Source organism: Arthrobacter sp. MYb227 (assembly GCF_002975435.1).
GTDB lineage: Bacteria > Actinomycetota > Actinomycetes > Actinomycetales > Micrococcaceae > Paeniglutamicibacter.
This window is the reverse complement of the sequence record NZ_PCPT01000002.1, coordinates 57,672-114,714: the sequence shown is the minus strand read 5'-3', so window position 1 is coordinate 114,714 and position 57,043 is coordinate 57,672. Positions and strand designations below refer to the sequence as shown.

52 protein-coding genes (2 of these 52 only partly in view) are annotated in these 57,043 nt (G+C 59.0%); 24 read left to right on the top strand and 28 right to left on the bottom strand.

Annotation, left to right across the window (positions count from 1 at the left end; all coding sequences use genetic code 11):
- The 4 genes from CQ018_RS04550 to CQ018_RS04535 form a co-directional block, all read right to left on the bottom strand.
- On the bottom strand, positions 1 to 289 hold the 5' end (the start) of the coding sequence (locus CQ018_RS04550; protein WP_105548813.1) for a pentapeptide repeat-containing protein. Its footprint begins 368 nt before the window's first position; 289 of the gene's 657 nt are visible here — the first part of the coding sequence; its start codon is at positions 287 to 289; its stop codon lies beyond the left edge, outside the window.
- Between the two features lie 152 nt (positions 290 to 441).
- Positions 442 to 2,619 (bottom strand): acyltransferase family protein, encoded by a 2,178-nt coding sequence (locus CQ018_RS04545; RefSeq protein WP_181149731.1) that lies wholly within the window; start codon positions 2,617 to 2,619, stop codon positions 442 to 444.
- 308 nt (positions 2,620 to 2,927) lie between these two features.
- Positions 2,928 to 4,991 (bottom strand): ABC transporter ATP-binding protein, encoded by a 2,064-nt coding sequence (locus tag CQ018_RS04540; protein WP_105548811.1) that lies wholly within the window; start codon positions 4,989 to 4,991, stop codon positions 2,928 to 2,930.
- A complete protein-coding gene (locus CQ018_RS04535) occupies positions 4,992 to 6,725 on the bottom strand; it encodes an ABC transporter ATP-binding protein (RefSeq protein ID WP_105548810.1) in 1,734 nt (577 codons plus the stop codon). It abuts the gene before it with no gap.
- 290 nt (positions 6,726 to 7,015) lie between these two features.
- Between CQ018_RS04535 and bcp the strand changes: the two genes are divergently transcribed.
- The gene (gene bcp / locus CQ018_RS04530) at positions 7,016 to 7,492 is read left to right on the top strand and encodes a thioredoxin-dependent thiol peroxidase (RefSeq protein WP_105548809.1); all 477 of its coding nucleotides are present in this window, start codon (positions 7,016 to 7,018) and stop codon (positions 7,490 to 7,492) included.
- Between the two features lie 52 nt (positions 7,493 to 7,544).
- On the opposite strand, the gene CQ018_RS04525 is transcribed toward bcp, so the two are convergent.
- Positions 7,545 to 8,150, bottom strand: coding sequence for a hypothetical protein (locus CQ018_RS04525; protein WP_105548808.1), 606 nt, complete (start codon positions 8,148 to 8,150; stop codon positions 7,545 to 7,547).
- Between the two features lie 233 nt (positions 8,151 to 8,383).
- Between CQ018_RS04525 and CQ018_RS04520 the strand changes: the two genes are divergently transcribed.
- The gene (locus CQ018_RS04520) at positions 8,384 to 9,718 is read left to right on the top strand and encodes a hypothetical protein (RefSeq protein ID WP_146111816.1); all 1,335 of its coding nucleotides are present in this window, start codon (positions 8,384 to 8,386) and stop codon (positions 9,716 to 9,718) included.
- 113 nt (positions 9,719 to 9,831) lie between these two features.
- Here CQ018_RS04520 and allB read toward each other — a convergent pair whose 3' ends face one another.
- The 5 genes from allB to CQ018_RS04495 all read right to left on the bottom strand — a co-directional run bounded on the left by allB (position 9,832) and on the right by CQ018_RS04495 (position 16,175).
- Positions 9,832 to 11,241 (bottom strand): allantoinase AllB, encoded by a 1,410-nt coding sequence (gene allB, locus CQ018_RS04515; RefSeq protein ID WP_105548806.1) that lies wholly within the window; start codon positions 11,239 to 11,241, stop codon positions 9,832 to 9,834.
- Positions 11,242 to 11,296: 55 nt separating this feature from the next.
- Positions 11,297 to 12,484 (bottom strand): glycerate kinase, encoded by a 1,188-nt coding sequence (locus CQ018_RS04510; protein WP_105548805.1) that lies wholly within the window; start codon positions 12,482 to 12,484, stop codon positions 11,297 to 11,299.
- Between the two features lie 13 nt (positions 12,485 to 12,497).
- Positions 12,498 to 14,303 (bottom strand): glyoxylate carboligase, encoded by a 1,806-nt coding sequence (gcl, locus tag CQ018_RS04505; RefSeq protein ID WP_105548804.1) that lies wholly within the window; start codon positions 14,301 to 14,303, stop codon positions 12,498 to 12,500.
- 122 nt (positions 14,304 to 14,425) lie between these two features.
- Complete coding sequence (locus CQ018_RS04500; protein WP_105548803.1) at positions 14,426 to 15,337, bottom strand: 2-hydroxy-3-oxopropionate reductase; 912 nt, start codon at positions 15,335 to 15,337, stop codon at positions 14,426 to 14,428.
- A gap of 46 nt (positions 15,338 to 15,383) precedes the next feature.
- Positions 15,384 to 16,175, bottom strand: a complete 792-nt coding sequence (locus CQ018_RS04495) for a hydroxypyruvate isomerase family protein (RefSeq protein ID WP_105548802.1) — start codon at positions 16,173 to 16,175, stop codon at positions 15,384 to 15,386.
- 281 nt (positions 16,176 to 16,456) lie between these two features.
- Between CQ018_RS04495 and CQ018_RS04490 the strand changes: the two genes are divergently transcribed.
- A complete protein-coding gene (locus CQ018_RS04490) occupies positions 16,457 to 17,995 on the top strand; it encodes an NCS1 family nucleobase:cation symporter-1 (RefSeq protein WP_105548801.1) in 1,539 nt (512 codons plus the stop codon).
- 79 nt (positions 17,996 to 18,074) lie between these two features.
- Positions 18,075 to 18,821 carry an aspartate/glutamate racemase family protein gene (locus CQ018_RS04485; protein ID WP_105548800.1) on the top strand — a complete coding sequence of 249 codons (747 nt, stop codon included), beginning with the start codon at positions 18,075 to 18,077 and terminating at the stop codon, positions 18,819 to 18,821.
- 43 nt (positions 18,822 to 18,864) lie between these two features.
- Here CQ018_RS04485 and CQ018_RS04480 read toward each other — a convergent pair whose 3' ends face one another.
- Together CQ018_RS04480 and CQ018_RS04475 are read right to left on the bottom strand one after the other, a co-directional pair.
- Positions 18,865 to 19,914 carry an FUSC family protein gene (locus tag CQ018_RS04480; protein ID WP_105548799.1) on the bottom strand — a complete coding sequence of 350 codons (1,050 nt, stop codon included), beginning with the start codon at positions 19,912 to 19,914 and terminating at the stop codon, positions 18,865 to 18,867.
- Positions 19,915 to 20,095: 181 nt separating this feature from the next.
- Complete coding sequence (locus tag CQ018_RS04475) at positions 20,096 to 20,998, bottom strand: LysR family transcriptional regulator (RefSeq protein WP_105548798.1); 903 nt, start codon at positions 20,996 to 20,998, stop codon at positions 20,096 to 20,098.
- A gap of 343 nt (positions 20,999 to 21,341) precedes the next feature.
- Here CQ018_RS04475 and CQ018_RS04470 point away from each other — a divergent pair, with 343 nt between their 5' ends.
- Positions 21,342 to 21,755 carry a hypothetical protein gene (locus tag CQ018_RS04470; RefSeq protein ID WP_105548797.1) on the top strand — a complete coding sequence of 138 codons (414 nt, stop codon included), beginning with the start codon at positions 21,342 to 21,344 and terminating at the stop codon, positions 21,753 to 21,755.
- Between the two features lie 235 nt (positions 21,756 to 21,990).
- Positions 21,991 to 22,491 carry an FBP domain-containing protein gene (locus CQ018_RS04465; protein ID WP_105548796.1) on the top strand — a complete coding sequence of 167 codons (501 nt, stop codon included), beginning with the start codon at positions 21,991 to 21,993 and terminating at the stop codon, positions 22,489 to 22,491.
- 28 nt (positions 22,492 to 22,519) lie between these two features.
- Here the strand turns inward: CQ018_RS04465 and CQ018_RS04460 are convergent, their stop codons facing one another.
- Both CQ018_RS04460 and CQ018_RS04455 read right to left on the bottom strand, forming a co-directional pair.
- Positions 22,520 to 23,212, bottom strand: coding sequence for a GNAT family N-acetyltransferase (locus CQ018_RS04460; RefSeq protein ID WP_105548795.1), 693 nt, complete (start codon positions 23,210 to 23,212; stop codon positions 22,520 to 22,522).
- A 364-nt stretch (positions 23,213 to 23,576) separates the two neighbouring features.
- Positions 23,577 to 24,290: an IclR family transcriptional regulator gene (locus CQ018_RS04455; protein WP_258142402.1), complete on the bottom strand. Its 714-nt coding sequence runs from the start codon at positions 24,288 to 24,290 to the stop codon at positions 23,577 to 23,579.
- A 334-nt stretch (positions 24,291 to 24,624) separates the two neighbouring features.
- Here CQ018_RS04455 and CQ018_RS04450 point away from each other — a divergent pair, with 334 nt between their 5' ends.
- Genes CQ018_RS04450 through CQ018_RS04435 form a run of 4 tightly spaced genes read left to right on the top strand, consistent with a single transcriptional unit; the run spans position 24,625 to position 28,667 of the window.
- Positions 24,625 to 25,440, top strand: a complete 816-nt coding sequence (locus CQ018_RS04450) for a fumarylacetoacetate hydrolase family protein (protein WP_105548793.1) — start codon at positions 24,625 to 24,627, stop codon at positions 25,438 to 25,440.
- Positions 25,440 to 26,420, top strand: coding sequence for an acetaldehyde dehydrogenase (acetylating) (locus CQ018_RS04445; RefSeq protein WP_105548792.1), 981 nt, complete (start codon positions 25,440 to 25,442; stop codon positions 26,418 to 26,420). Before CQ018_RS04450 ends, CQ018_RS04445 begins: the two co-directional genes overlap by 1 nt.
- Positions 26,417 to 27,424, top strand: coding sequence for a 4-hydroxy-2-oxovalerate aldolase (gene dmpG, locus CQ018_RS04440; RefSeq protein ID WP_105548791.1), 1,008 nt, complete (start codon positions 26,417 to 26,419; stop codon positions 27,422 to 27,424). Before CQ018_RS04445 ends, dmpG begins: the two co-directional genes overlap by 4 nt.
- Before the next feature lie 49 nt (positions 27,425 to 27,473).
- Positions 27,474 to 28,667: a flavin reductase gene (locus CQ018_RS04435; RefSeq protein ID WP_105548790.1), complete on the top strand. Its 1,194-nt coding sequence runs from the start codon at positions 27,474 to 27,476 to the stop codon at positions 28,665 to 28,667.
- An 11-nt stretch (positions 28,668 to 28,678) separates the two neighbouring features.
- On the opposite strand, the gene CQ018_RS04430 is transcribed toward CQ018_RS04435, so the two are convergent.
- The 6 genes from CQ018_RS04430 to CQ018_RS04405 form a co-directional block, all read right to left on the bottom strand.
- Complete coding sequence (locus CQ018_RS04430; RefSeq protein WP_105548789.1) at positions 28,679 to 29,992, bottom strand: TetR/AcrR family transcriptional regulator; 1,314 nt, start codon at positions 29,990 to 29,992, stop codon at positions 28,679 to 28,681.
- 240 nt (positions 29,993 to 30,232) lie between these two features.
- The gene (locus CQ018_RS20420) at positions 30,233 to 31,597 is read right to left on the bottom strand and encodes a cytochrome b/b6 domain-containing protein (RefSeq protein WP_258142401.1); all 1,365 of its coding nucleotides are present in this window, start codon (positions 31,595 to 31,597) and stop codon (positions 30,233 to 30,235) included.
- 5 nt (positions 31,598 to 31,602) lie between these two features.
- On the bottom strand, positions 31,603 to 32,589 hold the full coding sequence (locus CQ018_RS04420) for an electron transfer flavoprotein subunit alpha/FixB family protein (protein WP_105548788.1): 987 nt from the start codon (positions 32,587 to 32,589) through the stop codon (positions 31,603 to 31,605).
- A complete protein-coding gene (locus tag CQ018_RS04415) occupies positions 32,586 to 33,377 on the bottom strand; it encodes an electron transfer flavoprotein subunit beta/FixA family protein (RefSeq protein WP_105548787.1) in 792 nt (263 codons plus the stop codon). The genes CQ018_RS04420 and CQ018_RS04415 overlap by 4 nt, the downstream gene beginning before the upstream one ends.
- A gap of 69 nt (positions 33,378 to 33,446) precedes the next feature.
- On the bottom strand, positions 33,447 to 34,262 hold the full coding sequence (locus CQ018_RS04410) for a MaoC/PaaZ C-terminal domain-containing protein (RefSeq protein ID WP_105548786.1): 816 nt from the start codon (positions 34,260 to 34,262) through the stop codon (positions 33,447 to 33,449).
- Positions 34,259 to 35,188, bottom strand: a complete 930-nt coding sequence (locus tag CQ018_RS04405) for an SDR family oxidoreductase (RefSeq protein WP_105548785.1) — start codon at positions 35,186 to 35,188, stop codon at positions 34,259 to 34,261. The genes CQ018_RS04410 and CQ018_RS04405 overlap by 4 nt, the downstream gene beginning before the upstream one ends.
- Before the next feature lie 104 nt (positions 35,189 to 35,292).
- Here CQ018_RS04405 and CQ018_RS04400 point away from each other — a divergent pair, with 104 nt between their 5' ends.
- The 5 genes from CQ018_RS04400 (at position 35,293) to CQ018_RS04380 (ending at position 39,838) form a co-directional block, all read left to right on the top strand.
- Complete coding sequence (locus CQ018_RS04400; RefSeq protein ID WP_105548784.1) at positions 35,293 to 36,039, top strand: enoyl-CoA hydratase family protein; 747 nt, start codon at positions 35,293 to 35,295, stop codon at positions 36,037 to 36,039.
- 11 nt (positions 36,040 to 36,050) lie between these two features.
- A complete protein-coding gene (locus CQ018_RS04395; RefSeq protein ID WP_105548783.1) occupies positions 36,051 to 36,893 on the top strand; it encodes a CoA transferase subunit A in 843 nt (280 codons plus the stop codon).
- Positions 36,890 to 37,657 carry a CoA-transferase subunit beta gene (locus tag CQ018_RS04390; RefSeq protein ID WP_105548782.1) on the top strand — a complete coding sequence of 256 codons (768 nt, stop codon included), beginning with the start codon at positions 36,890 to 36,892 and terminating at the stop codon, positions 37,655 to 37,657. The genes CQ018_RS04395 and CQ018_RS04390 overlap by 4 nt, the downstream gene beginning before the upstream one ends.
- Positions 37,654 to 38,745 (top strand): nitronate monooxygenase family protein, encoded by a 1,092-nt coding sequence (locus tag CQ018_RS04385; protein ID WP_105548781.1) that lies wholly within the window; start codon positions 37,654 to 37,656, stop codon positions 38,743 to 38,745. The genes CQ018_RS04390 and CQ018_RS04385 overlap by 4 nt, the downstream gene beginning before the upstream one ends.
- 241 nt (positions 38,746 to 38,986) lie before the next feature.
- Positions 38,987 to 39,838, top strand: coding sequence for a DUF4062 domain-containing protein (locus tag CQ018_RS04380; protein ID WP_105548780.1), 852 nt, complete (start codon positions 38,987 to 38,989; stop codon positions 39,836 to 39,838).
- A gap of 216 nt (positions 39,839 to 40,054) precedes the next feature.
- Here the strand turns inward: CQ018_RS04380 and CQ018_RS04375 are convergent, their stop codons facing one another.
- Genes CQ018_RS04375 through CQ018_RS04365 form a run of 3 tightly spaced genes read right to left on the bottom strand, consistent with a single transcriptional unit; the run spans position 40,055 to position 43,189 of the window.
- Entirely contained in the window at positions 40,055 to 41,206 is a 1,152-nt protein-coding gene (locus CQ018_RS04375; protein WP_105548779.1) for an acetyl-CoA C-acetyltransferase, read from the bottom strand.
- A 13-nt stretch (positions 41,207 to 41,219) separates the two neighbouring features.
- The gene (locus CQ018_RS04370) at positions 41,220 to 42,023 is read right to left on the bottom strand and encodes an SDR family oxidoreductase (protein WP_105548778.1); all 804 of its coding nucleotides are present in this window, start codon (positions 42,021 to 42,023) and stop codon (positions 41,220 to 41,222) included.
- Positions 42,020 to 43,189: an acyl-CoA dehydrogenase family protein gene (locus tag CQ018_RS04365; protein WP_105548777.1), complete on the bottom strand. Its 1,170-nt coding sequence runs from the start codon at positions 43,187 to 43,189 to the stop codon at positions 42,020 to 42,022. The genes CQ018_RS04370 and CQ018_RS04365 overlap by 4 nt, the downstream gene beginning before the upstream one ends.
- 137 nt (positions 43,190 to 43,326) lie before the next feature.
- Here CQ018_RS04365 and CQ018_RS04360 point away from each other — a divergent pair, with 137 nt between their 5' ends.
- From CQ018_RS04360 to CQ018_RS04345, 4 genes are read left to right on the top strand one after another with little or no spacing between them, the layout of a single operon-like run.
- Positions 43,327 to 44,184: an enoyl-CoA hydratase gene (locus CQ018_RS04360; protein WP_105548776.1), complete on the top strand. Its 858-nt coding sequence runs from the start codon at positions 43,327 to 43,329 to the stop codon at positions 44,182 to 44,184.
- Positions 44,181 to 45,374: an acyl-CoA dehydrogenase family protein gene (locus CQ018_RS04355; RefSeq protein ID WP_219843993.1), complete on the top strand. Its 1,194-nt coding sequence runs from the start codon at positions 44,181 to 44,183 to the stop codon at positions 45,372 to 45,374. Before CQ018_RS04360 ends, CQ018_RS04355 begins: the two co-directional genes overlap by 4 nt.
- Positions 45,371 to 46,357: an acyl-CoA dehydrogenase family protein gene (locus tag CQ018_RS04350; protein ID WP_105548775.1), complete on the top strand. Its 987-nt coding sequence runs from the start codon at positions 45,371 to 45,373 to the stop codon at positions 46,355 to 46,357. Before CQ018_RS04355 ends, CQ018_RS04350 begins: the two co-directional genes overlap by 4 nt.
- A gap of 7 nt (positions 46,358 to 46,364) precedes the next feature.
- On the top strand, positions 46,365 to 47,477 hold the full coding sequence (locus CQ018_RS04345) for an acyl-CoA dehydrogenase family protein (protein WP_105548774.1): 1,113 nt from the start codon (positions 46,365 to 46,367) through the stop codon (positions 47,475 to 47,477).
- A gap of 65 nt (positions 47,478 to 47,542) precedes the next feature.
- Here CQ018_RS04345 and CQ018_RS04340 read toward each other — a convergent pair whose 3' ends face one another.
- The gene (locus CQ018_RS04340; protein ID WP_105548773.1) at positions 47,543 to 48,286 is read right to left on the bottom strand and encodes an SDR family NAD(P)-dependent oxidoreductase; all 744 of its coding nucleotides are present in this window, start codon (positions 48,284 to 48,286) and stop codon (positions 47,543 to 47,545) included.
- A 221-nt stretch (positions 48,287 to 48,507) separates the two neighbouring features.
- Here CQ018_RS04340 and CQ018_RS04335 point away from each other — a divergent pair, with 221 nt between their 5' ends.
- On the top strand, positions 48,508 to 49,380 hold the full coding sequence (locus CQ018_RS04335; RefSeq protein ID WP_105548772.1) for a CoA transferase subunit A: 873 nt from the start codon (positions 48,508 to 48,510) through the stop codon (positions 49,378 to 49,380).
- A complete protein-coding gene (locus CQ018_RS04330; protein ID WP_105548771.1) occupies positions 49,373 to 50,140 on the top strand; it encodes a CoA-transferase subunit beta in 768 nt (255 codons plus the stop codon). Before CQ018_RS04335 ends, CQ018_RS04330 begins: the two co-directional genes overlap by 8 nt.
- Positions 50,141 to 50,340: 200 nt before the next feature.
- Here the strand turns inward: CQ018_RS04330 and CQ018_RS04325 are convergent, their stop codons facing one another.
- On the bottom strand, positions 50,341 to 51,561 hold the full coding sequence (locus CQ018_RS04325) for an acetyl-CoA C-acetyltransferase (protein ID WP_105548770.1): 1,221 nt from the start codon (positions 51,559 to 51,561) through the stop codon (positions 50,341 to 50,343).
- Entirely contained in the window at positions 51,561 to 52,376 is an 816-nt protein-coding gene (locus CQ018_RS04320) for an SDR family oxidoreductase (protein WP_105548769.1), read from the bottom strand. The genes CQ018_RS04325 and CQ018_RS04320 overlap by 1 nt, the downstream gene beginning before the upstream one ends.
- Before the next feature lie 454 nt (positions 52,377 to 52,830).
- Between CQ018_RS04320 and CQ018_RS04315 the strand changes: the two genes are divergently transcribed.
- The 3 genes from CQ018_RS04315 to CQ018_RS04305 all read left to right on the top strand — a co-directional run bounded on the left by CQ018_RS04315 (position 52,831) and on the right by CQ018_RS04305 (position 56,061).
- Complete coding sequence (locus tag CQ018_RS04315) at positions 52,831 to 53,268, top strand: thioesterase family protein (protein ID WP_105548768.1); 438 nt, start codon at positions 52,831 to 52,833, stop codon at positions 53,266 to 53,268.
- Positions 53,269 to 53,342: 74 nt separating this feature from the next.
- Positions 53,343 to 54,770 carry an MFS transporter gene (locus CQ018_RS04310; RefSeq protein WP_105548767.1) on the top strand — a complete coding sequence of 476 codons (1,428 nt, stop codon included), beginning with the start codon at positions 53,343 to 53,345 and terminating at the stop codon, positions 54,768 to 54,770.
- A 76-nt stretch (positions 54,771 to 54,846) separates the two neighbouring features.
- A complete protein-coding gene (locus tag CQ018_RS04305) occupies positions 54,847 to 56,061 on the top strand; it encodes an NADH:flavin oxidoreductase/NADH oxidase (protein ID WP_105548766.1) in 1,215 nt (404 codons plus the stop codon).
- Positions 56,062 to 56,187: 126 nt separating this feature from the next.
- Here the strand turns inward: CQ018_RS04305 and CQ018_RS04300 are convergent, their stop codons facing one another.
- On the bottom strand, positions 56,188 to 56,634 hold the full coding sequence (locus CQ018_RS04300) for a nuclear transport factor 2 family protein (RefSeq protein ID WP_181149728.1): 447 nt from the start codon (positions 56,632 to 56,634) through the stop codon (positions 56,188 to 56,190).
- A protein-coding gene (locus tag CQ018_RS04295; RefSeq protein WP_105548764.1) for a hypothetical protein crosses the window boundary here: on the bottom strand, positions 56,631 to 57,043 show its 3' portion. The gene runs 358 nt beyond the window's last position; 413 of the gene's 771 nt are visible here — the last part of the coding sequence; its start codon lies beyond the right edge, outside the window — the gene reads right to left on this strand; its stop codon occupies positions 56,631 to 56,633. The genes CQ018_RS04300 and CQ018_RS04295 overlap by 4 nt, the downstream gene beginning before the upstream one ends.

The window sequence follows — 57,043 nt, the reverse complement described above, 5'->3', positions numbered from 1 at the left end:
CAGTATTCCACCAGCCGGAGTCCGGGGCCTCAAGCACCGGGGCGTTGACCTCCTCGATGCGGCAATCCCCAAAGGTCACCCGCGACATGGCGGCCCCCTGCAGGGCCACGGAGCGGAAGATGCATTCGGTGAAGACCGCGTCTTCGAGATCTACCCCGTCGGCATCGTCGGCCTCAAAGAGCAGCCCCTCCGCCCGGCCGTCCACTTCCAGCCCGGTCAGGTCCCCGGATCCAACGGTGGTTGGTTCTTTGAAGGCGGGCAGACGCGGGGCTTTTACTGGTGCAGACATGGGCAATAGCTTATGTTGCAATCGTGGCGGGGGCCCGCTTGTGCCGGAGTTGGGATTATCACCCGACGTTGGCTTGACGAAGCTGATACGCCGTGGGCATACCTTCCGGCAGGTGGCGAGGGTGCCCTCCGCGCTGGCTTCAGCCGAGGTGGCTAGTTGGGAGCCGCAAATACCGGGTTTTGGGCCAGTTGCCGTCCCAGTTCCGGGGCCAGTGAACGCGCAAAGTCATGGGAGAGATGGGATTGATCGTAGTAGGTGATCAGCGAGCCGATGACCGCGTAACAGGTGTTTTCATCGCAGATTGAATCGGTGAGATTTGGTTGCACGATGCCTGCCGGTGCCGTGTCACTTTTCAGCGCCTTGCCCAGGTTTTGTGGCACATCGAGGCCCTGCTTCCGACTCACCGCACAGGCCAGCGGGTCCTCGGGGCTTGTGGCAACGCAGGTGGGGACGTTCTTATTGCCCAGCCGCGGGACCTCACGGATCACTGCAACGGCCTTTCCCGCGTCACTCCACGATTGCCATAGCGCGGTGAAGCCCTCGGTGGCCGGGTTCTTGAACTCGTAGCCCGGCGAGGATACCCAGCTGCGCTTATTGCCTTGGGCCGCGACGATAATGGCATCGAGATCCGTATCCGCGGCGAGGGCCGGACCCAGCGCGCGCATTGACTCGGTGCACAGCCGGTATGCGGTTCCGCTGAGCGCCTCGGCCCCCTTGAGTGCCGCAACCGATGGCGAACAGCCCGAACGAATATGGGTGACTAGTTCCCAGCCGCGTTCCCTGGCCAGGATTTCTAGTGCCGGTAACCACGCGGAAGCATGCGAATCTCCGACCAATGCCACACGCATTGTGGGGTTCTGCGTGGTCCCCAGCGTGCAACTGACATCGCCCACCTGCAAGGTGTCCGCCTCACAGCCCGGGAACAGTGGTGCGCGGACCTCCTGGGAAACCATGACAGCCGAGGGGTAGGGAGCAAAATTTGAGGCAACCGGTTGGCAGTTTTCCGGATGAATCAGGGATCCGGACCCATAGCAGGGGTCCTGCGCCGACATCCGCGGTAAGTTGCTGCTGTGCGCCGCAGCTGCGCTGCCCGCGACGGTAACCCCGGTGATGAGCAGCATCCCGGCAAGCGCAAAAATCATCGAGTTGCGCACCGGTTTCAGGAATTTGCCGAAGCGGAACGGGTTTTCGATAAGTTTGTAGGACAGCCAGGCTAGGACCAAGGTCAGGATCAGCATCCCGAGTTCCTGGTACCACTTGGGTTCGGTGCGGAGCACAAAGGGGGCAACGATGATCAGCGGCCAATGCCACAGGTAGGCGCCGTAGCTAATATCGCCGATGACGCGTGCGGGACGGATGGAGAGCCAGTGCGCGTGCGATAACCAGGGTCTGTTGTGTGGGCCGGCGGCGGCAAGCACCGCTACGGTGCCGAGCACCGGGACCAGTGCCATGGTGCCGGGAAATCGTGTCTCCGTGGGGATCAGCATGGCTCCGGCGAGCAGCGTGAGAAGGCCGGCCCACCCCAGCAGGGCTCCGGGGATCCCACGCACCGCGCCACGTCGGGCGAGCAGGGCAACGATGCCACCGGCGGCAAATTCCCAGCCGCGGGCGGCTGTATTGAAGTAGGCTCCGGGTGGGTTGACCGCGGTGAGCCATAACCCGTAAGCGAAGGAAAGTACCGCCACCGAGACGATTGCGGCAAAGAAGACCCGGCTGCCGGCGGTCACGGTGCTTGCACCGTGTTTCCCGCCCACCCGGGCGCTCACCCAGAGCACCAAGGCGGCAAGTAGCGGCCAGAAAATGTAGAACTGTTCCTCAACCGAGAGCGACCAAAAATGCTGCACGGCTGTTGCCATTTGCCCTGCCGCGGCGTAGTCGGTGGCATCAAGCACCAAGGCCCAGTTCTCAACATAGAGCCCCGCAGCGGCAATATGTTTGAACATGGTGCCGTGTTCGGTGGCCGGGATGAATAGGTAGACAAGGCCGGCGGTGGCCAGCAGCACGGTGAAGGCAAGGGGCAGTAGTCGGCGGATGCGGCGGGCCCAAAAGCTTGCGAGGGCGATGGTTCCCGTGGCACGCATTTCGCGGAAGAGGTGCGCGGTGATGAGGTACCCGGATATCACGAAGAACATGTCAACGCCGATGAACCCGCCGGGCAGTGCCCCGGGTCGCAGGTGGTGGATGATGACCATCAACACCGCGATGGCGCGCAACCCCTGGATATCGGAACGGAATCCCATTGACGATGCGTGGGTGTTTGCTTCAGGCCGGGCAAAGCGTGGGAATGAATGCGGGGTTTGCTTGTCGGCGGTGCTGGTTCGGGCTGTCACTTGCGAAATCTTATCGCATGGGGGAAATCGCGGCATTCACCCGAATCAGTGCCAGCACTCGGGAGATTTTTCTTTGCTGGTGGTCGGGTTGGGAATTATGCTCCTGCAGAGGCTTGGGGGTGCGGAGTTCAAAAAAATTGCGGTGACGCGACCCACCTGGATTTGGGGCTGTGCTCCTCTTTCCCCGGAGGTGGCCCCACCGGCGGTTAAAACGGCTAAAGGGGGGCCGCATCGACGAAGATGCTTCTGATCGATGCGACCTCCCTTGGGGTGGTGCCTAGTTGAGCTACCGCGCCTGCGTGTGGTGTTTAGCCGGTGACCTCGTTGGCGGTTTCACCGGGTACCGGAACTCCAACCACCGGAGCGCCACCGGTAGGAGGTTCAGCATCGACGTCCTCGGCGGGGCCGGCGAACTGCGACTTGTAGAGCCGGTAGTAGGCGCCACGCTCGGCAAGCAGTACCTGGTGGTTGCCCTGTTCCACGATCTTGCCCTCTTCCATGACCAGGATGGTGTCGGCATCACGGATTGTAGAAAGTCGGTGCGCAATCACGAAGCTGGTGCGATCGCTACGCAGCGCGGCCATGGCATGCTGTACCAAAAGCTCGGTGCGCGTATCAACGGAGCTGGTTGCCTCATCGAGAATCAGCAGCGATGGATTTGCCACAAAGGCCCGCGCGATGGTGATCAACTGCTTCTCACCGGCGGAAACGTTGGTGCCTTCTTCGTCGATAACCGTCTCATAGCCATCGGGTAGCGCACGCACAAAGCGATCGACGAACGTTGCCTTGGCGGCAGCGTAGACTTCCTCGTCGGTGGCGTCCAGGCGGCCGTAACGGATGTTCTCCATGATTGACCCACCAAAGAGCCAGGCGTCCTGGAGCACCATGCCGACCTTGGAACGCAGATCCGCGCGGCTGATCGCGGTGACATCGACCCCGTCAAGGGTGATGGATCCGGAATTCAGCTCGTAGAAGCGCATCACCAGGTTCACCAGCGTGGTCTTGCCCGCGCCGGTGGGTCCGACGATGGCCACGGTGTGCCCGGGATGTGCCTCGAAGGACAAATCCGTGATCAACGGCTTATCTTCCGAGTAGGAGAAGGTGACGTTGTTGAATTCGACGTGACCATCGGTGCGCGCCGGCAGTGTGTCGGTGACATGATCCGGTTCCTGCTCCTGGGCATCGAGCAGCTCAAAGGTGCGTTCCGCGGAGGCCACACCCGACTGGAGCATATTGGCCATGCCGGCCATCTGCCCCAGCGGCTGGGTGAATTCGCGACTGTACTGGATAAATGCCGTGGCATCGCCCAGGGACATCTGTCCGGAGGCAACGCGCAGCCCACCGACCACGGCGATTCCGACGTAGGCGAGGTAGGAAACGAAGTTCATGACCGGGAAGATCATTCCTGAGACGAACTGGGCACCGAAAGATGCCTTGTAGAGTTCCTCGTTCTTCTCATGGAAACGATCGAGCATGTCCTGCTCGCGGCCGAAGACCTTCATCAGGTCATGTCCGGAGAAGGATTCCTCGATCTGCCCATTCAGCGCACCGGTATTCTTCCACTGGGCTGTAAAGAGGCCCTGCGCGCGGGAACCGATCACGCCGGCAGCAACTGCGGACAGTGGCAACGCGATCAGGGCGATCAGCGCCATCTGCCAGGAGACGATGAACATCATGATCACGATGCCAACGACGGTCAGCAGGGATTGGACCAGCTGGGAGACCGCCTGCTGCAAGGCGTTTTGGATGTTATCCACATCGTTTGTCACCCGGGAGAGCAAGTCTCCGCGCTGGCGGGTATCGAAGTAGTTCAGCGGCAGCTTGTTGAGTTTGGTTTCAACATCCTTGCGCAGCTTGTAGACGACCTTCATGACCAGGCGGTTGAGCAACCAGCCCTGCGCCCACATGAACAGCGAGGAGACGAAGTACATCGCCAAGACAATGAGGATGTAGCGACTGAGCAGGGGGAAGTCGATGCCGGTGCCGGGCACCAGATTCATCTTGGACATCATATCGGCGAGGTTGCCCTGCCCCGCCTGACGCAGGCCTTCGATGGCCTGATCCACCGGGACATTTGCGGGCATCTGCTTGCTGAAGGCACCGGCAAAGATGACATCCATGGCCTTGCCCAGAATCTTGGGGGCGATGACCGCAAGTACTACGCCGGCGGCAACCAGCAGCAGCACCAGTGACATGCCGAGTTTTTCCGGGGCCAGCAGGCCAACCAGGCGTTTGGCGGAGGGCCAGAAGTGCTTGGCCTTGCGTACCGGCATGGCATCGCCGAACGCGTCGGAGGCACCGGCAGTATCAAATTCGTCGAATTCCTCGACGGCAACCTGATCGGCAGGGGTTTCTTGAGTTCGCTTTGCCATTTAGGCCACCTCCTCCACTGCTAGCTGCGATGTGACGATTTCTTGGTAGGTTTCCGAGGACTCGAGTAGCTCCTCGTGAGTTCCGCGAGCCACGATTTCGCCGTGGTCCAGTACCAGGATCTGGTCCGCACCGGTAATGGTGGAGACCCGTTGGGCGACGATGATCACCGCGGCGTCCCTGGTGGGTTCCTCAAGCGCGGCGCGTAGCCGGGCATCGGTTGCCACATCGAGCGCGGAGAATGAGTCATCGAAGAGGTAGATCTCCGGACGTGCCGCCAGTGCGCGGGCAATGCATAGGCGTTGGCGTTGCCCACCGGAAACGTTGGTTCCGCCCTGGGAGATCTTGCCATCCAGTCCGTCTTCGCGGGCCGTGACAAATTCGTGTGCCTGGGCAACATCAAGGGCTGCCCACAAGTCATCTTCGGTAGCGTTTTCCGCACCAAAGCGCAGGTTGCTGGCGATGGTTCCGGAGAAGAGGTAGGGGCGTTGCGGGACAGTTGCCACGGCGCCGGAGAGCTGTTTGCGGGTCAGGTCGGTGACGGGGATGCCGCCAACGAGCACTTCACCGGCACCGGCATCGTAAAGTCGCGGAATCAGATTCAGCAGGGTGGACTTGCCCGAACCCGTGGAACCAATGATTGCCGTGGTTTCTCCGCGGCGGGCAATGAATGAAACATCGTTGAGCACCGGGGCCTCGGCACCGGGGTAGCCGAAGGTGACGTTGCGGAATTCGACGGTGCCCGGGTTATCCATCTGGGCCACGTGTTCGGTTTGATCGCGCAACGATGGCTCAAGGGTGGTGACCTCGTTAATACGCTCGGCGCAGACCATGGCCCGTGGGATCATCATGGCCATGAAGGTTCCCATCATGACGGCCATGAGGATTTGGAGCAGGTATTGCAAGAATGCGGTAAGTGCACCGATTTCCATTCCATTGTTTTCCACGCGGTGGCCACCGAACCAGAGCACAGCGGCGGTGGCGATGTGCAGGATCATGCCGATCAGCGGGAACATCAAGACGAACAGGTTGCCAACGCGCACTCCCACGCGGGTGAGTTTGGCGTTTGCGTCCTCGAAGCGTTCGGCCTCATGTGGTTCGCGTACGAAGGCGCGCACCACGCGGATGCCGGTGATCTGCTCGCGCAAAACCCCGTTGATTCCGTCAATGCGATCCTGCATCTGGCGGAAGAGCGGCATCAGGAAGAAGACCAGCACGCCGACCACCGCGATCAGCAGTGGGACCGAGACCCAGACCAGCCAGGACAGGCCCACATCTTCGCGTAGCGCCATGATGATGCCGCCGATGCACATGATGGGCGCCGAGACCATGAAGTTCAGGCCCATGAGCACCAGCATTTGGACCTGCTGGACGTCGTTGGTGCCGCGGGTAATCAGCGTTGCGGCACCGAATTTGTTGACATCTTGGGCGGAGAAGCCGGTGACGGAATCGAAGACCGCGTGGCGTAGGTCGCGGCCGATGGCCATGGCGGTTTTGGCGCCGAAGTAGACGGCGGCGATGGCCGTAAATACCTGGACGAAGGCGACGGCGAGCATGACGCCGCCGGTGCGCCAGATGAAATCGGTATCGCCCTTGACCACACCGGTATCGATGATCTCGGCGTTGAGGCTGGGCAGGTACAGGGTTGCCATGGTGGTTGCCAGCTGGAAGAACAGCACCGCAACGACCCACCATTTGTATGGCTTTGCGTGTCTAAGTATGAGCTTTAAGAGCATCTAAGAAAGTCCTCAGGTGTTGGCCTCACAAATTCCGGTGTTTCCGGGTTTTGAGGTGTGGCTCGCCGATGGTTTTCGGCCGAAGCATTGGACACTCTACACGCGTTTGGCGACACTTTGATCCCCCTGGAGAGGGATTTTTGGGGTACTTTTTGACACTCGTTGACCGGTTTATGGCGTAGGGGCTGGGTTTAGCCGCAATTGCTGATTTTTACCCCCCTATTGCAGCGGAGAAAATCCGGTTAGAGTGGAATTGAAATATCACGATACGAAAATGGTAGGTGTTTTTTATGTCTGAACTTTCCACCCAGCTGATCCCCGGGCAGCGCGCACCGCAGTTCTCTCTCACCGATGCGAGCGGCTCCGCGGTTTCCCTGTCCGATTACGCGGGGAAGAATGTTGTTGTGTACTTCTATCCCAAGGCGGCAACCCCCGGGTGCACCACCGAGGCCTGCGACTTCCGTGACAACCTCAACTCGTTGCGTTCCGCCGGGTACGAGGTCATTGGCATCTCCCCCGATCAGGGCGAGGCACTGGCATCGTTTAGCAATGCCGAATCCTTGAACTTCCCGTTGCTCTCCGACCCAGACTTTGTGGTTGCCACGGCGTACGGATCCTTTGGTGAAAAGGAATTTGGCGGCAAGAAGTTCTCCGGCACGCTACGCAGCACTGTCGTTGTTGACACGCAAGGCAATGTTGCGCTGACCGAGTACAACGTTGATGCCTCGGGGCACGTTGCGCGTCTGCGTGATGCCTTGGGCGTCTAAGACTTGAGCATCACGCCGCTGTAATACCGGCACATTTTCGGCCCGAATTGCTTTAGAGCGGTTCGGGCTGATGTGTGCCGCGCACCGGAGCAATAAGCTGCGGGGTCCGATCCAAGCGCAGACTCGGGGCAAGCTGGGCCAAGATTCTGCATTCGTCAGCGGTCCAGGTTTCCACGGCACGGATGCTGCCATCGGCCAGGGTGACCCAGAGTTGCTCGCGATGCCGTTCATCGTTTCCCTCATCCCAGGTCACGTACCTGAGCTGGGAGCTGGCGAAGGGCACCGTGAACACTTGACCTTCGGTGCGTTCAAAAACAACACCGGCATCGTACACATGAGTGAGCAACATGCCACGAACCCCCGCGCGGTAGCGGTGCACCAGTTCCCGACCAAAGACCATAATGAGCCCCAGCCCGATCAGGCTCATGACAAGGACGGCAACCCAGAGCTCGGGCGCCTGCGGATGCCAACGGGTCAGGAAGAGCACGCTTGCGCCAAGCACGATAAACCCGACGATCACCCCGCTCACGGAGTTGGTCAACGAGTTTTTATCCTCCTGCTTGTTTAAACGCAGCGTGCTGCGCCAATTTCCTAGCGAGGCGGCACTGGCTTGTTCTGCGGCTCGAGTGGTGAAATTCCAGCCCTGCAGAGTGCTCATGACGCATCAGTCCCGCGCGGTGTACTGGAGGTGTGGATGAACGTTGCCGAGGTCAGAAGCTTGCCCATGATGCGAGAGTAGCAGAGCAAACTCGAAATGTATCCGGGTATTCGTGCCCAGTTTTTACCGGCTTCACAAGGTGACTTGTGGGGCTCGGAGGTGTGTCTTATGGGGGACCCTAACGCACGGTGCGAAAGACTTTGGGAAAGCACAGGCCGCAGAAGGAGTCTTCCATGAGCAGGGCGATGTTGGCGCGACGCGTGATCACGCTAGGTGTTGCGGCATTGGTCTTGAGCGGGTGTACCTCGCTGACCGACCCCGACGGGCAACAGGTCCTTTCCTCCCCCACGACCAACAATGCTGGAGCACCGGGCTTCACCGATCCATCGCTCTTACGGGTGCCGGGATTGAGCTGGGCAAGCGGCGAAGGATTACCCGAATACCAGATCCACCGAGTGACACTCGATCAGGCGCGTGAGGCGGTTCGGGATCGCGACTACACGGAAGTTTCAACCACCGAGAAGCTTGTCACGACCGGCACCTTGTTGATCCCCTTTGGGCTTGATGAGACCGGGACCTTAGCGGGCTTCACGGGGCAACAGTCCGATCATCCGATCGATGCGGTGCTGTTTTCCGGGGCTACCGGCGTGGGACGTTACACGGATGGAAAATTGGCTCGGTTTACGGAGCACGGCAAAAACTTCCTTCCACCCGAAACGGCCATCGGCCTAGGCTCGGTGGGCCCGGAGGGCACCGTGTGGAGCGAACCCGACGAGGACTGGCAGAGCGGTAGGTGGCGGATCCTTTGGGTGCCTCATGGCCAAAGCGAGGTTCGAGTGCTTGCCTCCTCCGCCGATGTTCAGGATCCCACCCAGCAGCCACCGACCTATTACGGAGCCTCAACTCCGGTCTTCTCCAATGGCCGAGTTTTCTGGCATGCCTCGTTCCACGCCGAGGATTCGGCGCTCATCGTGCCCAAACTCTTATCCGTGGCATTCGATGAGCCGGGCCATGTGCGCATTGAGGATGCCGAAGGTTTTGACCCGGTACCCGTTGGCTCCGAAATTCTCTACGTGGGGACCCAACGGCCGGCACCGGGTAGTGAGCCGGCCGCACTGGGAGCCCCGGTGCCCGCACAAATTGCTGTGCTCGATGCCAGTGGGACAGCGAGAAGTTTGGTCGAGCTTTCCCCCGAGGCACCCCCGGCGAACCAGATCATGAACTTAGGCGCCCAGCAGGGGATCGTGAGCTTCACCTATCTGGGTGACTTTTATATAGCGAATACGCTCACCGGGAAGGTCATCGCGCTACCCATGCCATCGGGCACCGGCGTGGCAAATGTTGTGCATTGTGATCAACGCGTGAGTTTCCGCTTCTCCGATGGTGGCCACGCGGCGGCATCTGCACGCTATGTCTACGACGTTGCCAGCGAATCCTTGCTGGTGGTGCAGGATCCGAACTTTACCGGCGGCGCGCAATGCGCCGGAGATCTGATCTCCTGGAGCGTTGCCAAACAACTCGATGGACACTCCAGGCAGTGGGATGTCATGACTCGTTGGAAACGCTGAGTTAAACAAAAACCCGGGGCACCGCCCTCATGATTACTGTTTATGAGAGGTTGGGGCGGTGGCCCGGGAAGTTTTTGCCCCGGTGGCCACAGTGGGCCTCGGGGGGGTGTCGCTTAGGCGTCGGTCTGGACGTCTCCGCGACGGATCAGCTGGCCCTTGGGGGTCTTGAAATCGACCTCGGTGCCGCGCACGAAGGTGCGGTGTACCTTACCGGCAAGTGCCTTGCCCTGGTACGGGGAGATCGGGTTCTTGTGGTGCAGCTTGTGCACATCGACCACGAAGCTTTCACCGGGTGCGAAGAACGCGAAGTCGGCATCGTTACCCAGGGCAATTGCACCCTTGTGACGCACTCCGGCGATCTGCGCCGGGCGCGTCGACATCCAGGAAAGTACCTGCTCAAGTTTGATGCCGCGGCGCTGCGCCTCGGTCCACACCAGTGAAAGACCCAGCTGCAGCGAGGCAACCCCGCCCCAGGCCACACCGAAGTCGCCGTTTTCGACGTCCTTCAAATCAATGGTGGACGGTGAGTGATCCGAGACGATGGCGTCGATAATTCCATCCTGCAGACCCTGCCAAAGCAGTTCACGGTTTGAGGCCTCACGGATGGGCGGGCAGCACTTGAAGGCCGTGGCACCGTTGGGGATTTCCTCGGCCAACAAGGTCAGGTAGTGCGGGCAGGTTTCAACGGTCAGCTTGACCCCATCGCGCTTTGCCGACTTGATCATGGGCAGCGCGTCGGAGGAGGAAAGGTGCAAGATATGGGCGCGTGCGCCGGTCCAGCGGGCACGCTCGATGACCTCGGCGACGGCAACGTTTTCGGCACCGCGCGGACGCGAGGCCAGGAAACGATCGTAGTGATCACCCTCGGCATTTGGTGCACGATCAATGGCGCGGGAATCCTCGGCGTGGACCAGCATGAGCGAATCGAACGAGGCGATCTCCCCCATGTCCTCTTCCATCTCATCTGGCTCGAGGTACGGGAATTCTTCGACACCTGAGTGCAGCAAGAAGCACTTGAAGCCAAAGACGCCGGCATCATGCAGCTTGCGCAGCTCCGGCTTGTTGCCCGGGATCGCGCCGCCCCAGAAGCCCACATCGACATAGGCCTTGCGGCGGGCGGCGTCCTGTTTCAGGGCCAGCGCCTCAAGGTTTACCGTCGGCGGGATGGAGTTCAGCGGCATATCAACGATGGTGGTGACGCCACCGGCTGCCGCTGCCTTGGTTGCCGATTCGAAGCCTTCCCATTCGGTGCGGCCCGGCTCATTGACGTGTACGTGGGTGTCCACCAGGCCCGGAATGAGCACCTGATCCTCGGCAACCTCGATGACCTGCGCGCCCGAAAGGTTATTCCCCAGCGGCTCAATGGCCACGATCTTGCCATCGCGCACGCCGACCTCGCGTGGCACGATGCCCGCATTGGTGAGGATCTGTGCGCCACGAATGACCAGATCGTAGTGGGCACCAGTGGCCTGTGCGGATGCTGCATCCGGCGTCGTTGCCGCGTCGAGCTCGGTGTTGCTCATGGTGGTTTATTCCTTACGTTGTAAAAATATTGAGGCGTCTAAAGATTGAAGCTTTTTAGCCGGCGCTAGTGACCGCGCTGAATGAGGCATTGGTAAGAATTGCCGGTGCAAGTAATTCTGCTGCGTCGGTAATCAAGGCCGCAGCGTTAGCCATCGAACGATTCAGATCGGGCTCGAGTTCCTGGAGCGCTACCACTTTGGAAAAGCCCGCTGCGCTAAGCTCCTGGGCGCCCAGCAACGTACGACCGCAAATGGCATAGACCGGAACTCCGTGGGTTGCGGCAAGCTCGGCAACACCAATGGGGGTCTTACCCTCCAGGGACTGCCTATCCAGGCTGCCCTCCCCGGTGATCACGGCATCGGCGCCTTCAAGGGCTGCCGCGAGTCCGGTCAGTTCTAAAACCACCTCGATGCCGCGTTGGCGGGTGGCACCGAGCACCGCGAGGGCAGCGAAACCAACCCCACCGGCGGCGCCAGCACCCGAGGCACGTGCGTGTGCGGCAACGGCAATAGCGCCATCGACCTCGCTTAATGCGTTGCCCATGCACTGGCCAAGCACGTGAGCAAAGTTGGCAAGTGCCGCATCGAGGTGCTCAACGTCGACGGCGCTCGCACCCTTTTGTGGGCCAAAGACCGCAGCGGCACCGTTGGAACCGGTCAGTGGGTTATCCACGTCGGCGGCGAGGATCACCTTGATATGACCAAGGCGTGAATCAAGCCCGTTCAAATCCACACGTGCCAAGGTACTCAGGGCCCCGCCGCCACGTGGAAGTTCGTTGCCTTGGGCGTCAAGGAGTTTAACGCCCAGGGCCTGGAGCATGCCGGCGCCACCATCGGTGCAGGCACTGCCACCAACGCCAAGGATGATTTCCTTGGCGTTGGCATCAAGTGCCGCAACGATCAGTTCGCCGGTTCCATAACTTGTAGCCCCGCGCGCATCCTTGATGCCGCCCGGGAGCAGATCAAGGCCCGAGGCGGTGGCAAGTTCAACCACCGCAATCTCACCGCGCAGCCCAATGGAGCCACGAACCGGTTCCCCGGTGGGGCCGGCGACCGTCAGTTCGCGGGCGCTGAATCCGGCATCCAGCGCCGCGGCGAGGGTTCCTTCCCCGCCGTCGGCCACCGGAACCACACGCGTTCTGAGGTTGGGGATCTGCCGACCCAGACCTTCCCGTACGGCGTCGGCTACCTGGGCACCGGTCAGGGAGCCCTTGAACTTATCGGAGGCGATAACTACAAGCATGGTGTGGTTCTTTCTAGGCGGAGGCGCCTACCGGTTGCCCGGTAGCCTGATCCAGGGGTACCAGGGCGCTCGGGGCGTCTTCGGCGGCCTGGGCCAGGTCCTCAAATTCGTTGACTGCATCAAGCTCGGCACCCATAGCGATGTTCGTCACACGTTCAAGGATAACCTCAACAACCACGGGCACCTGATGTTCGGCTGCCAGGCGCGTGGCCTCGGCGAAGCCCTCGGCCAGCTTGGATGGATCCTCGACGCGTACCGCCTTACAGCCCAGCCCCTCGGCGACCTTGACGTGATCAACGCCGTAGCCGTTAGTTTCCGGGGAGTTGATGTTATCGAAGCCCAGCGAGACGTGGTAATCCATCTCGAAGGGGCGCTGCGACTGGCGGATCAGGCCCAGGTAGGAGTTGTTCACTACCACGTGGATGTAGGGCAGCTTGAACTGCGCGCCGACTGCCAATTCTTCGATCATGAACTGGAAGTCGTAGTCACCGGAAAGGGCAACAACCGTTGAATTTGGCTTGGCACGCACGACGCCCAGGGCGGCCGGACCGGTCCAGCCCAGCGGGCCGGCCTGACCGGCATTGATCCACTGGCGTGGGCCGTAGACGTGCAGCATCTGCGCGCCGGCAATCTGGGACAGGCCAATGGTGGAGACGTAGGTTGTATCGCGGCCGAAGGCCTCGTTCATTTCCTGGTAGACGCGCTGCGGCTTGATCGGGATGTTATCGAAGTTGGTCTTGCGGTGCAGCGTCGACTTGCGCGCGGTGCACTCATCGGCCCAGGCGCTGTAATCCGGCAGAGTGCCGGCGGCCTTGCGTTCCTTGGCGATGGTCAGCAACATTTCAAGTGCTGCACCGGCATCGGAAATAATGCCCAGATCCGGGGTGAAGACCCGGCCAATCTGGGTGGCTTCGATGTCGATGTGCACGAACGTACGGCCCTTGCGGTAGGTCTCCAGGCCGCCGGTGTGGCGGTTGGCCCAGCGGTTGCCCAGGCCCAGCACAAAGTCGGAGGCCAGGAACGAGACGTTGCCGTAGCGGGTGTGCGTCTGGATGCCGACCATGCCCGACTGCAGGGCATGATCATCCGGAATTGAACCCCAGCCCATCAGGGTTGGGGAGACCGGGATGTTCAGCAGCTCGGCCAGCTCGACGAGCTGGCCCGACGCGTTGGCGTTGATGACACCGCCACCGGCGATGATGATCGGGTTCTTGGAGGCCACGAGCAGGTCCAAGACCTTGTCGATCTGGCCGCGGGTTGCCGCCGGCTTATCCGGGGTCAGTGGTTCGTAGGCGTCGATGTCGAATTCGATTTCCGCCAGCTGCACGTTGATCGGTAGATCCAGCAGGACCGGGCCGGGGCGTGCCGAGCGCATGATCTGGAAGGCCTTGGCGAAGTAACCGGGGACCAACCCGGGTTCCAAGATGGTGGCCGCGAACTTGGTGACCGGCTTGGCAATGGACTCGATGTCCACCGCCTGGAAGTCTTCCTTGTGTAGCTTGTCCGTCGGCGCCTGGCCGGTGATGCAGAGCATCGGGATGGAATCGGCGATCGCCGCATACAGGCCGGTGATCATGTCGGTGCCGGCCGGACCGGAGGTGCCCAGGCACAGTCCGATCTTGCCGGTGGCACGTGAGTAGCCATCGGCCATGTGGCTGGCGCCCTCGACGTGGCGGGCGAGGGTGTGGCGGATGCCGCCATGGGCTCGCATGGCGGAGTACAGCGGGTTGATGGCCGCGCCGGGCAGGCCGAAGGCCTCGGTGGCGCCTTCCTTTTCCAGGATCAGGGCGATTGCGTCTACAGCGCGCATCTTGGTCATGGTGTGGGTCCTTTTGCGTGGTACCGACCGGGCCGCAGTGCGCATCGATGCCGCGCTGGCCGGTCGGGAAAATGGGGTGGGGGGTAGTGCCAACGGCTTAGATGCGTTGGCCGGTGGGCCGGTTAGGAGGCCGAGAGGGCAGGCACGTCGGCGGAACCGGAGAGGCGTTGTACGCCGCGGAAGAGTCCCGAGTGATCTAGCGAGCCGTCGCCGCTGGCCACGGTTGAGGCCACCAGCTGGGCGACGAGTGCGCCGAGCGGGAGGACGACGCCGGCCTCGCGGGCCGCTGAGGTGACGATGCCCATGTCCTTGTGGTGCAGGGCGAGGCGGAAGCCGGGCTCGAAATTGCGGTCCAGGATCTTCTGGCCCTTCTGGTCCAGCACCTTGGAGCCGGCCAGTCCGCCGCCAAGGACCTTCAGGGCCGCGTCGGTGTCCACGCCGTAGGCCTCGAGGAAGAGCACTGCCTCGGAGAGCGCCTGGATGTTTGCCGCGACGATCAGCTGGTTGGCTGCCTTGACGGTCTGGCCGGAGCCGGCCGGGCCGACCAAGACGATGGTCTTGCCCATGGCTTCGAGGACCGGTAGCGCCTCGGTGAAATCTGCTTCTTCGCCACCGACCATGATGGAGAGCACCGCGCCAATGGCCCCTGCCTCGCCGCCGGAGACCGGGGCATCGAGCGGGCGGATGCCGGCGGCGCGTGCCTCGGTGGCTAGTGCGGTGGTGACATCCGGGCGGATCGAGGAGTTATCGATCCAGAGTGCGCCTGCCTTGGCGTTGGCGAAGACACCTTCTGGGCCGGTGACTACGCCCTCGACATCTGCCGAATCCGGGACCATGGTGATAATAACGTCGGCGCCGGCGACGGCCTGAGCAACGCTCGTAGCCCCCGTGCCGCCGGCGGCGACGAGCTCTGCTACCTTGTGTGGGCTGCGGTTGTACCCGGTGACGTTGAAACCGGCCTTGGTGAGGTTGATGGCCATGGGTAGGCCCATGATGCCAAGTCCGATGAAGGCTACATTTTTGGTGTTAGACATGAGTGACTCCTGAAAAATTTTATGGTGTGACGGTGCCGTGAAGGTTTTAAGCCGGCTGGCGGATGAGCCAGGAGAAGGCGGTTTCGCGATCCTGCTTGTATTCAAGGGCGATGCCGCCGTTGTAGCCCAGGGCACGTGAGCGGGCGATCCATTCACCCAGGGGCAGTTCACCGGTTCCCGGTGCACCGCGGCCAGGTGCGTCGGCAATTTGGATGTGGCCGAAGTCTTGGGCGTGTGCTTCGATGACAGCCGCTACGTCTTCGCCATTGACTGACATATGGAAGAAATCGGCGAGCAATGCGATGTTGTCTGCCCCAGCTGCCTTGACCTTATTAACCACTGCAAGTGCGTCGGTGGAGGTCTTTAGTGGGTAGGCGGGGGTGCCGGAGACCGGTTCGATCAGCACGGTGCCGCCGAGCGGTGCCACGCCTGTTGTTGCTGCGAGCAGGTTTTTGAGGGCCAGCTCGTCCTGTTCCGCAGCGGTGAATTCTTCTTGGCGGTTTCCGTAGAGGGCGTTGAAGGCCTTGCATCCGGTAGCTTCGCCGATTGCCGCAACAACTGCGATGTTGTCTTTGAACTCGGAGCAGCGGCCCTTCCATGAGACAAGTCCACGGTCGCCCGCTGGCATATCGCCGGCGAAGAAGTTTAGTCCGGCAAGTTGAACGCCCGCGTTGGTAATTGAGGAGACAAAGGCATCGACCTCGGAGTCGGCGGGAACCGCTGTGGCAAATGGCCACCAGAATTCAACACTGTCAAAACCTGCAGCCTTGGCGGCCTCGGCGCGCTCTAGCAGGGGAAGCTCGGTCAGCAGGATTGAGCAGTTAACTGTGTAAGACATCTTCGACTCCTTCACGTGGGGTTCAACTTCCATATCGCGGAATATGATTATTGCTTTATGAAAACTGTAGCGAGTGGCGTTCATCACTGTCAAGGGGGTGGCCCCGTAGCACAAAGCTAGTGGGCTCGCGGCTTTCGCGTGACGTTACGCGAAGATTTCCACAAATAGCCTAGTCGGCATTCCACTAGGTGAAAATGTTTTTCTTTTGAGTGGAAACGTGTCATTATTTTCCCAAGCAGCTGTAACCCCCATCACACCGCTCGGCCGAAAGGCGCAATCCAATGACTATTCCAGATGTGAGTAAACATCGCGCTGAGAATTCAGCCTTCAAGGGCCTGGTTTCCAGTACCGACTCCTCGGCAGAGCTGAACCCGCACGAACTCAGCGCCACGCTCTACAACAACGATTTGGCCCCCACCACTAAGAAGGGCCGCACCTGGTCCAGCTACAGTATCTTCACGCTGTGGGCCAATGACGTGCACTCGCTGGGTAACTACGCGTTCGCCATTGGGCTTTTCGCCCTAGGTCTGGGTGGCTGGCAAATTCTGTTGGCCCTTGCCTTTGGTGCGGTACTACTCTTTGGCCTGCTGAACTTCTCCGGTTTCATGGGTGAGAAGACAGGTGTCCCCTTCCCCGTCATGAGCCGCATCGCCTTCGGCATCCGCGGTGCACAGATCCCGGCCCTGCTCCGTGGCGCAGTCGCCATCGCCTGGTTTGGCATTCAGACCTACCTGGCATCCGTGGTCTTGGTAGTCATGGTCTTGGCCTTGGCGCCGGGTGCCGCAGCAATCAACAACAACCACTTCTTGGGCCTTTCAACACTCGGCTGGATTTGCTTCGTCTCCCTGTGGGCCGTCCAGCTGGTCATCGTCAGCTACGGCATGGAAATGATCCGTAAATACGAGGCCTTTGCCGGCCCGGTCATCCTGATCACCATGGGTGCCCTTGCCGTATGGATGTTCATTGAAGCGGGCGGCTCGATCGCTTGGTCAACCGGCGAAACCAAGACCGGCATTGATATGTGGGTAGGTATTCTGGGCGGCGGCGCACTGTGGGTTTCTATTTACGGAACCTTCGTACTGAACTTCTGCGACTTCACCCGCAGCGCGGTCTCCAAGAAGGCAATCGTGCGTGGCAACTTCTTCGGCATCCCACTGAACATGCTGCTCTTCGGCGTCATCGTTGTGGTCCTCACCGGTGCCCAGTTCAAAATTGATGGCACCATCATCACCAGCCCCTCCGACGTGGTTGAGGCAATCCCCAACACGCTATTGCTGATCCTCGCTTCGCTGGCCTTGTTGATCCTCACCATTGCGGTGAACCTGATGGCCAACTTTGTGGCACCGATTTACGCGCTGACAAACCTGTTCCCGAAGCACCTAAACTTCCGTCGCGCGGGCTTGATCTCCGGGTTCATCGGCCTGGTCATCCTGCCCTGGAACCTTTACAACTCCCCCACGGTGATCACCTACTTCCTGGGCGGTTTGGGTGCACTGCTTGGCCCGCTGTTCGGCATCATCATGGCCGACTACTGGATCCTGCGCCGCGCCAAGGTCAATGTCCCGGACTTGTACCGGGTCAGCCCGAAGGGCACCTACTACTTCACCCGTGGGGTGAACATGCGCGCCGTCATCGCCCTTGCAGCTTCCTCAATCGCGGCACTGATCCTAGCCTTCAACCCGGCATTGCACGCGGTCTCCGCGTTCGCCTGGTTCATTGGTTCGGGTCTAGGCGCCATCATCTATCTGGCCATTGCCAAGCGCGGCGAGGTCCACGAGGATGTCTGCGGCGAAGAAATCGCCGTAACCCCAACCCACTAGCCGATCGGTCGGTGTTTGCCCACGGGTACCACCGAGAGAATATCGCGCTACCGAATCCACATGAAGGAGTTTGCGCACCATGCGAATTCTGGTCCTGAACGTCAATACAACAGCCTCGATGACCCGCTCGATCGGTGATTCCGCTCGCTCGGCGGCCTCCCCGGGCACCGAAATTATCGAACTCACCCCGAACTTCGGCGCAGATTCCTGCGAAGGCAACTTTGAAAGCTACCTTGCTGCAATTGCTGTGATGGACAAGGTGGTGAACTACACCGAGCCATTCGACGCGGTGATCCAGGCCGGCTACGGCGAGCACGGACGCGAAGGCTTACAGGAACTTCTTGATGTTCCGGTGGTGGATATTACCGAGGCCGCCGCATCCACCGCGCAGTTCTTGGGCCACAAGTATTCGGTGGTCACCACGCTTGATCGCACGGTTCCGTTGATTGAGGACCGGCTCAAGCTTGCCGGGCTTACCGATCGCTGTGCCTCGGTGCGTGCCAGCGGGCTGAGCGTGCTGGAACTTGAATCCGATCCCGAGCGTGCGGTTGCGGCAATCGTTGATCAGTCACGCCAGGCCGTGGAGAACGATAAGGCCGAGGTCATCGTGCTGGGTTGTGGTGGGATGGCTGAACTTGAGGCCAAGGTTGCCCAGGCTACCGGTGTGCCGATCGTCGATGGGGTACGAGCGGCAGTGACCATTGCCGAGTCCTTGGTACGTCTTGGCCTGAGCACCTCTAAGGTCCGCACCTACGCGACACCGCGTCCCAAGGTAGTGACCGGATGGCCAATTACCAGGGCAAATATTGAGGTAAACATCGGTTAGTTCAGTAAAACGATGAGTGGGATTCAGCAGGTCGGCCGTGGCGCTAAGCTACGGCCGGCCTTTGCTGTGTCGACCGTTTTGGCAGGCGTGGCTCTCGGACACTCACGGCAACCACCATGCCGATGATGGCCCCGATGATTGTCTCAACGGTCCGATCAATCATCATGGAACCCGGGTCACTGGGTGCTGCCAAATACGTCATGATCAGGATCAACGGAGTGAAAAACACCATGGCCAAGGCGTAATGCCGAGTCATGAAAAGTTCGGTCGGGAATTGCAGAAGAACCACGGTAAGGCTCAACACCCAGGCCACCGGATCCGGTAACAAAATCAATGCAGTTAGCCCAACCCCCACGGTGGTTCCCACCATGCGGTGGACTCCGCGATGCAGTCTGGCTCCGAGAGTTTCGGCGGCTAACGGCACCGCGGCCGCGGCCATGGCCCAATAGGGATGTCCTATGCCCAGCAGATAGGCCAGTGAACCGGCAACACCCACGGCCAGCGTGTAGCGCAGCGCGTGCGTAAGCATCGCCGGAGCGGTAAATGGGGAACGAGTGCGGCTGGCTCCGCGCTTCCAGCCGCGGGCATCAACCCAGCCGCTAAAGCCAACCAACATAGCTATCAATGCCGAGCCCGCACAGATCAAGGCGGCAACCCACCAATGAACCTGCAGCGGAACAGACGCGCAGGCACCGAGGGCAAAGATACAGAAGAAAGAACCCGCAGGTTTGAGCCCAAACCTATCGGCAAAGAGCGATCCGGATCCCGCCACGATTGCTTCCACCAGAATTAACGTCCAGATAGGTACCTGTAATGCGGAAAGTACGATGCCTATGCTGGCGCCACCTACCAAGAGAACAGCAGCCTGGGACTGGTGAATGATGCGTAACTGGTGTGGTTCTTGGCGGCCATACATTCCAACGAACGCACCAAACACCGCGTAAACGATGAGCTCATGCCGGGACAGTGCCATGAGCAGAAGCACGGGAAGCGCGACACTCACTCCCACACGAAGTGCCGCACGGTGGTCCCCCGCGGCTGGACCCAGCACCCAGAATCTCCGAAACCCCGCGACGACCGAGGCCCAACGCATTTGATTTCTGACCCTTGGCGCAGGGTGTGTGGAATGGTTCATGGAGGTCTTTCTGGCGATGAGGCTCCGTGCTCGACGGAACACTTCCCAAACCACTTTCCGGCAAATATGCGATAACCGTCAAAGAGGTACGACCGATGGTGCAAGAGGTTTTGCTTATTGCTGTGAGCTGCACTGAAATTTACAAGGCATATTCAAGGTGTCTCAGGTCGGTAGTTGCAGCTACCTCAGCCATTGCACGTACCAATACGGAAGCGGGTTGCGCGGATAAAGTCACGAGGCCCACGGGAAGTGCACGTTGCGGCTCGGAGAGGGGAACTGCCCGCAAACCTTGAGGAACACCAAAAACATGTAGCCACGCTGTTGGCAAGATCGTTGCCCAGAATCCCGTCTTCACATGCGCAAAAAGCGACGCAACAGAATCCGTTTCCAACCGCGGTTCGGGCCGCACGCCCGCTTCGGCAAATACCGCATCAATGCGTTGCCGGCCTTGCAGATGCGGAGCCAACAAACACAACGGCAGTGAAGCGGCCTGGGTCCAAGACACCGTCATACCTACCGGCTGGTCATCACCAACCAGCAAGACATGGCGTTCGAGATACAGCGGGGTCACGCTAAAGCGATCGGGTAGGGGATCTTGAATGTAGGCAATCCCAGCATCAATCTCATAGGTTGCCAGCCGGGCCAGCACCTCGTCGTTATTCATATCGGAAACAACTTGAACGCGGGCCTGTGGGTGTTCACGGCAGAAGGTCGCATTGAGCAGCGAAACTGCAATCGAGGCCGTGGGAATGGAACCAATACGTAGCTGGCCGCTCACTCCTGCTCGCATTGCGGCTAACTCGTCATGCATTGCATCACGATCCGCCAAGATACGCCGAGCCCACATCGCGACCTCTAGCCCCTCGGGGGTTAGTCCCTCAAACTTATTCCCGCGCCGGATCAGCGGTACGTTGAGTTCCTTTTCCAGCTTCCGGATACCTTCGGACAGCGCGGGTTGAGAGACCCCACAAGATTGCGCGGCACGCAGGAAGTGTTCCTCACGGGCTACCGCCAATAGGTACTCGAGTTGTCGCATTAACATATGACCGGTCTACCGCATCAACGCAAGAGTTGCCATTTGGTTAACCCTGCGTTCACCGAATTGATGGTCTGGTGGCACTTTGAATGAACGCGCCGGAGTATTCTTCCCGCTTGGTAAATATGCTTGTGCCTCAACACCTTCACCAGCTGGCACCTCGTTCTAGCCAACACCTAAGACCATAGAGCGTTTTCCCTAGTCCCAGAGATGGATCACTCGAATACTTTGATGACCCAACGTCTAGTACAAAAGTGCCGATTTTTGCCATTGCGCGGGTTTCACATCATCCCGCCAGGCTGACGCTGTTAGCGTCATGTGTAAATCATCAACGAACTATGGGGACATCATGAAGAAAACACTTGGCATCACCGGAATCCTCTTGCTGGCCGCGGGTGTACTCACCGGTTGCGCTTCGGCAAATGTAGATGCAGTACCTCCGGTAGAACCCGAAAAACACGACCAGCCTGTCACCAAAGATTGCGTCGCAGGATTTGAGGGCCTCTGGAATTCCACTCCGGTAGACGGCAATACTCATGGCTTGCCACAACAAACCGTCACGGTTCTCACCGACTCGGGCAAAATCATCGAAGCACACGACCGCAAGCTAGACAAAGCAGGAAAGCCCGAAGACCTCGGCATCACCTACACGGTGAAACAAGACAAATCATGGCCCAAAAAATCGGTGCTCGTCATCGATACATCCAATGACAAAATCCTTGAAACCTTCCCGGTACCCACGGATATGCCGATCTGCGAGTAGTGCAACGCAGGCGTATACTTTTTTCATGTTCTGCATGACTCATTCCTCATTGCCTATCTGGCGTTCGGAGGTAGCCGGCATCATTTTTGCTGGTTCTAGATAGTTCTGTTGTTTTTGGTTTCGACCGAGTGCTTCAACCGCACCGTCGTGCTTAATGCACGCTCATTCCACCGAATTCTTGTCTTGCCGCTGCTTGCTCAAACGCGGCAAGCTCCACCACAGGACTACTTATTTCATGCTGCAACTTTCCGAAAAACAAATCCGCGCCTCATTCATCAACGCTTCTTTGCGTGAACGCAAGGCACTCACCCTTCCCGAAAATTTTGCCGAACTGAGCTGGGAACGCAGAGATTTTCTGGGCTGGCGAGACCCCAAATTGCCGCTTGTTGGCTATGTCGTGGCAACGCTGGATGAACAGCCAGAGCAGCCCATCGGCATTATGTTCCGAAAATCCGAGGGCAAGATCCGTAGCCGTGCCCAGTGTTCCTGGTGCGAGGACGTGGATCTTCCCAATGACGTGGTCTTCTTCAACGCGAAGGCAGGCGGTCAGGCCGGGCGCGATGGTGACACTATCGGCATGCTCGTTTGTGCAAATTTTGAGTGCTCAACCAATGTTCGCGCGATGAAATCCTTGCCCTATCTTGGCTTTGACAGAGAAGCCGAGGTAGCTCGCCGCATCACCGTATTGCAAGACCATGTACGCAACTTTGTCATACGAGTTCGTGATGGCGAATAGCCGTTTCTGATTGGTTGCTTTCCTTCGTTTAGCCGAGGGAAACCAACCAATCGAGCACTTTAGCAGAAGGCCTGCGGTCCGCCAAAATGATCCTGTTGGCTTGGACTCCATCGAGAACCTTGCAAGTAGCTTCCGCGGGTTCCCCCTCCCACATGACGCGGAGCCCTGCCTTCTGAGCGACCGCCACCGAAGCAGGATTAGTCGACAGAACGCGCGCAATCACAGGAGCTTCCGGCCGTACCGTTTGGGCGCAGCGAATTGCATAAATAGATAGCTCGGTCGCCAGTCCATAACCCCAGCAATCTGGATGCAGTCGGTACCCAAGATTCCAGAATGCGCCATGCTTACCCGCGGGAAAAAGATTAACCCCGCCACTGCCCACCATCATTCCGGGTTCCAGTCCGGGAATTATTTCGGGTTCAAGCCCAGGAAGCGCCATGTCGTGGCGTAGTCGAACTATCCAAGAACCCAATCCATGTTCACTCCAGCTTCGATCAACCATGCTCAGCATCTCTTCGGTGAGCCGGCGATCTACGATCCGCGCCCTGGGAAGATGCGTCCAGGTGCGCGGATCGCTGTCGATCGCAAAAACTGCATCAAGATCCACGGGCTCAAGGGCATCGAGCTGAAGCCGTGGGGTTAGTTCGCTGGCGAATCGCATATTTTCAAAATACCCTGCCGCGTCAACCACTCCCCCATACAACGCACCGCTCCGGCCCATCACCGTAGATCAAGAATTCGCGGCACCACGTTGCAGGCTCCGGTACCGCAACTGTTCCGGCTCGGCCGAAGACGCTAGGGACTGTTGCCCCCCTGCCGTAACCAACGTGGCCTGATACAGTTTCGGCCGCGGAAGCTCCGAAGTTCCCTTTGCATATGACGGACCAGCCCCAGGCGATCACATCATCAAAGCATCGTGCAGAGCGCGCGAGCCAGCCGGGGTGCAGCCCATTGCTATCTCGGGCAAGAATTTTAGCTACTCGTCACCCAGTTCTACCCGACAGCGCTGCTACCTAGTTCCATTCTCTGCCGGCGGTTTCCCAGAAAATACTTTCCCCACAAGCGAGAAGATGAAACGCGACTTTCTAGTAGGCGTGAACTAACAGCGCTTCGGACACCTGCCGAGCAGCATCAAGAACCAACGGAGCCATCCGTTCAAGCGGATCTTGCGCCTTGCCAACCAGCGAGATACTGGCCAAAGGCCCTTGTCGTCCACGGATGGAAGCAGCCACACAAGCAACGCCATCGAAGCTCTCACCCGATTCGTAGGCTAGACCACCACGACGCCGAATACGATTCAGTTCGGCGTAGAGCATCGGCGGGTCCTTGATGGTATTTCGGGTAGTTTGCGGCAGCCCGTCCTTGTACAGCTCATCCAAATCTTCGGGGTCCATCCAGGCAAGCATTGACTTTCCGAGCGCTGTTCCGTGTGCAGCATTAATACCACCGACACGCGATGGAACCGCAACAGCCGAACGTCCACCAAGCTTATCCAAGTAGTGAATATTCGATCCGTCGAGAACCGCCAAATGCACCACCATTCCCGTACGCATTTGCAGATCATGAAGCAACGGTGCAGCTTCGGCGCGGATTCGGCCATTGACCGAGTCATGGCTACGATATTTCATCGTTCGCCACCCCATTCCATATCCCTCTGGCGTATGTTCTACCCAGCCAAATTGGACAAGCTGATCAAGAATACGGTGCGTCGTGGAACGCGGAAGCTTCGTCCTCTCGGTTATTTCATCGAGCAAGAGTTTTGCGTTGAAAGGCTCAAAGGCCTCCATGATCAACGTCATCCGAGCCGCCATCGAAGGCGGTTGGCTTTTTACCGCCGCGGGAGAGCAGTCGGTGGGGGCGCAGGCAGCAACACTCATCAAGAACCTCCGAGAAGAAGAATAATCACCCTCCATCTGTGGAGAAGCGAAACATACATTGACCAAAACCCTCGTGGAATCGCCAAGAAACCGCGTGCAGTGTGATGCGCAGCACTCGAAGGTGATGTTCACTGTACACCTCACTACAGAGTCAAGGCTAGTGCCTTGCCTCACATTTCATCCCGCTCTCCGGGATCTTCCTCTCGAGGCATTCTCGCGTCACGACATACTGGGGATTCACCCCCAGGGAGGACGGATGACAACATTCACCGAAACAGCAAGCGCCAACATGGCGGGTCTTGCTCATGTGGCCAAGCGACTACGCGATGCCGAAGATAACCACTTGGCTATCAAACCAATCCGCGACGAACTAACCCTCGGCGGTATCGATGCCGCGTACTCCGTTCAACAACTCAACGAAGATTATTGGGTGTCGCAGGGACGACGGGTGGTAGGCCGCAAGATCGGGCTCACCTCTCAGGCCGTACAAGCCCAAATGGGCGTCAACCAGCCCGACTTCGGTGTCTTGTTTGCTGACATGTGCCTAGCCGACGGTGAGAGCATCGGCGTCGGGGAAGTCCTGCAACCACGCGTGGAAGCCGAAGTGGCCTTGGTTCTCAAGCATGACTTGCCGAATCCTGACACCACCATGAATGAGCTCATGGCTGCCATCGATCATCTGCTCCCCTCCATTGAAGTTGTCGGGTCACGAATCAAAAACTGGGATATTTCCATCCTTGACACCATCGCCGACAACGCCTCCTGCGGACGTATTGTCACCGGCACAGTTCCGGTCCTGCCTTCAGCTCTGGATCTTGGTGCGGCCGGAATGGTCATGGAAGTCAACGGAAAAGTGGCTTCCGTCGGTTCCGGAGCCGCATGTCTTGGACACCCCTATCGCGCTGCGCTCTGGCTTGTACGACGCATGGCAGGGCTGGGCAGGCCCCTTCGCGGCGGGGAAATATTAATGACCGGAGCGTTGGGCCCCATGGTCAATTTTCCCCCGGGCGCAAACGCACTTGTAACTATTCAGGGCCTTGGCCAGGTCCGCATCACGCATGAGGAGAAGTAATGGAAGAACAAACACGCTGGCCCGTGGCCATTATCGGCTCGGGTAACATCGGCACCGACCTAATGATTAAGGTCATTCGTGGGTCCACTCGTCTGGAGATGGGCGCCATGGTTGGCATCGATCCCGAGTCCGATGGGCTGCGACGCGCTGCTTCTTTTGGTGTTCCGACCACCGCTGAAGGCATCGAAGGGCTACTGAAACTACCGAACTTCAAAGATATCAAGGTGGTTTTTGACGCAACGAGCGCCTCGGCCCACCGGGCAAACTGGGAACTACTCAAGGACACCGGTGTTCGGGTTCTGGATTTGACCCCCGCGGCCATCGGTCTCTCCTGCATCCCCGTGGTCAATATGGAAGACCACCTAGAAGAAACCAACTTGAACATGGTCACGTGTGGAGGCCAGGCCACAGTTCCCATGGTGGCAGCCATCTCCGCGGTAGCCCCGGTACGTTACGCCGAGATCGTTTCCTCGGTGTCCGCACGTTCGGCCGGTCCTGGCACCCGGGCCAACATCGATGAATTTACCGAAACCACTTCCGAGGCATTGGTTCAGGTTGGTGGGGCCGCAGAAGGCAAGGCCATCATGATCTTGAACCCTGCTGAGCCTCCCATGTTGATGCGTAATACCGTGTATGCCTTGGTTGAAGGCGAGCAGGACCATTCGGCGCTGGAAGCATCCATTGGAAAAATGGTTTCCAAGGTGCAGGAATATGTTCCGGGTTACCAGCTTAAGCAGGCGGTTCAGTTTGAAACATTCGGCGCGGAAAACCCGCTCTATCTGCCGGGGTCAGGTGAATTCCGCGGAACCCGCATCACCGTCATGTTGGAGGTCACCGGTGCGGCACACTACCTGCCGGCCTACGCGGGCAACCTAGATATTATGACTTCCGCCGCCATGGCTGTGGCCGAACGATGGGCCGCACACGACGGACTCAAGAACCCGAAGACCGAAGCTACTTTGCAGGAGGTAGGAGCATGAGCAAGCTCTACATTTCCGATGTCACCCTGCGTGATGGCATGCACGCCATCCGCCACCAATACACGGTAGACCAGGCCGTTGCCATTGCCACGGCACTGGATCAGGCAGGAGTTTCTTCCATCGAGGTGGCCCACGGCGACGGCATCAACGGGTCTTCCTGTGTCTACGGCTTTGGCGCCCACACCGATTTGGAATGGATCTCCGCGGTAGCCGGGGTCGTCAAAAACGCAAAGGTTGCAACTCTCGCACTGCCGGGCATCGCCACGATTAGCCATCTCAAGGACGCCCACAGTGCTGGCGCCTCGGTGGTCCGCATCGCCACTCATTGCACCGAAGCAGACGTTTCGGCCCAGCACATTGCCGCGGCCCGCGATCTAGGCATGGACACAGTTGGGTTCCTCATGATGTCCCATATGAGCCAGCCAGCAGACCTCGCGCAGCAGGCAAAACTCATGGAAAGTTACGGAGCTACCTGCGTTTATGTTGTTGATTCAGGCGGTGCACTGACCCCACGCGGAGTTGCCGAACGCATCGACGCCTTCCGCAGCGTGCTGAATCCGGAAACCGAGATTGGCATTCATGCCCATGAGAATCTCTCGCTAAGCATCGCAAACTCACTCACCGCAGTTGAACACGGCGCCAACCGCGTCGATGCCTCGCTGGCCGGCATGGGTGCCGGTGCCGGTAATGCGCCGCTTGAGGCGTTCATTGCGGCGGCCGACAAATACGATTTTGAGCACGGCTGTTCATTGCCGATCCTGATGGATGCGGCAGACGATCTGGTCCGTCCGCTGCAGGACCGACCGGTTCGCGTTGACCGTGAAACCCTCTCGCTTGGCTACGCAGGAGTCTACTCAAGCTTCCTCCGTCACGCGGAAACCGCCAGCCAGCGCTACGGAATCCCCACCACAGAAATCTTGATGGAACTTGGAAACCGCCGGATGGTCGGCGGTCAGGAAGACATGATCGTGGATGTAGCACTAGATCTGCTGGACCAGAAGTAACCTTCCGTTCTACCCGGCATGCCGGCACTACCGTCTGAAAGGAAAGACAATGAACGCAGTCAGTTTGGGGGCCACCCGCCCAACAGTTGAGGATCCGATGGCTTTCCGCAATGTTTTAGGACATTTCCCCACCGGAATTGTTCTTATTACTGGTATTGCCGATGATGGTGAACCCGTTGGCATGATCGTGGGGTCTTTCACCTCGGTCTCACTTGATCCACCCTTGGTGGGCTTCTTGCCAACGGTAAGTTCCTATACGTTCAAACGGTTGCGCACCGCAAAGTCCTTCTGCGTCAATGTACTGGCCGGAGACCAAGAAGATATTTGTCGCCGTTTCGCCGGTCGCACCGAGAATAAATTTGACGCGGTAGATTGGACGCCTTCACCCTCCGGAGCCCCGGTACTCGAGGGTGTTGTAGCCTTCATCGACTGCACCTTCGAATCGATCGCGGACGCCGGAGACCACCACATTGTCGTTGGCGCGGTACAAGAGCTCCAGGTTTGCCGCCCCGTGGCACCACTACTGTTCTTCCAGGGCGGTTATGGTCAGTTTGCACCGATGTCATTGCATGCCCCCTTTGAAACGGACCTTATTGCCGGGGTGCGACTAGCGGAGCAGGGTCGGGCCGAAATGGACTGGCTTGCTGCTTCCTTGGGTGCCGAGTGCACGGCAATGGCGGTGGTCAATGACCAAATGGCGGTCATGGTGGCGGGGACCGGTTCCTCGTGGGATGCCGAAGCTCGACTCGGAGAACGCATTCCGTTGATGCCTCCCATGGGCGAATTGTGCCTAGCGTGGGAGGACGAGGACGCGATTCAGCGCTGGCTAGATCGGGCGCTGCCCAGCGATGACTGTTCCCCACATGAATACCGCGAACGCTTGCGGGCTGTCCGCAACCGGGGTTGGTCGGTGACCATGAAGGGAGATTACCGGGACGAAGAGGTATTTGCCGCCCTGCGTGAATATTCTTCGGGCCGTTACACCCCGGCTCAAGAACGCCATATTCGGGAGATTATTTCCCGTACTTCTAGCAGTTACGCTCCAATTACGCTGCTGGATGGGGAACGGTACGAGGTTGACTCGCTGCTGGCTCCGGTATGGGATTCAGCAGGTAAAGTGCGCCTGGTGTTGCGCATTACCCATTTGCCAAGCTCGGTCACCGCACAACAGATCACCGCTTGGGCTGACCAATTGATGCTGACGGCTACCGCCATGAGCATCGCCCCGACAGCTCGCGGCTAGTGACTTAGGATTTATTGGTGTGCAAGGTCCAGGACGGTGCTGCCGTCCTGGACCTTGCACGCTACTCGGTACAACGCGGTGCTGATCAAGTCCGCAAGCATTGCCGGGTCCCACACTCGATCCTCAACTTGCTTGTTCAGTAGGCTGCTTTCCAATAACCTGAAGAAGCACTCTGTAAAGTACCTAGCTAAATCCGAGCGCATGTGTTCCTCCGATATCGGTGAAAACATCTCTCGGAACCACAGGACCGTTACTTCAAAGGCATCTTGCATCACAAGTTCTAGTTCTTGGCGGCCGGCATAGACATGATCCGAACGTTGCAACAAGAGCAGAAGCCCCAGTGCCAAGACGCCGCCTCCGGGACTTCCGTCCAGGGCCGCAAGAATATAGTTGCGGTTAAGCACAGACCAATCGCCGTCGGCCGGACGAAGATGAGAGAGCTTCCGAGTCGAGGCCCATCCTTGGCATGCCTCCTCGATAACCGTAGCGATCAGCTCGTCTTTGTCTTTGAAGAACCAATACAAGGAGCTTGCCGGCAACCCGGCTTTTTCGCAGACCCTAGCAATCGTGACACCGTCATAGCCAAGCTCCATGATGACATCTTTGGTCGCCCGCACAAATATTTCCCGGCTTCCGTCCGGGGTGGCAACATGTGTCTGTTCTTGAGCCATGGGGAGCGCGTCAAGTGGTCGCTCGGCTGCAGTTTCGACTATACAAATGGCGATCTCATCAAGGCACGCAGCAATCAGCTTGTTCAGAGGTTTGGCTTCTAAGCGCCTCAACTCATAGAGGTTAAGTACTTCGCACTCCCTGATCCCCACGGTGAGCTGGCCCAATAAGTCCGATGCAAGATCCTTTTGTTCCATCTCGGCGGGCAGGGTTCGTTCCCACCACTGTGCCAACCATTCGACGCTTTCACGTCGAATTTGCAAGAATCGGTCCCGTGCGAGGATTGGTTCCTGGGGACGAGAAACAGCAAGCTGCAATCCCACACGCCAATATTCCATGCTCACACCTGCCGAAGGTGAACGAATCAGCTCCGCATACAAGTCGTCTCGGCGCATCTGGCTCGGAGGCGTATCAAGCCAGTTCGGCAATCGTGAGGCCTGCGTCCGGTAGGCATGTTCCAAGGCCGCGGCGATCAAGCTTTCCTTGTTGGCAAAGTGCCAATAGATGGAACTAGCAGACACCCCAGTGGCCCTGCGCACCATGGCTAAGGTCGTACCGGCATAGCCGTGGCTAATCACCAGCCGCATAGTTTCTTCTAGGATTCGAACCCGAGTTTCTTCACCTTGCAGATTCTTGCGGTCGGTTTTGCGTTGCAATTTTGATCACCCGTATCTTTCCGGCCGGACACCGGCTCCCTCCCCAGCCTAAACCCTTACCCAGCAAGCTTTCGTCACGAGGCATGATCTAGGGATCAATCCTGTGGGGCTCTGCGGCGCATGCTTCAGTTCGAGAAAGGTACGGTAATACTTGGCGCTGCGCAAACGCCGAAGTCCGCGGAATCCCATGATTTTCCAGGAGATTTCGCGGACTTCGGTGTCGAGTTCTCTACTTACTTTCTAGCGGCTCACCTTGCCAAAAAGCGAAGCGATGGGTGCAAGGATCAAGGGTCGAGCAGCAAACCAGCCACCCACAATGACTAGCAGCGAGATAAAGAAAATCCAGAATCCGTACCAGTTAACCGCATCCTGACCGCCATACATGTGGTTCAAGTTGCGCAGCGCCCCGGTTGAAAGCACCAGTGCCACGTGCACGATGATGAATCCAACGAAGTAAAACATCACCGGCAGGTGGATGGCGCGTGCGACCTCAACCGGGTAAATCTTACTCAGCCTCTGGGCTTTGTTTGGCCAAGCATCGGACATCCTCAACCCAGTAAGCGCCGCCAGTGGAGCAGCGATAAAGATTGTGGCAAAGTAGGCCAGAACCTGCAGGCTGTTGTAGTTGACCCAGCCATTCTCGGTGGGCCAATCCAATGAGGCATATTGCAATATTGCCGAGAGCGCGTTGGGGAAGACTTCCCAGCTGGTTGGAACGACTCGCATCCATTGGCCAGTGGCCATCAGGAGCACCACAAAAAGTGCCCCGTTGACCAGCCACAGGATGTCCAATGATTGGTGTAACCAGAGATTGATGCTAATTTTCTTGGGATTTTTGCCCCAACGAGCGGTCCAGCTTGCCGGAGGACGACGTTGCGTGCGGACCTGCCAGCCGGAACGAATAATCAACACCATCAGGAAAATGTTGAAGAAGTGTTGCCAGGCAAGCCAGCCAGGGAGTCCCACCGGCGCTCCGTGCGGTAATTCGGTTTCCCCGGGGTACCGCGTCACAAAACTCTGCACCGATTCGGTAGTCATCAACCAGCGCGCGGTAAACACCACGACGGCCAGCACTACCAACAAACCGGCCGCCCAAATCACCGCACGACCACCACGGCTGTGCCACAGCCTTTCAAGAGCCCCAGTTTCCCGTACCAGGGTGGTGGGGCTTGCCGAGGTCCCCTTGGCGGTTATGGTGTCGGCCCGAGGTATAACTGTCACGGGTTCGGCCGCGCCAGCCACAGTTACATCGAGGGCAGTAATCCCCGCGGCGTTGGTGGGCTGAGATATTTCAGCGGCAGGTCCGGTGGTGCGCGGCAGTCCCCGGCGTCCTGCTACCGGTGCGGATGCCGATGCTTTCTCGGGTTCGGTTTCCACAGCAGTTGGTGCCTTGGCCGGCTCTAAACCTCCGGCCGTGGCGGTTCCGCTGTCGGTTGGTCGTGGCAGGCCCCGTCGCCTCGTCGCAACGGCCGGTACCGAAGTTTCCGGGGTTACGACGGAGGCCGAAGTTGGCACCGTTTCTTGGGTTGGAAGCTGTTGAGCGGCCGGGGTCTCGGAACCTGCAGTGCCGGCGCTTGAAGTACGTGGGAGTCCCTGTCTGGCCATTCGATTTAGCCTCGCTTTGCTTCGATTGCTGCGACCAATTGCGGTACCACGGTAAAGATGTCGCCAACCACGCCGAAGTCGGCGATATCAAAGATTGGTGCGTCCGGGTCCTTATTGATCGCGATGATTGTCTTAGAGGTCTGCATGCCCGCTCGGTGCTGGATGGCACCGGAAATGCCCAGGGCGATGTAGAGCTGCGGGGCAACCGTGACACCGGTCTGCCCCACCTGCATGGTCTGCGGGACGTATCCCGCATCGACGGCGGCACGTGATGCCCCAATGGCGCCACCCAGAGCATCGGCGAGTCCCTCGACCAGCGAGAAATTCTCCCCCGAACCTAGCCCTCGGCCACCGGAGACCACGATGTCGGCACCGCGCAGCTCGGGGCGCGAAGATGCCGCAGCGGTCTCCCGGTAAGCGGTGATGGTTGCGTCAGGGGCTCCTGATGCCGCGACCGGCAACTGCTGAACATTTGAGGGCTGTGCTTCGGCGCGCAGCTCCGAGGAGCCTTGGCGCAAGGTAATGACCAACGCATCGGTACTGGCCGCGGAATCCACTAGGTAGGCTCCTCCATAGACCGAGTGATGGGCAATGATACCCTCCTCGTCCCGGGAGATTCCTACCGCATCAAGGGCCAGGGCCGAACCGCTGCGTGCTGCAAAGCGGGCAGCGGCATCGCGTCCGCGGATGGAGTTTGCTGTGAGCACTGCCTCGGGTGCAACCGCCGCTGCAGCGGCTGCCAACGCATCAACGGTGGGCATCACCACCGAGCTTGCAAGTTCCTGGGGTTCGGCGATGAGTACCTGCGAGGCACCGAGCGCTGCAAGTTCGCTACCGAGCCGTTCGGCGTTTCCCACCGGGGCGAGCGCCAGGGCCACTGCACTGCCCACCGATGCCGCGGCACCGATGAGCTCTGCCGCACCGGAACGGAGCTGGCCAGACAGGGAAACATCGACGAGCACAAGAATTGAATTCGCTGGGTAGCCGGTCATGCTGAGCGTCCTTTGATGAGTTGGTTCTGGGCAAGGAATTCTGCGATTTGGTCTCCGGCGTCACCGGCATCTTCAATGCGGATACCGGCGTTGCGAGCCGGACGTTGCGCCGCCGAAATGACGATGGATCTGGCGGTTTCTTCGTCAAGGATGATGCCTAGCTGGGCCAGGTCGAGGGTCTCAAACGGCTTCTTCTTGGCTGCCATGATGCCCTTGAAGTTCGGGAAACGCGCATCGGGAAGGGCTTCGGTCACCGAGATCACACCGGGCAGGTCAATGCTTGCCTCGTAGCTATCAAACTCGGTGTTGCAGCCTCCGGAAACCGTTAGTTCATCGATCGCTACCGTACTCAGAGACGCCAGTCCGGCTACGCCAAGTAGCTCGGTGAGCATCGAAGGTAGGGCGCCGCCGCCTCCATCGGTCGAGGCATTGCCGGCGATGATCAGATCGAATCCAATGTGCTTGGCAGCTGCGGCAATGACTTGGGCGGTGAGGGTCAGATCCGCGCCCAAGAGTGCCGAATCCTGTACGTGCACCGCGCGGTCTGCGCCCATGGCAAGGCCCTTGCGCAGAGTTGCCGGCAGGGTGCCGTCCGGGCCCACGGTGAGCAAGATGACCTCGGTGTTCGCATCCTTCTCGCGGTGGCTCAGGGCAACTTCAAGCGCGCGTTCGGTGATTTCATCGAGCACCGGTTCGCTTGCCGACCGGTTCAACAGACCGGTCTCCAGATCTAGGGTGCGCTCACCATAGGTATCTGGAACTTCCTTCATCAGTACGATGACTTTCACGATGTGTCCTTCCTAAACTTTGCAGTGTCCAAGCCCTGCCGGGCTGCGATCTTTTGCGAACTAGTGCGGTCAGCTAAATACGGCCAGGCCCTCGGAGATTACCGCGCGTTCTCCCACCGCGGCCTCAAAGCGACCTCCGTCCCAAATCGTGGCCTCAATCTTGTCTCCGGGGAAAACTACCCCGGAGAACCGTCCACCGAATTCCACGATGTCTGCCGGGTGTGCACCTGCAAGGGTTGCCAAGGGCAATGTGGTTGCTGCCAGCGAGGCCAGTCCGTGCAGAATCGGGCGATCCTGCCCAATGCGCTTGGCAGCCTGAGGATCGATGTGGATGTGGTGTTTGTCCCCAAGCAGGCGGTAAAGCGCCGCCTGGTTTGGTTGGGTCTGCACGCTTGCCACCCCGAGGGCCTCGCCACGTGGCGCGGCCGGCTTACCGGGGCCGCGTTCCCCACCAAAGCCACCAAAACCGGGAGCAAAGATCTGCCAAGTGGCCTGGAAGTAGTCGCATTCAACAATGATGTTGAAAACGGCGGCGCTGCCCTTGTCCCAGACTTCGCCGACCCGTGCATTGAGCCGCAGTTCACCGGAGCGCGGCAATTCCTTGGCTACCAGCAATTCTTGCGAGCCGTGCACCGAGCGATTATCGAAGGCTCCTTGGTTTGCCATGAGGTCCGGGGCCCACTGGGCCAGGGTCAAGCCAAAGGACGGAAGTACGCGTAGCCGGTCTTCGAAGACCAGCTGTAGATCGTTGACCGGGGCACCGATGGCCAGCGCATAGAGAATTGCCTCGTCCTGTGTGTAACTTACGGTGCGCTCACCCAGATGTCTCCCGGCCCAAGCGCCGGTTTCAAGGGCTGCCTCGGGCAGTGCGGTTGCCGCGCTCATGATGCTGCCACCGGGACCGGAGCCGCGCCGTATACGGGTTCCGGGGTTACCGAACGCGCCAGCAGTTCCTCAATTGCCAGGCCGGCGGAAACGGCGTCCCAGCGTTCGCCCGCATCGTGAGCCGGACCGTGGTTCCAACCTTCCTCGATGCAGATCTTTCCACCCTCGATTTCAATGACCCGGCCGGTCACCTCGCCGGAGGTACTTCCCGCCAGCCAGGCCACGATCGGCGAAACATTTCCCGGGTGCATGGCATCAAACCCGCTCTCCGGTGCGGCCATGGCCTGGGCGAAGGCGCCCTCGGTCATACGGGTTCGGGCCGCCGGCGCGATCGCATTGACGCGTACCCCATAGCGAGCCAGTTCGTGGGCGGCGACGAGCGTCAATCCGGCGATTCCTGCCTTGGCTGCCGAGTAGCTTGCCTGGCCCACGCTGCCCTGCAATCCGGCACCCGAGGAGGTGTTGATGACCCGGGCATCGGGTGTACGGCCGGCTTTGGCCTCATTGCGCCAATACTCACTGGCGTGGCGCAGCGGGGCAAAGTGGCCCTTGAGGTGCACCCGGATTACCGCGTCCCACTCTTCTTCGGAGGTGTTTACCAGCATGCGGTCGCGCACAAAGCCGGCATTATTCACCAGGATATCTAGCCGACCAAAGGTCTCAATGGCCTGACGCACCATGGCGCCGGCCTGTTCAAAATCGGCGACGTCGGCGCCATTGGCAACGGCCTCACCACCTGCGGCGCGGATCAACTCAACCACTTCGTGGGCCGGGCTCGAGGCTTCAACAACCCCGTCCAGAGTGGTGCTGAGGTCGTTGACGACGACCTTGGCGCCCTGGCGCGCCAACTCCAATGCGTGCTCTCGTCCCAATCCGCGGCCGGCACCGGTCACGATGGCGACCCGACCCTCACAAATCCCCGTCATGTGCTTTCCTTCCTCTGGATTTTGTTGCTCTGAATTGCCAGTGTACCCCGAACCAAGCAAGTGCTAGGGTAACAATCAAGCAAACGTTAGGTACAGGAGTAAAAATGGCTATCACATCAGCAATGCACAACAACGGAATTCGCGTCGTCACCATGGATTACCCACCGGTTAACGCGCTTCCGGTGGCAGGATGGTTCGGCATCGGCGCGGCGTTGGACGAAGCCAGCAAGGACCCAAATACCCGCGCGGTCATCCTGCGCGCCGAAGGACGAGGCTTCAACGCGGGCGTTGACATCAAGGAAATGCAGTCAACGGATGACTTCCATGCCATTCTGGGCGCAAACCGCGGCTGCTACGCGGCATTCAAATCAATCTACGAGTGCGCGGTCCCGGTCATTGCCGCCGTCAACGGGTTCTGCCTAGGTGGCGGCGTTGGCCTGGTGGGCAACGCCGACACCATCATCGCCAGCGACACTGCCTACTTCGGCGTCCCCGAGGTTGACCGCGGCGCGCTGGGCGCAGCAACCCACTTGGCACGCCTGGTTCCCGCACACATGTTGCGCACCTTGTACTTCACCAGCCGTAACATCTCCGCACAGCGCCTGGCCGAACTCGGTTCCGTTGCGGAAGTCGTATCCCCGGACAAGCTCGACGAGACAGCGTTCGCCTATGCCGGTGAAATTGCCTCCAAGGATCCACGCGTCATGCGCGCCGCCAAGGAAGCACTGAACGGCATCGACCCGATCGACGTCAACAAGAGTTACCGCTTCGAACAGGGATTCACCTTCGAGCTCAACCTCGGCGGTGTCGCCGATGAACTACGCGATGATTTCGTCTCCACCGGGGCTTAAGGAGGCCCCGGATGACCAGCAAAGTCATTGATTCAAGCACTCTAGCCGACCTCTTTCGCGACGGCATGACCATCGGCATTGGAGGCTGGGGCGCCCGCCGCAAACCCATGGCCCTGGTCGCGGCGCTCATCCGTTCCGGGGCACGCGATCTGCGCATTGTCAGCTTTGGTGGACCCGATGTGGGGATGCTGTGTGCCACAGGTCAGGTCAAGGAGGTAATCCACGGTTTTGTCACACTTGATTCAATTGCCGTCGAACCACACTTCGCCTCCGCCCGGCAGGCCGGTAACGTCAAAACCATCGAGCTTGACGAATCCATGCTGGTTTCAGGGTTACGCGCGGCAGGACGTCGGCTTCCCTTTGAGGTCACGCGCACCGGACTCGGCTCCGACGTGCTCGGTGCCAATCCGCAGATCCGCACCATCACTTCCCCCTATACGGATGGTGAAACACTGGTGGCCATGCCGGCGGTGGAATTGGATCTGGCGTTGATCCATCTAAACCGTGCCGATCATCTGGGCAACGGACAATGCTTGGGCCCAGATCCCTACGTCGACGATCTCTTTGCCCGCGCCGCCAAAACCACCATCCTCAGCGCCGAGTCGATTATCAGCACCCGGGAACTGACCCAGGGCCATCACCCGGCCACACTCTTGCTCAACCGCACCATGGTGAATCATGTTTTTGAGGCACCCGGCGGGGCACATTTCACCACCTGCCTTCCCGATTACCCGCGCAATGAGGAATGGCAACGAGAATACGCGCACTCCGCCAGTAGCCCGGCGCTGTGGGAAGAATTTCGGACCCGGTATATCGACAAGGAACATGTCTGGACCCCCGGAGGTCAGCAATGAGTGAGGTAACCATGCCCCAAGTGACTCGCGCAGAAATTGCCGTCACCGCCTGTAGCGATTTATTCCGCGGACAAGGTGACATTCTGGCCAGCCCGGCCGGGATCATCCCCACCATTGGCGCGCGGCTGGCAGCACTCACCCATGCCCCGGATCTCATGCTCAGCGACGGCGAATCCACGATCTATGCGGGCGTTCCGTCGCTGGAACACCAAGGCGTTCCCGGCGGTTTTCTGCCTTATCGGGAACTCTTTGAGCTGATTGCAGCCGGTAAACGTCATGTGGTGATGGGTGGTGCTCAGATCGACCGGGAGGGAAACCATAATTTCTCCGCCATCGGTGAGCACACCAAACCACACCGGCAGCTTCTGGGCTCACGCGCCGCGGCAGCCAACACCATTAATCACAGAACTAGCTACTGGATCCCCAAGCACAGTCGCCGCTCCATGGTCCAACAGGTGGATTTCGTGACGGGCGTTGGGCGCACGCGCGCCGAGCACGCAGGAAAGGGCGCGGCCCGTTTCCATCAGGTGCACCAGGTGGTCAGCAACCTTGGGGTCTTCGACTTCAACGGACCGGGACACACCATGTCACTGGTATCTATCCACCCCGGTGTCAGCGTCGAAGAAGTCATTGAATCCACCGGATTCGACTTAAACATCCCGGATGCCGTGCAAAGTACTCGCCTGCCAAATCGGCAGGAACTACAACTGATTCGCGAGGTCTTGGACCCGCTCCACCGCAGAGAACAAGAGGTTCGATCTTGAGCACCACCAACCGCATTCGCACAGCACTGACCGAGCTGACCGGCGTTGAACACCCCATCGTGCAAACCGGCATGGGCTGGGTGGCCGGGCCCAGGCTTGTCACCGCCACGGCCGAGGCCGGCGGGCTGGGTATCCTCGCTTCCGCCACCATGACCTACGCGGAACTCGAAAAGGCAATCATCGAGACCAAAAGCCGCACCGATAAGCCCTTCGGGGTAAACCTACGTGCGGATGCTGCCGATGCCATGGATCGGGTGAACCTGCTGATCGAACACCGCGTCAAGGTGGCGTCTTTCGCGCTGGCCCCCAAACGCGAGCTGATCGACAAGCTCAAGGAAAACGATGCTGTGGTTATCCCCTCGGTGGGGTTGCCCCGCCATGCGGAAAAGGTGGCGTCCTGGGGAGCCGACGCGGTAATGATTCAGGGCGGCGAGGGCGGCGGACATACCGGAGCCACCCCCACTACCCTGTTATTGCCCACCGTGCTGGATGCTGTGGACATCCCGGTCATCGCCGCAGGCGGCTTCTTTGACGGACGCGGTCTGGCCGCGGCACTTTCCTACGGTGCTGCCGGCATTGGCATGGGTACCCGTTTCCTACTGACCAGCGACAGTGCGGTGCCCGAACACATCAAGCGCCGCTACCTGGAATTCGGACTCGACGGAACAGTCGTCACGGCCAAGGCAGATGGCATGCCGCACCGTTTGCTACGCACCGAGTTCATCGACGGTTTGGAATCCGGTTCCCCCCTTGGCCGCATGCTAGGCACGTTGCGCCGCAGCATGCAGTTCAAGGAACTCTCCGGCTTGTCCTGGGCAGGGATGGCTCGCGATGGACTTTCCATGAAACGCAGCAGCGGGCGCAGTTGGGGGCAGATGATGCTCGCCGCCAACACTCCCATGTTGCTCAAGGCCGGACTGGTGGACGGCGACACGCAGGCCGGCATGCTGGCCTCGGGCCAAGTCGTCGGTGTCATCGATGACTTGCCGACCTGCGAACAGCTGGTGGATCGCATTATTGACGAGGCAGTGGAACGGCTTGCAGTGGTTTCCGGATACGCGCAAACCCGGGATCAGTCCATCGCCTAGAAATAACCTAGGTTCAACTTCCGTGGATGGTGGCATCTTAGACAAGCTGTCGCCATCCACATTTCTGATGGAATTCGACATCATATGCATTGTTCTTGTTCAACGACATGACCCAACCTGTATTTTGACCAATCTGTCACTGGTCAAACATAAACTGCTCAAACAATCTAGAACTGTTTCAGCTGCATACGGAAATACGTTTTAGTCTTCCAACTACTAGGCACGACATGCGAGGGCATTCATGGCATTTACAGCTACAGTCGTTCAAGTTTTCATAGCCTCACCGTCGGACACGTCGTCATCACGTGATGCCGTAGAACGAGCATTATCCAGATGGAATGCAAGTCGCGCCGAGAACGATCATTTAGTGATCCTCCCTAGGCGCTATGAAACCAGCGCGGTTCCAGCGATGGGCAGTGACGGACAACAAATAATCAACAAACAACTTGTCGATTCGGCAGATATCGTCGTGGCCATTTTCGCGAATAAACTCGGTAGTGCGACACCACGTGAAATTTCCGGAACAGTTGAAGAAATCAAAGAAGCCCAGGCCGCCGGTAAGAAAGTGCACGTCTATTTCTCGGAGGCACCAGTCCCCCAGGAATTTATGGATCAGGTTGCTGAACTTGAAAAGTACAAGAAAGAATTCAAGGGCCTCTACGGAACCTACGTTGACGATTCTGATCTCGTAGATCAAGTACGTCACGCAATTGATACTGATATGCCATCGTTCGGCGGCAAGATTCTCCAAGCAAACAGCTCCAGCGCAAATCCGATCGCACGGCACCACGACGAGACTTACACGAAGTATGACTCAAAAGGTCTCCCTAAGAATGCGCACAAGCATTCAATCGTCATCGAAAATAAAAGCGACGCTGTAGCAGAAGATTTCCTAGTGAAGTTCTCCGGCGAAGACGAAGCTGAACTGAACTTATGGTTCATGCATGAACCTTTGCAAGAGACCTTGCATGCGCATGATAACCGGTCCTATCGCTTCGAAATGTCAATGCAGTCGGCTGATCGGTTGATCGCCACAATGACCTGGGCAGAAAATGGAGAACCCAAAGAACGTATCGCGAAAATACAGCTCTAATCGTTGAGCCAGTAGAAATCCGATCGGTAAGCGATCCGTTTACCAGCTGGCTTTGAAGAATTTGGTGTCCCGATCATAAGAAAGTTCCAGGATAGCCAAACAGAGCTTAGGGTTCAGACCCACTGTGTGCGCATTTATTCGAGACACACGACCGAACGGGACCTGTCGATCCACACCATTGTGCTCGACAGGTCCCGGGTTTTTGGAGCTCCCGAATTAGAGTCGTTCGATGATGGTGACGTTGGCTTGCCCGCCGCCTTCACACATCACCTGCAGACCAAAACGGCCCTCGGTGCGCTCAAGCTCATTGAGCAGCGTGGTCATCAAACGGGTGCCGGTGGCACCAATCGGGTGCCCCAGCGCGATGCCGCCACCGTTGACGTTGACCTTACTGCGGTCAATGCCAAGCTCCTGCATCCAGGCCAGCACCACCGGCGCAAACGCCTCATTGCATTCAAAGAGGTCAATCTCGTCAACACTCATACCGGCTCGTTCCAGCGCGTACTTGGTAGCGCGGATTGGACCGGTGAGCATCCACACCGGATCATCGGCACGTACCGAGATGTGGTGAATGCGGGCGCGCGGCTTCAACCCATGCTCATCGACGGCTTTTTGTGAGGCAATCAGCATGGCGCTGGCACCGTCGCAAATCTGCGAAGCTACAGCGGCTGTCAACCGACCGCCCTCCGAGAGCGTATCCAGCGACGCCATCTTCTCCAGGGTGGTCCCCCGGCGGATGGTTTCATCCTGTTCCAGCCCATTGAGCGGAACAATTTCTGCGTCAAAACGTCCTTCGTCTGCTGCAGTTGCGGCACGCTGGTGGCTTTCGAGTGCAAACTGCTCCATGGTCTCGCGGGCAACGTCCCACTTTTCTGCGATCATTTCCGCGGCACGGAATTGGGATACTTCCTGATCCCCGTATCTGGCCACCCAACCCGGGGATTCGGCGAACGGGGTGGTGAATCCGAAGTCTGAACCGGCGATCATGGCGGCAGAAATCGGGATTGCGGACATATTCTGTACACCGCCGGCAATGATCAGATCCGCGGTTCCGGACATGACACCCTGCGCCGCGAAGTGCACCGACTGCTGGCTGGAACCACACTGACGGTCGATGGTTACCCCCGGAACATGATCCGGAAGGCCCGCGACCAGCCACGCGGTTCGGGCAATATCGCCCGCCTGTGAACCGAGGGTGTCGGTGCAACCAAAGATCACGTCGTCAACCGCCCCCGGATCGACTCCGGTGCGTTGCATTAGCGCGGCAATCACGTGCGCTCCAAGGTCTGCGGAGTGAATCTCTGCCAGGGAACCGCCGCGGCGTCCCACCGGAGTGCGTACAGCATCAATAATGTAGGCTTCGCTCATTTTTCTTGCTCCTTTATGCCTGTTGGCTGCTGACCGGGACGACTTCACCGGTCATGTACGAGGAATAGTCACTGGCCAAAAACACCATGACATTGGCGATTTCCCAGGGTTCGGCCGCCCGGCCAAAGGCCTCACGGGAGGTCAGCTGCTCAAGTAATTCCTCGGAGGTGACCTTGGCAAGGAATGGATGCATGGCCAAGGAAGGAGCCACCGCATTAATGCGAATTCCATGCGGTGCCACGTCCATGGCCGCGGAACGGGTCAATGCCATGACGCCGGCCTTTGCCGCGGCGTAGTGGGCCTGGCCTTCCTGGGCGCGCCAACCAATGACAGAGGCATTGTTAATGATCACGCCCTTGGTGTTGTTTTTGACCATACGCTGGCTTGCCGCACGCACCGAACGAAAGGTTCCGGTCAGCGTGACGCTCAGGACCTTGTCCCACTGCTCGTCTTCCATCTCCAAGATGGAAGCGGTACCGCCCAGCCCGGCATTGTTGATCATGACATCAACCCCGCCGGCTTCCTCCGCGACGTCCAGAAGGGCTTGGACCTGGGCCTCATCGGTGACATCGCATACTGCGAAACGTACACGATCGGCGCCGAATTCCGTGCCAAGTTCGGTGGCGGATGCCTCGAGGCGCCCGGCATGGGTATCACCCAAAACCACCAGCGCGGCACCTTCTTCGAGGCAGCGGCGCGCTGCTGCGGCACCGATTCCGGCACCCGCGGCGGCGGTGATCACCACGCGGCGACCGGCGAGCAAGCCGTGGGCCTTGACGTATTCGGGAGCTGGTTGTGCAATGCGTGTCACGGTCATACTCGTGCCTCCTTGGGCAAGCCGAGCACACGCTCGGCAATTACGTTTCGTTGGATTTCGTCCGAGCCACCGTAGAGGGTGTCGGCTCGACTAAAGAGATACAGGGCCTGTAATTCATCAAGTTCGTACGGGGCTTGGGCCACAGTTAGGCCGCCGGAACCGGCAACCGCCATGGCCAACTCGCCCAGTGAACGGTGCCACGGTGCCCACAACAACTTGGTGATTGAGGCTTCGATGCCTTGTTCGCCACTCAGCGTGCGTAACCCATGCATGCGCAACATGTCTAGGCCCATATGGGCCTGGACAATTCTGTCTTGGATCAGCGGGTCGTTGATGGCACCGTTGCTGCGCGCAAGATCGATAATGACCTGCAGCTCTCCCTGGAACGCGATCTGTTGAGCCAGCGTGGATACCCCGCGCTCAAATCCGAGGGTTCCCATGGCTACCGACCAACCGGCACCCGGTTCACCAACAACAAGGTCCTCATCGGTTGTGGCACCGTCAAAGAACACTTCGTTGAATTCCGAGGTTCCGGTCAACTGCAGGATCGGCCGAATTTCCACGCCATCCTGGTCCATCGGAACCAGCAGGTAGGACAGTCCGCGATGCTTTTGCGATCCTTCTTCGGTGCGGGCAATGACAAAGCACCAGTTGGCGGTGTGTGCCAGCGAGGTCCAAACTTTCTGCCCGTCAATGATCCATGCTCCGTCGTCTAACCTGGCCTTGGTAGAAACAGCGGCAAGGTCCGAGCCCGCGCCGGGCTCCGAGTATCCCTGGCACCAGAGGTCCTCAACGGCAATGATGCGTGGTAAGAATCGAGCCTGTTGTTCCGCTGTGCCGAAGGCAATCAGGGTTGGGCCTAGCAATTCCTCACCGAGATGATTCACCCGGGCCGGTGCATTGGCCAGAGCATATTCCTCATGAAAAATGACTTGTTGTTGCAGGCTCAGCCCACGCCCACCGTATTCCTTGGGCCAGCTGACACAGCTCCAGCCGTGTGCCGCCAGGTGACGGTTCCATTCCAGGCGTTCCTCAAAAGCCTCATGTTCTCGGCCCGAACCGCCTAGGCCGCGCAGGTGGGCAAATCGGCCGACAAGATTTGATTTGAGCCATTGGCGGATCTCTTGCCGAAACTCATTGTCTTGAATCGAATAGTTCAGATCCACGGTTACACCTCACTCTCGATATCCGTTGGTCACATGTTCAAACTTCGCTTATGCTAGCAAACCAAGCACTTGTTTGGTTAGTCTAGTCTCAGACAAGTTTTCCAGTTGACCATGTGAGGCAGGAAGGGAGCGTAACGATGAGTGAGAACAACGTTCAGGACGTCATCACCTACGAGGTGCGCGGATCCACGGCAATCGTGCGGCTAAACCGGCCCGATTACCGAAACGCGCAGAATTCGAAGATGACTTATGCGCTAGATGCCGCATTTACCAGGGCAGTCAACGATGACGCGGTGAAGGTCATCGTGTTGGCCGGAAATGGCAAGCACTTCAGCGCCGGACATGACATCGGCACCCCGGAGCGGGATGCCGACCAGAGCTTTGAACGCAAGGCGGTCATGTGGTGGGACCATGTGGGAACCGAGGGCGTTGACTCCCGTTTTGCCCGGGAATCCGAGGTTTATCTGGGAATGTGCCGACGCTGGCGTGAAATCCCCAAGCCAATGATCGCCATGATCCACGGAGCGTGCATTGCCGGCGGACTCATGCTGGCTTGGTCATGTGATTTCATCATCGCCAGCGAGGATGCATTCTTCTCCGATCCGGTGGTACGCATGGGAATCCCCGGCGTCGAATACTTTGCTCACCCGTGGGTCATGAACCCCCGCGCCGCCAAGGAATTCCTCTTTACCGGGGACCGTTTCAGCGCCCAGCGAGCCCATGATCTGGGCATGGTGAACCACGTGGTTCCGGTCGCCGAGCTTGAGAAAACAGTCCTTGAGATGGCCGAGCGTATCGGCGCAATGCCACGCCTAGGACTTGCCCTCACCAAAAAAGCAGTAAACCAAGTAGAGGACCTGCAGGGCATGCGTGCCGGCATGGACTCAGTCTTTGGGTTGCATCATGCGGCCCATGCACACAACGCGGAGGTCGGCAAGGATTCGCTGGCCGGAATGGGAGCCAAGAGCATGCGTGAGGCGGCTACACAATCATGAATACCGAAACAATGAACCTTGATTTGACCGAGGAACAGCTCGCTTTTGCTGCCGAGGCACGCGCCTGGCTAGCCGAGCATGTTCCCGCAACACCCCTGCCCTCAATGGACACCGCCGAAGGCTTTGAGGCTCACCGCCAGTGGGAAGCGGAACTAGCCCGCGGCGGCTGGTCGGTGGTCTCCTGGCCCGAAGAATTTGGTGGCCGCGGAGCCGGACTCATCGAATGGGTACTCTTCGAGGAAGAGTACTACCGCGCCGGCGCACCAACCCGCGTCGCTCAAAACGGTATTTCATTACTTGCACCAATCCTTTTTGGGCATGGCACCGACGCACAACGCGAACGCTTCCTGCGTCCCATGACCGACGGTTCGCTGATCTGGGCACAGGCCTGGTCCGAGCCCGGTTCCGGCAGTGACCTGGCCTCCATCCGCAGCACCGCGCGGCGCGATGAGGAACGCGGCGGCTGGATTCTTAACGGCCAAAAGACCTGGAGTTCCCGTGCCCCCTGGGCGGACCGGGGCTTTGGGCTATTTCGTTCGGACCCCGAGGCCCAGCGTCACCGCGGTCTGACTTACTTCATGTTCCCGCTGGATGCCGAGGGCATCACCATCCGCCCGATTGCCCAGTTGGATGGCACCACCGGTTTTGCCGAAATTTTCTTTGATGATGTCTTCGTTGCCGATGAGGATGTACTCGGCGAGCCCGGCGATGGTTGGCGGGTGGCCATGAGTACCGCGGGCAACGAGCGCGGGCTTTCGCTTCGCTCCCCGGGTCGCTTCTGCGCCGCTACCGATCGTCTGATCGATCTCTGGCATACCCATCAGGAACAGGAACCGTTTGCTCAAGATGCGGTGGTAGATGCATGGATCAAGTCCGAGGCCTACCGACTTTACACGTGGGGCACCGTCAGCACCCTGCAGAACGGTGGTGACGTGGGTGCCGAGGGAAGCGTCAACAAGGTGTTCTGGTCCGAACTGGACATTGAATTGCATGGAACAGCACTCGCGCTGCTGGGTCCCGAGGCCGAACTTCGCGGTCCCTCGGCGGTCTCCAATGGTCGCTGGATTGAGGACTACGTCTTCTCCCTGGGTGGCCCCATCTATGCGGGAACCAACGAAATCCAACGCAACATCATCGCAGAACGTCTACTTGGCCTGCCCCGTGGCGGCGACGGAAGGAAATCGTCATGAAATTCGTGATTAGCGACGAACAACGTGCCCTAGCAGAGGCCATCGAGCAGGTCATCGAGGGGGCCGGTGGAACCAACGTTGCCCGCACTTGGGCCGCAGGTGATTTGGCCCCGGGGCAAGAGCTTTGGGCCCAGCTCGCCGAGCTGGGCTTACTAGGTCTCTGCGTCGACGAGGCCGACGGCGGCATGGGCGGCACCCCGGTTGATCTGGTGGTGGCCTTTGAACGATTGGGCTATCACGCGGTCCCCGGACCATACCTAGAATCTGCGGCGCTGCTCCCTAATTTGGTAAACCCGGCAATTCGCGAGGGGCTGGTAGACGGTTCGGTCATCGCCACCGCCGCGATCCCCGGTTTGCTCACCTATGCACTCGATTCGGCATCCAGCACTCACAGTTACATTGTGAACCCGGATTCCCTCTCGCCGGCCACGGCCGGTGAACCAATGAAGTCCATCGACGAGACCCGCACACTCAGCGAACTGCGGGCAACGGAAAGTGCGGCGGCACTCGATGAGCAGCTGGTGGCTACCGCCATCGACCGGGCCACGCTGGGCTGTGCCGCCGTCTTGTTGGGTGCCGGGGAACGCCTGCTCCATGAGGCCGTCGAATACGCGAAAATCCGTCAGCAATTTGGTCGTACCATCGGCGAATACCAGGCGCTTAAGCATCAATTGGCCGATGTTCGGGTGGCACTGACCTTCGTCCGCCCCTTGATCAATGGCGCCGCTCTGGATCTGGGTAGCCCGGCGGGTCCGCGCAGCGTCTCCGCCGCAAAGGTTGCCGCGGGCGACGCGGCGCTGCTTGCCGCACGTGTGGCACTGCAGGTTCACGGGGCCATCGGCTACACCCAGGAACATGATCTGAGTCTGTGGATTACCCGCGTGCATGCCCTACTGGGCGCGTGGGGCACCGCCAGGTACCACCGCAATCGGGTGGCTTCTTTCATCATGTCTCCCATTTCCCAGCTAGCCCCGGTTGCGTGAGAGCACCGTGGATTTCTCACTGACCGACGAACAAAACGAGCTAGCCAAGACCCTTCATGCGGTTCTGGAACGCCACGCAGATTCCGCCGCAGTGCGCCAGGGTGCAGAGTCAGAGCTCGGCTATGACAAGGATCTTTGGCGCATACTTGCCCAAGAGGTCGGGGTCGCCTCGCTGGCGATCCCGGAGGAGTATGGCGGTGCGGGTTGTAGCTGGATTGAAACCGGTTTGGCTCTAGAGGTGCTCGGCTATCACCTGGCCCCCAACCCTCTTTTGGCTTCCGGAGTGCTGGCAACCGCGGCGCTGCTCGAGGCAGGAGATGCAGAGGCCAATGAGCGGCTGCTGCCAGCTATCGCCGAGGGAAACAGCATTGCAACGCTGGCCTGGGCAACCACACAGGGTCAGTGGGAAACCACGGGCAGCGACATCACCGCCACCCAGCATGATCGGTGGGTACTTAATGGAACCGCCAGTTTGGTGCTTGATGGGCAATACGCGGATATTGTCTTGGCGGTTGCTTCCACCCCGGCCGGCATCGGGCTCTTTGAGGTGATTGATGCCCAGAGTATCGCTCGAGTGCAGACCCCCGCAATGGACAGTACGCTGAGCTTTGCAACACTGAATTTTTCGAATGTTGCGGCCCGGCCACTATTGCTGGATGCCGGTGAAGCGCTAGAAAAGATCCGGGATATTGCACTTGTTGCACGGGCTTGCCTGCAATCCGGGACGGCACGGCGTGGGCTGGATATGACAGTTGAATATTCCACGCAACGGGTCCAGTTTGGCCGGCAGATTGGCTCCTTCCAGGCACTCAAGCACCGCATGGCCGACATGCTGGTGCAGGTGGAAACCGCGCGTACCGCAGCCTGGGCGGCGGCGTGGTCCGCCGGCACCGATGCCCCGGATTTAGCTGAGCGGGCGGCTTCCGCGGCGGCATGGTGTTCTGACGCACTTGAGCACATCGCCTCGGAATGTGTGCAGCTACATGGTGGCATCGCCATCACCTGGGAGCATGATGCCCAGCTGCTCTTCAAACGGGCCCACGCAACGGCGCAGCTCTTTGGACAGGCGCGCTCACATCGGCGGCGCTTAGGTGCCCTGTTGGGAATTAGCGCGGCCTAGAAGCTAAAAAGTGTCCCGGTTGCGGTTGCCTTAGCGAAGGCGAACACCGCAACCGGGAGGCTGGGCTATGCCGTCGAACCGCCATCGATCACGAAGTCTTGGCCGGTGCAGTAACTGCTTGCCTCGCTGGCCAGGAACGCTACCATGGTTGAGATTTCTCGTGGTTGGCCCGCCCGCGGAATCGGATTTTGGGTGATCATGCCGACTCCAGCACGGGTATCTGGATCGCTCATGACTGTATCAACGGCACCCGGGCAGATGGTATTGACGCGGATGCCAAATTCCGCGTATTCCCGGGCCACGGATTTCCCTACCCCGCGCAGACCCCATTTTGAGGCAACGTAGGGTGCTCGGCCCGGATAACCCACGAGGGCTGCGGTCGAGGCGATATTGATGATTGAGCCGCCTTTCTCGCGCATGGCCGGCAATACCGCCTGCATGCCGAGCATCGGGCCCACAAGATTAATATCCAGGGTTCTGCGTAGTTGCGATTCACTGGTTGCGGCGAGTTCGCCGACCGGGGCTATGCCAGCGTTGTTGATCAAGACATCGATGCGGCCAAAATTTTCCACCGCGGCATCCACTGTTTTACCCCAGTCCGCCGGCGAGCTGACGTCATGACTCAGCGCTATGGCGTTGCCTCCCAAGGAGTTGGCCAGCAACGCTACTTCTGTTTCTTCAAGATCGGTAAGCACCAGCTTGGCGCCGAGCCCGTGCAGCATTCGGGCGTGGGATATTCCTTGCCCGCCGGCGGCGCCGGTAAGCACGATGACCTTGTTTTTCAGGTCGATAATTGGATCGTTTTCCATCTGTTTTCTCCAATGTTTTGGTTCTTGAGTGCGGTGGGACGGGACTTCGCCCCCCATGTTTTCTAAAACCGGCGGCCCGCAAAGCAGTCCCAAGTGAAAGTGGTTTGTCGGGGCAATCCTGATAGCTGGTACGGCCCCTGCCGGTCTTCTTCCGAACATGCTAGCCTTACAACCAAGCGAGCGCTAGGTTTATTATTTTTCTAAGAAATGAGGGACACCACATGCCTGACAAGCGAATAGAACTCAGTGATGCGGTTGCGTCAATTGAGTCCGGAATGACCATCGGCATCGGCGGCTGGGGATCACGGCGCAAGCCCATGGCAATCGTTCGTGAACTACTGCGCAGCGACGTCAAGGACCTCACCGTAGTATCGCTCGGTGGCCCTGATGTTGGATTGCTGGTGGCTGCGGGCAAGGTCCGCAAGCTGATCTATGGCTTCGTCACCCTAGATAGCATCCCGCTGGATCCACTGTTCACAGCGGCCCGCGAACGTGGCGAGCTTGAACTGCAGGAATACGACGAGGGAATGTTTGTCACCGGGCTGCGTGCCGCGGCAAACCGGCTTTCCTTCCTGCCCACCCTGGCAGGCATCGGATCGGATGTGCTTGCCGCGAATCCGCACCTCAAGACCATCAAGTCCCCGTACTCGGACGACGAATACGTGGCTGTTCCGGCCATCACCATGGATGTTGCCTTGATCCATGCCAACCGCTCCGACACGGCCGGGAACATCCAGTTCCTGGGCCCGGATCCATACTTTGATGATCTGTACGCAATGGCCGCAACCCGGACCTTTGTCAGCACCGAAAAGATCGTTCCCACCGAGAACCTGCTCGACGAGGGATCCTTCCACACCCTGATGCTCAGCCGTATGTACGTCACCGGGGTCATCGAAACCCCCAAGGGTGCGCATTTCACCACCTGCGAGCCCGACTACGGTCGTGACGAGCTCTTCCAGAAGCACTATGTGGCCTCGGCCAAGGATCCGGTGGCCTGGGATGCCTTTACTGCAGAATTCCTTGCCGGCGATGAAGCCGCCTTCCATGCAGCAGTTGAACGTTTCCATGCAGAACAGGAGAAATCCCTTGTCTAACGACGTCACCATTGCCGAGATCTGCGTTGCAGCGTGCTCGGACATTTACCGCGAATCTGGCGAGCTACTGGCACACGCCGTGGGCATTGTCCCAACCATTGGTGCACGCCTGGCCAAGCTCACCCACTCACCGGACATTATCCTCAGCGACGGCGAAGCCTTCATGATGAGTGAACCGCCGGCACTGGGTAAGTCCGCGGCACACGGTGGAACCATCGAAGGCTGGGCACCCTTTAGCCGCATCTTTGACATCGTTGCCACGGGCCGCCGCCAAAGCATCATGGGCGCCAGCCAGATTGACCAGTACGGCAACCAGAATATCTCGCTCATTGGTGATTGGAAGAAGCCCAAGCGCCAGCTCATCGGCGTACGCGGGGCACCGGGAAACACCGCCAACCACCGCGTGGATTACTGGATCGCCCGACACGGTTCACGCTTGTTTGTTGAGTCGGTAGACATGGTTTCCGGTGTTGGCAACGACAGGGCACGGGCCGCCGGCCTCAAGCACCACCACCTGGGTGTCATCATTACCAACCTTGCGGTGTTGGGCTTCGACGAAAACGGCCGCATCAAGGTCCTTTCGGTACACCCGGGCGTTGACCCACAGGAAGTCACCGACAACACCGGCTTCCCGCTGGATGCCTCAACCGCCCCGGAAACCCGCATCCCTACCGACGAGGAACTACGTCTCATCCGTGAGGTCATCGACCCACGCGCGGCCCGGAACCGCGAAGTACCGGTGCCTCAGCCAGTCGGCTAGAAATCATATCTAAGGCTCGGGCCGGAAAGCTGCAGTGCAGCTTTCCGGCCCGAGCCTTAGTGTGTGCTGCTCATATGAACCACACGTTCAGCCACTCGGCGATATGCCATATTTGAGCAAAGATAAGCGCGTGCCACGGGACCCCCTCCCACGACACGCGCTTATCCTGTGACCGAGGCTTTCGCCTCCGCCCACAGCTACTAGTTCAAGCGTTCCAGTACCAAGGCCATGCCTTGGCCGCCGGCCACGCACATGGTCTCCACTGCAAATTGCTCGTCGCGCTCCCGCAGAGCATTAATTGCAGTGGTGGTCATGCGCGCACCGGTCATGCCAAACGGGTGGCCCAGTGCAATCGCACCACCATTGACGTTGACCTTGTTCGGATCGATGCCAATTTCGTCGATTGACGGTAATACCTGGGCCGCAAAGGCTTCGTTTAGTTCCATGATGTCCATGTCTTTGATCGACATCTTTGCATTGGAAAGCGCACGGCGCACCGCCTCCACGGGGCCCAGGCCCATCAGCTCCGGGGTCATCGCCGCAACTCCAGTGGAAACAATGCGTGCCAAGGGCTTGAGACCTAATTCGTTGGCCTTGGTGTCACTCATGATCACCAGTGCCGCCGCTCCATCGTTCAACGGGCAGCAATTCGCCGCGGTCACGGTTCCGTGCTCACGGAACACCGGCTGCATTCCGGCTAGCTTCTCCAGCTGCACTCCGGCACGCGGCCCGTCATCCGTTGAAACAACTGTTCCATCGGCAAGTGTTACCGGGGTAATGTCCTTGGCCCAGAACCCCCGGGCCGCCGCTGCCTCTGCCTTGTGGTGGCTGAGCACCGCCCATTCATCCTGTGCCGCACGTGAAACGTTGCGCAACTGTGCAACATTCTCGGCGGTATCCCCCATCGCGATATAGATATCCGACAGCTCTCCCTTGAGCCGAGGATCGCTCCAGCTCAAGGTGGGGTCCGCGGTCAGCGCTGCGGTGCGTTCCATCGCGGCAAGGAATGCCGGGTTCTTGGTATCCGGCATTCCGTCGGATTTTCCTGCACCAAAGCGGGAAACGGTTTCGACACCGGCAGAAATAAAGGCATCTCCCTCGCCGGCCTTGATTGCATGGAACGCCATGCGGGTGGTCTGCAGGGAAGATGAGCAATAGCGATGCACCGTGGTTCCCGGCACCGAATCGAGCCCGAGCTGCATCGCGACCATGCGAGCAATATTGTAGCCTTGCTCGCCGGCGGGCTGAGCGCAGCCCATCATCAAGTCATCGATGGTGTTGGCGTCAAGTTCGGGTACCGCGGCAAGTGCTGCCTGCACCATCTGTGCCGCAAGATCGTCACCGCGCATTTCACGCAGGGATCCCTTAAATGCCCGTCCGATCGGCGAACGCGCCGTGGAAACGATTACTGCCTCAGCCATCAGTGTGCTCCTTCTACTGCTAGTTCAAGTGGTTTCAAAACATCGGCATTGGGGGTGTGGGCCAAGAACGCCGGCCATTCACCACCGCCATCAACATCAAGTACTGCGCCGGTGATATGCGCGGACAAATCCGAGGCCAGCATGACGCAGGCTGCCCCAATATCACTCGGGGTGGCCAGTTGACCGCGTGGGATAGTTGCTGCGACCTTAGCGAAGCTTTCTTCATCGCCGTAGTGATCCACGGCGCCCTCCGTCGCAACTAATCCGCAGCTCACGGCATTCACACGAATATGCGGAGCCCATTCAACGGCAAGGCTGGCCGTGAGGCTCTCCAATGCGGCCTTGGCAGCGCCATAAACCGCCGTCCCTGGGCTGGGTCGGCGAGCACTGATGGAGGTAATGTTCACGATTGAACCCTTTTCGGGCTGTCGCAACATGATCGGTTGCACCGCATTTGCTACATGAGCCGCGGACAAGAAGTTCAGTTCCGTGATTGCCTGGTGGTAACGCGCGGAACCTTCTTCGAAGCGGCCGAACGGTGAACCGCCAGCATTGTTTACCACCACATCAATACGTCCCCGGCGGCGTTCAATATCCGCAACCCACTCTTGGACTTGTTCGGCCTTGCGCACGTCCACAACGGTGAAATGCACGGCATCGCTGCCAGCGGGGTGCCCAACTTCGGGCAGACTGCGTCCACAGATCTCCACAACTGCGCCGGCGTCAAGGAACGCCTGCACGATCCCTGCGCCCACGCCACGAGCGCCACCTGTAACGAGCACTACCCGATCTTTATAGTCAATGACGATCGACATCGTTTCCCTGCCCTTCCTTCAATGCGTTGCTTTAGCCTTCGCAAGCCAATCAAACGCTTGTTTTATGTTGATGAAACCTATCCGCAAGGGTACGCCTAGGCTGCGCCACCAATCGCGCACCAACGACTCAGTCACCACCCCGGAGTAGGTGCCACGCTCGAAAACGCAAAAACTCGCCGTGTGACTTCGCGGGATCTAAGGCCGGGGCCGCAGCTGACCTCAGCGTCACTGTATCCACCGCCCTAGATCCTCAACCTAACGCTTGCTACATTGAGCATAAGGCCTTTTGCCTGCCATTACCAAGCATGCACTTGTTTGGTATATTTTGCCGAACCACCTGCAAGAGGCGATCTCTCACTATTTCTCGGGGAACATCTAGGCACGGGTCTCAACCCGTCTCAAGCTTTAGGCAGTCACCTTGCACGCTCGAACTCCACTTTTCTAAGGACGCACGATGCCGACACAGGACCCGCAGCGCTTACCACCTGTCCATCAACACACTCAGCGGCTCAGCTATGCAGACACGGATCCTGCCGGAATTCTCTATTACGCAACGTGGTTCCCCCGCATGGAGGCATTGCAAACCGAATGGTTGTTCCTCAATGATTTTCGGCAGGACACTCTGCTTGAACGTTTTGGTTGGTGGACGGTTTCACGAGCAACACATTGCGACTATCTGCAAGCAGCGCGGCTCTTTGAAGAAATCACCATTGAACTGCGTATCGGAGAAATTGGAACCTCATCTGTGCGCTTCGACTTTGAAATGTGGCGCCATGCCGATTCGACCCTTGTGGCTACCGCATCAAACTGGCTGGTTACGGTTTCACCGGATCAGCGATCAATCAGAATTCCGGAGAACTTTCGGAAAGTTCTCACTGCTGGCGCTCACTGACCCACAAAGAATCCCAACCCACCCCGGCGAGCGCAGGCCTTGAACACGACTTAACGATTGGACCAACCCTCCAGATGCACCAAAGCCAGACCACCCGTGCGCACCGGCTTACCGTGGCAATCCTTGCGGCAAGCGGAATGCTCACTTCCTTGCAATTCACGCTCTTTGTGCCGTCTTTGGGCATCATGGCCGAGACCTTAGAAATCTCAGCAAACGATGCGACGTGGATCGTCACTATCACCTTGCTTACCGGCACCGTTGCCACCCCGGTACTGACCCGCATGGCCGACATGTACGGCAGGCGTCGCCTGCTTTTACTATCTATCGGCCTACTTGTTTCCGGTGCGCTGATCGCTGCCTGCGGAATGACTTTTGCATGGGTATTAGTGGGACGGGCCTTACAGGGTTTTGCAAGTTCCATCGTCCCCATCGGAATGTCTCTGCTTCGCGAGATCTTGCCACCGCAACGCGCAGGTTCAGCGGTCGGGCTGATGAGCGGGACTCTGGGTGTTGGGTCGGCAGCCGGGCTTTTACTCTCCGGCGCACTTAGTGAATCCTTTGGGGTTGCAGCGTTGTTTTGGTTCACGGTGTGCGCCGGCTTGCTTGCCGGTACCTGCATGTTCTTTATTGTCCATGAGACTAATCAATACGCCGGTGGAAGATTCGATTTCATCGGGGCAATGCTATTGGCAGTGGTGCTGGCCAGCGCACTGCTGATGATTTCCAAGGGAGGAGCCTGGGGTTGGTCCAGCACCGCGGTGCTCTCCCTGGCGGTACTTGGCTTACTGGCATTCCTCGTCTGGGTTCCTCACCAGTTACGGCATCCACAAGCGGTGATCGACCTTCGGACAGCGTTTCGACGGCCAGTTTTTCAAACTAATCTGGCAACTTTTTTTGCGGCCCTCGGCATGTTTGGCAATCATCTACTGACCGTTCATGAAGTTCAGGCCCCACAAGGGATCGGCGCGGGGCTGGCTCTTGGCCCTGCGGTCGCCGGACTCACCATGGTGCCTGCGGCGCTTGCAATGGCTTCGCTTTCCCCAGTTGCCGGCATGCTACTGAATCGATTCGAGGGGCGGATGGTACTTGCGCTGGGCTCCGCGGTGATGGCTCTGGCATTTATTTTCCGATTCTTCGTCCGCGACAGTCTGACCGGAATCATTGTTGGTGCAACATTGGTGGGGGTCGGGACGGCGCTCAGTTTTGCCGCAATGCCGGCATTGATCATGAGTTATGTTCCGCGAGCTCAGGCCGCTGCGGCCAATGGAATCAATTCTTTACTTCGCACGCTTTCCGGTGCGGTGGCCAGCGCCGTGTTCGGGTTAGTAGTCTCAACATTTGCTATCAGCTCCGCTGGTACCGAGCATATCGGTGAGGTAGGACTGTCTATTGCCTTCGCAGCACTGGCTTCAAGTTGCGCCTTGGCCGCTTTGCTTGCCTTACTGCTGCCCGCGAATTCACACGTCTCTGAACCCAAACCCCTCGCCCAAGTTAAGGCATAAACATGGTGCGAATAGGTTCATCCCACCCACCGGGCCTAGCCGAAAAAGAAATCTCGATGATTCGTACAGTGTCATCATGAACAATGACGTGGACTCCGTAGAACCCCGTGCCCGGGCGCTCTTTGCGCCACTAACAATTCGTGGCACTACCCTTCCGTTGCGTGCTGGGGTCTCACCCATGTGTATGTATGGTTCCGTTGACGGAATGGTCTCCGACTTCCATCTGGCACATCTGGGTCGTTTTGCCCTGGGCGGGGCCGGCCTGGTCATCGTCGAGGCCACAGCCATCGAGCCCCGAGGACGCATCTCCCATCACGATTTGGGGCTGTGGAAGGATGAACAGCTTGAGGGCATGCGCCGAATTGCGTCCCTCCTCGAATCGAATGGTTCGGTCCCCGGGATCCAACTCAGTCATGCGGGGCGTCGCGCCGCTGTGCGTGAGCCCTGGTTTGCCGGCGCGCCCTTAGACGATACGGATGCGGCGATGGGGTTACCTCCCTGGCCGGTTATCGGTCCTTCATCAATACCAGCGGGTCCCGAGGGTTGGCAGATACCTCATGAACTCACCGCGGATGAGATTGCCGCGTCCATCGAACAATGGGCGGATGCCGCACGTCGGGCCCGCAGTGCAGGTTTCCGATTCATCGAGTTGCACGGTGCCCACGGATACTTACTACACTCTTTCCTCTCTCCGATTTCCAATCAACGAACCGATGCCTATGGTGGGGACGCCGAAAGGCGCATGCGTTATCCCTTGGAAGTAATTCGCGCCGTACGTGAGGCACTTGGCGATGAAACGATTCTTTCCTATCGCGTTTCTGCGGTTGACGGCGCGACCGAAGGCGGCATGGGACTGCACGACGTGGTCGAATTTGCACGGTGTGCGGTAGCTGCCGGCGTCGATGTCATCGACACCTCATCAGGCGGGATCAGCGCGGATCGTTCAACCGACACCCGCGTGCGTCGCGGGTTCTCATTCCATGCCGATTTTGCACGCGAGCTCAAGAAGCAAACCGGTGCGGTAGTTGCCTGTGTTGGGTTCATTGTCGACCCGGAACAGGCTAGCCTCCTGATCGAGGAAGGCTACACGGACATTGTGTTACTCGGACGAGAAATGCTTGATAACCCCAATTGGGTTCATCATGCGCGCCGCAGCCACGCCACCGACGAATTTGATCACTGGCACCAGCGCTACGGCAGTGCACTAGGACCGCGGCTGCACTCCTTAGAAAAGCTGGCCGAGTCCGGAGAGACCCCACTGAGCCGCTTTAACCAGTATTCGGGAATCTAGTCAGAGAACTCCCCTACCAAATGATTGATGGGTTGTCTCCCCCTACAAGGCGGGAAGCAACCCATCAATCATTTACTGAGCTCAGCCTTATCAGGATTGGCTCAGGAACCCTTCATAGACCAGCTGTTATCTGGACAGAAGTTCCCAGGCTTTTGGATTTCCGGTCAATAACCGGTTCTCACGTTTTGCGACGCGCCAACCCACCTCGGTGCGAACCAAGTGCCAGCGGTTTGAACTAACGCGTTCGGCAAGCCACGGTTCCTCACGGTTAACAAAGACTAAAGAGTAGTTAATCGCCACCGCACAATCACCATCAACTCGAACCGTGGGAGGCGTGAGAATATGGGCGCAGCCCGCGGCCATATAGTTTTGGTGCGTTTCAAAATCAACCAACCCGGCAAGCTGCGAATGCTCAAGGGTCGTGGTGTCAAAGCTGTAAGTGCCCTGCGCATCCCACATCTCCTCAATTGCCCGTCCGTTTCCGGAGTCCGCATGTGGCCCGTAGCTGGCAATCAGGTCGACGATTTCGGCGCGATCTTCTAACGCTCGCAAACGCTCTTCAACGCTTTTCACCAGTCCCTCCAAGGAGTAATTGTGCTGAGCGTCGAGGCAAAGAGTACCTCGCCCGCCTGAGTTGGTGCAGCAGCTTCCCCGGTTATCCGCTGTTCGGCTTCTCGTATTGCCGCACCGGTTTCTTCAGGTTCACCATCCAAGTACAGCAAGCGGATGCGCAGTTCCCCTGGCTGATGCGTCACTGTTTCGGCAAACGGCAAGGTAGTGTGCTGTTGCGCGTGACTAAAGGAAAAGGTCCACCCACCGGCAACACCATCGACCTCAAGCAACCCCGGCATGACTCGACGGTCTTCCCAACCAAAGCACTCATGAGCGGCCAATCCGTGTGGCTCCTCATAACGAGTCAGCGTTATATGCATTCCGCGGTTAGGCCGGTAGGGAAGAACATCGGCATTGACCAAAACCCGCG

Bases quoted from the DNA above. Each gene is read 5' to 3' on its own strand.
- CQ018_RS04540 (WP_105548811.1), bottom strand. From the start codon at position 4,991: ATGGCAAAGCGAACTCAAGAAACCCCTGCCGATCAGGTTGCCGTCGAG.
- CQ018_RS04535 (WP_105548810.1), bottom strand. From the start codon at position 6,725: ATGCTCTTAAAGCTCATACTTAGACACGCAAAGCCATACAAATGGTGG.
- bcp (WP_105548809.1), top strand. From the start codon at position 7,016: ATGTCTGAACTTTCCACCCAGCTGATCCCCGGGCAGCGCGCACCGCAG.
- CQ018_RS04525 (WP_105548808.1), bottom strand. From the start codon at position 8,150: ATGAGCACTCTGCAGGGCTGGAATTTCACCACTCGAGCCGCAGAACAA.
- CQ018_RS04520 (WP_146111816.1), top strand. From the start codon at position 8,384: ATGAGCAGGGCGATGTTGGCGCGACGCGTGATCACGCTAGGTGTTGCG.
- allB (WP_105548806.1), bottom strand. From the start codon at position 11,241: ATGAGCAACACCGAGCTCGACGCGGCAACGACGCCGGATGCAGCATCC.
- CQ018_RS04510 (WP_105548805.1), bottom strand. From the start codon at position 12,484: ATGCTTGTAGTTATCGCCTCCGATAAGTTCAAGGGCTCCCTGACCGGT.
- gcl (WP_105548804.1), bottom strand. From the start codon at position 14,303: ATGACCAAGATGCGCGCTGTAGACGCAATCGCCCTGATCCTGGAAAAG.
- CQ018_RS04500 (WP_105548803.1), bottom strand. From the start codon at position 15,337: ATGTCTAACACCAAAAATGTAGCCTTCATCGGACTTGGCATCATGGGC.
- CQ018_RS04495 (WP_105548802.1), bottom strand. From the start codon at position 16,175: ATGTCTTACACAGTTAACTGCTCAATCCTGCTGACCGAGCTTCCCCTG.
- CQ018_RS04490 (WP_105548801.1), top strand. From the start codon at position 16,457: ATGACTATTCCAGATGTGAGTAAACATCGCGCTGAGAATTCAGCCTTC.
- CQ018_RS04485 (WP_105548800.1), top strand. From the start codon at position 18,075: ATGCGAATTCTGGTCCTGAACGTCAATACAACAGCCTCGATGACCCGC.
- CQ018_RS04480 (WP_105548799.1), bottom strand. From the start codon at position 19,914: ATGCGTTGGGCCTCGGTCGTCGCGGGGTTTCGGAGATTCTGGGTGCTG.
- CQ018_RS04475 (WP_105548798.1), bottom strand. From the start codon at position 20,998: ATGTTAATGCGACAACTCGAGTACCTATTGGCGGTAGCCCGTGAGGAA.
- CQ018_RS04470 (WP_105548797.1), top strand. From the start codon at position 21,342: ATGAAGAAAACACTTGGCATCACCGGAATCCTCTTGCTGGCCGCGGGT.
- CQ018_RS04465 (WP_105548796.1), top strand. From the start codon at position 21,991: ATGCTGCAACTTTCCGAAAAACAAATCCGCGCCTCATTCATCAACGCT.
- CQ018_RS04460 (WP_105548795.1), bottom strand. From the start codon at position 23,212: ATGGGCCGGAGCGGTGCGTTGTATGGGGGAGTGGTTGACGCGGCAGGG.
- CQ018_RS04455 (WP_258142402.1), bottom strand. From the start codon at position 24,290: ATGACGTTGATCATGGAGGCCTTTGAGCCTTTCAACGCAAAACTCTTG.
- CQ018_RS04450 (WP_105548793.1), top strand. From the start codon at position 24,625: ATGACAACATTCACCGAAACAGCAAGCGCCAACATGGCGGGTCTTGCT.
- CQ018_RS04445 (WP_105548792.1), top strand. From the start codon at position 25,440: ATGGAAGAACAAACACGCTGGCCCGTGGCCATTATCGGCTCGGGTAAC.
- dmpG (WP_105548791.1), top strand. From the start codon at position 26,417: ATGAGCAAGCTCTACATTTCCGATGTCACCCTGCGTGATGGCATGCAC.
- CQ018_RS04435 (WP_105548790.1), top strand. From the start codon at position 27,474: ATGAACGCAGTCAGTTTGGGGGCCACCCGCCCAACAGTTGAGGATCCG.
- CQ018_RS20420 (WP_258142401.1), bottom strand. From the start codon at position 31,597: ATGGCCAGACAGGGACTCCCACGTACTTCAAGCGCCGGCACTGCAGGT.
- CQ018_RS04420 (WP_105548788.1), bottom strand. From the start codon at position 32,589: ATGACCGGCTACCCAGCGAATTCAATTCTTGTGCTCGTCGATGTTTCC.
- CQ018_RS04410 (WP_105548786.1), bottom strand. From the start codon at position 34,262: ATGAGCGCGGCAACCGCACTGCCCGAGGCAGCCCTTGAAACCGGCGCT.
- CQ018_RS04405 (WP_105548785.1), bottom strand. From the start codon at position 35,188: ATGACGGGGATTTGTGAGGGTCGGGTCGCCATCGTGACCGGTGCCGGC.
- CQ018_RS04400 (WP_105548784.1), top strand. From the start codon at position 35,293: ATGGCTATCACATCAGCAATGCACAACAACGGAATTCGCGTCGTCACC.
- CQ018_RS04395 (WP_105548783.1), top strand. From the start codon at position 36,051: ATGACCAGCAAAGTCATTGATTCAAGCACTCTAGCCGACCTCTTTCGC.
- CQ018_RS04390 (WP_105548782.1), top strand. From the start codon at position 36,890: ATGAGTGAGGTAACCATGCCCCAAGTGACTCGCGCAGAAATTGCCGTC.
- CQ018_RS04380 (WP_105548780.1), top strand. From the start codon at position 38,987: ATGGCATTTACAGCTACAGTCGTTCAAGTTTTCATAGCCTCACCGTCG.
- CQ018_RS04375 (WP_105548779.1), bottom strand. From the start codon at position 41,206: ATGAGCGAAGCCTACATTATTGATGCTGTACGCACTCCGGTGGGACGC.
- CQ018_RS04370 (WP_105548778.1), bottom strand. From the start codon at position 42,023: ATGACCGTGACACGCATTGCACAACCAGCTCCCGAATACGTCAAGGCC.
- CQ018_RS04360 (WP_105548776.1), top strand. From the start codon at position 43,327: ATGAGTGAGAACAACGTTCAGGACGTCATCACCTACGAGGTGCGCGGA.
- CQ018_RS04355 (WP_219843993.1), top strand. From the start codon at position 44,181: ATGAATACCGAAACAATGAACCTTGATTTGACCGAGGAACAGCTCGCT.
- CQ018_RS04350 (WP_105548775.1), top strand. From the start codon at position 45,371: ATGAAATTCGTGATTAGCGACGAACAACGTGCCCTAGCAGAGGCCATC.
- CQ018_RS04340 (WP_105548773.1), bottom strand. From the start codon at position 48,286: ATGGAAAACGATCCAATTATCGACCTGAAAAACAAGGTCATCGTGCTT.
- CQ018_RS04335 (WP_105548772.1), top strand. From the start codon at position 48,508: ATGCCTGACAAGCGAATAGAACTCAGTGATGCGGTTGCGTCAATTGAG.
- CQ018_RS04325 (WP_105548770.1), bottom strand. From the start codon at position 51,561: ATGGCTGAGGCAGTAATCGTTTCCACGGCGCGTTCGCCGATCGGACGG.
- CQ018_RS04320 (WP_105548769.1), bottom strand. From the start codon at position 52,376: ATGTCGATCGTCATTGACTATAAAGATCGGGTAGTGCTCGTTACAGGT.
- CQ018_RS04315 (WP_105548768.1), top strand. From the start codon at position 52,831: ATGCCGACACAGGACCCGCAGCGCTTACCACCTGTCCATCAACACACT.
- CQ018_RS04310 (WP_105548767.1), top strand. From the start codon at position 53,343: ATGCACCAAAGCCAGACCACCCGTGCGCACCGGCTTACCGTGGCAATC.
- CQ018_RS04305 (WP_105548766.1), top strand. From the start codon at position 54,847: ATGAACAATGACGTGGACTCCGTAGAACCCCGTGCCCGGGCGCTCTTT.